Origin of the sequence: Methylocystis sp. IM3 (assembly GCF_038070105.1) — a bacterium.
Classification (GTDB): domain Bacteria; phylum Pseudomonadota; class Alphaproteobacteria; order Rhizobiales; family Beijerinckiaceae; genus Methylocystis.
This window is the reverse complement of the sequence record NZ_JBBPBZ010000005.1, coordinates 56488-112807: the sequence shown is the minus strand read 5'-3', so window position 1 is coordinate 112807 and position 56320 is coordinate 56488. Positions and strand designations below refer to the sequence as shown.

The following is a 56320-nucleotide window of genomic DNA, read 5'->3' as shown; positions in this document are numbered from 1 at the left end:
TTCGAACCCGTTGTTCGGGCGACAACATTCATCGAGGCGCTTTGCGCAAGGACGAACGCGCTGTATGGGCCGGCGTCCTGTTTCCATGGCCTCTTGGCTCCCTCCATCAGTCACGAGGGCTACAGCAAGCCATGCTACAGCTACTGGGACAATTATTTCGCCTTGAGCGCATGGCGCAATTGCGAATATCTGGCCGGCGAGATCGGCGACACCGCTGTCGCGGCGCATGCGCAAGCGAAGGGGGCCGAGTTCGCCGCAAATCTAGCGCGGTCGATCCGCATGACCACCGAACAGCTGGGCACGGGCGTGATCCACGGCTCCGCCGATCGTGAGGACGTCGATCCAACTTCGACTTCCATCGCCTTCGAGCCCTGCCGGGTGCAAGACGTGCTTCCGGCTGAATTCCTCCAGGCGACCTATGATATTTCCGCAGCCCGTATCAAGCTGTTCGGCAAGCCCGACTTCGAGGGATCCTATCCGCCCTACGCGATACGGAGTCTAAACGCCTTCGTGTCTTTGGGCCGTTTTGAAGACGCGTTCGAACTGTTGTCGGCCGCACTCGCGTGTCGACGGCCGAGTGGTTGGCGAGAGTCAGCCGAAGTCGCCTGGGCTGCGCCGCGAGCGCCGGAATACATCGGCGACATGCCGCACACATGGATTGGAGCGGAATTCGCAACCGCGATCCGGCGGATGCTGTTGAGGGAGGATGGAACCACGCTCGAACTGTTCCGGGCCGTCCCCGACGCATGGTGGGAGGGTGAAGGGATCACGCTGCGTGAGTTGCCAACTAACTTCGGCGTTGTCAATCTGAGAGCGCAACGCGGGCCTTCTTGCGCAACAGTGGAAATGACGCTGACCGGGCCGGCGCCGGAAAGAATAACCTTCCGATATCCAGGGGCGAAGCGAGTTGAAGTGGATGGGAGGCCATGCGCAATTGAAAACGACGTCATCTCTGCGTCGAGCCTGGATCGACTCTTGATCAACTTCTGATGACGCTAACTAAGCAGCATCCGATCCGTTCTGGAAGGCCTCAAGGCGTGGGTCGATCCGGCGAGGAAGAATCCGAAAACGATCCATCATCAGGGCTTCGGCAGGTTCGTCGTCGACGGCGGCATGATCGAGTTGACATCGCGGGGCGCCCTGACCCCGCGCGCTGGTTTGATCGACAACGAGACGTTTTCGCGCCAGCCAGGTTGCGCGGCGCCTGTCTGAGGCGCGCCGGATCGCTTGCGCATCCGCCGGGCGCCCAGCCGCCGCCGACCGCTTCCCTCATATCTTCTTTAAGGTGGAAACCCGGAACAAAACCAGACTCGCCGGCGATGGGCGCCGGCAGCAACAGCCCGGACGGTCTCTTTTCTGGAAGTGCGCAATCGCTGCAGACGCCTTTTCTTAAGCTCCGCTGCGATTCGTCGATCGTCAGCTCATCGCTCCAAGGTTTCTTTCCCCTTACTTGGCTGACGTTTTGTGTGGCAATCAACCGCAGGTCCAAACGTCGATGATGAATTTAGAATTCAATCGCTGAACGGAAGCCGCCAAGCGCTTCCCGCGCAAAGGAGCGAGCCATGAAGACGGACCCGCAAATAGACTTTCAGGGAATGGAGCCGTCGGAAGCATTTCGTGATCAAATCATCGCGCAAATTCAGCGTCTTGAGGATCGCTATGGTCGGCTTACAGCTTGCCGCGTCGTCGTGAAAGGGCCGGGCGGCCGCCATCATACCGGCGGGCTTTACGACATTCATATACACCTCAGTCTTCCGGACGAACGCGAAGTCGCAGTTGAGCGCACTCCGCATTTGGACGAGCGATTCCAGCGCTTCGAATTCGCGCTCCACGACGCCTTCAACAGAGCAGTTCGGCAATTGCAGGATCAAGTGGGCGAAATGCGCGGCAAGGTAAAGCTTCATGAGGAACAGCCGACTGGCGTCGTGAAGAAACTTCTGCCTGAGGATGGTTACGGCTTCCTGGAAAGCGCCGATGGTCGCGAGATATATTTCCATCGAAACAGCGTCCGGGAACCAGGCTTTGACAGCTTAGGGCTCGGTACGCGCGTGCGGTTCGTAGAAGAGGAAGGCGAGAAGGGGCGGCAAGCAAGTCGGGTAACGCCGCTCGGCGAACATGCGCCCGAATAACGGCAGCGTCATCAGGCAAGGTCGGCCGGAGCGAGCGTATTTGATCCGCTTGTTCCGGACCTGATCAACCTAGGGACGAAGGGATGTCCTGATCGCGCCTCATGGATTGCCGGGGGTTTTATACCTTCTCCCGCATCCATCGGCGTTGGTAAAATTCGCTCATGGCGGCGGTTCGTCTCGGCTGAGTCCGCGAAATGGCTTTGTAGCCCAAAAAACTCGTTGATCGCGGGCTCGCCTGCTTCCTTTTCGATCTGCTCACGCAAGAGGAGGCCGAAGATCAGCGAAATGTTTTCGACATCCCCTTGCTCGCGGAAAGGATATGTGACGCGTTACGCTGAGTTCCACCCCAAGATCGGCTCGCGCATTTGCAACCATAAGCGATGTCGTCCTTGCGGGAAACTTCTTCGTGGCGCCGGCCGTCAGGGAGCAGGTGGCCTTGGTCCGGCATCAAAGCGAGAGTCTCGTGGCCCTGAAGATCGCTCGCATGAAGGCCGGAAGGTCGGCAGGCTGGCGCGAGGTGACGAGGTTGCCATCCACGACCACCTCGCGGTCGAGGTAGTTCACCCCTGCGGCCTCCAACTCCTGTCCCACCGCGCGATAGCAGGTAGCAGCGCGTCCCGCCATCAGCCCAGTGGCGATCAAGAGCTGCGGTCCATGGCAGATCGCGGCGACGGGCTTGTCGGCAAGAAGGAAATGTCTGACGATGGCCACTGCGTCGGGGATATTCCGAAGGTTCGCCGGCGCTTCGCCGCCGGGCAACAGCAGCAGGTCATAATCCTCTGCTCGCACAGCGCTAAGGCTCAGGCCGGCGCTCACCCTGTGTCGATGTTTACCGGTAATCGGCCCTTTCTGCGGCGCGGCGATGTCCACGTCCACCCCTTTTGCCTGCAGCTGTCGCAGCGGCTCCGAGAGTTCGCTGTCTTCAAAACGGTCTGAGCTGACGATCAGCGCTCGCATGTGCTCCCCGCTGGCAACTGGCCCCCTGGCTGCGCTCCGCCAAGATCGTCTCGCCGTAATTGTCAAGAACGATTGCCGCCTGGCGGACCTCGCAGGACAAGCTTAGGATCCCTGCACCTCCGACAAATTAACTACTCGGGCTGGCACCGCCGGCAATAGTAGCTTGTACGACCTGCGCGTTTTACGGTGACGAGCGGGGCCCCGCAATGTGGGCACAGGCCTTTGGGATACCGCTCCATCAAGAGAAATCCCTTCGGCAAATTTTTGACGCCGCGCTCCGACCCTGCACCGCTCTCGATGGCTACTTTCAGGGTCTTTCTCATAACGCGAAAAAGCTGTCGCGCCGCCTCCTGGCCCAGTCGGCATGCGGCCATGCCAGGGAAGATACGAGCCTGGAAAAGAATCTCATCGGAGTAAATGTTGCCGATGCCCGCCATCAAACTCTGATCCATCAGGACTGATTTCACGTCGCGTTCGCTGTTGGCGAGGATGGACGCGAAATCCGAAGAAGCGAACGCCGGATCCAGCGCGTCGGGACCAAGCGCTGCTTCGTTCACGAAGGCCTCGACATTCGTGGCCAGGCTGACGCCGCCGAGGCGACGGGGGTTGACGTAAGCCAATCGGCCGTCTTCCTTAAGATAGAGTTCGAGCCGGCAATAGGGAGGATGCGGATCGCTCTCTTCGACGAGCTTTAGGGAGCCGTTCATGCCGAAATGTAGGGCTAGAACGCCAGGCTTGCTCAGCTCGAGAAAGAGGTGCTTGCCGTGGCGTCGCGAGGACCGCAACTGTTCCCCTTTGAGCCGCCGTTCCAGTTCTTTCGCGGAAATCCCTTTCAGAATGCCGGGATCGACGATTAAGGCGTAGTCGATATTTCGCCCGCGGCAGCGATCGGCGACTCTCCTGAAAATTTCCACGTCCGGAAGCTCAGGCATCGTTGCGCTCTTGAGAAGTCCGCCACCAAGGGCACGATATTTTTTCGACCCGTCCTAAAATCGTGTTTGACCACCTAACGCAACGCGAAAGACACGGCGTCTTCGACCCGTTCAAGCCAGAGGAATTCAAGCGCTTTGCGTGCTTCTTCCGGAATATCCTCAAAATCTTTCTTGTTGCGCGCGGGCAACATCACGCGCTTGATGCCCGCTCCGTGAGCGGCGATGACTTTCTCTTTGATCCCGCCCACGGGCAAGATCAAGCCTCGCAGGCTTATTTCGCCGGTCATCGCCGTATCTTCGCGCACGCTTCGCTCCGTCAACAATGAAGCGAGCGCCACGAACATAGCAACGCCGGCGCTTGGCCCGTCTTTGGGTATTGCGCCGGCCGGAACGTGTATGTGAATGTCGGCCTTCTCGAAGGCTGCGGGCTCGATGCCGTAAGACTCTGCTCGATTCTTGACGACGCTAAGCGCCGCTTGAGCGCTTTCTCGCATGACTTCCCCAAGTTGTCCGGTCAGGATTAGCCTGCCGCTTCCCGGGACGCGAGTCGCTTCAATGAACAGGATGTCGCCGCCGACCGGCGTCCAAGCCAGCCCCGTCGCGACGCCGGGCATGCTCGTGCGCATCGCCAATTCGCTCTCGAATTGCGGAGGCCCGAGGATAGCCGCTAGGCTTTCGGGGGTAACGAGGACAGCCGCGCTTTGTCCTTCAGCGATGCGCACCGCGGCGTACCGAACCGTCCTGCCGATCTCGCGCTCCAGATTACGCACGCCAGCCTCGCGCGTGTAACTCTTAATAATTTCCCGCAGAGCGTCATCCGATATTTTTAGCTGGTCGAGTTTTAGGCCGTTCCGTTCGATTTGCCGCACCAGGAGGTAGCGGTGCGCGATATGGAGCTTCTCGTCCGCCGTGTAGCCGGAAAGGCTGATCGTCTCCATGCGATCGCGTAGCGGACCCGGGATCGTATCGAGCATATTGGCCGTTGAAATGAAAACGACTCGGCTCAGGTCGAAGGGAACGCCAAGATAATTGTCGCGGAACGAGTTGTTTTGTTCCGGGTCGAGCACTTCGAGCAGCGCCGCAGCGGGATCGCCGTGAATCCCAGCCCCGAGCTTGTCGATCTCGTCCAAGAGCATCACGCAGTTTCGCGCGCCGGCTTTACGGGCGGCCTGGATGATATTGCCCGGCAAAGCGCCGATATAAGTCCGGCGATGGCCGCGGATCTCTGCTTCGTCGTGAACGCCGCCAAGGCTCACACGCACGAATTTTCGGTTCAACGCGCGCGCGATTGATTGACCAAGCGACGTCTTGCCGACGCCCGGAGGACCGACAAGGCAGAGAATCGGCGCCTTGCCATGTGGAGCGAGCTTGCGAACGGCGAGGTATTCGATAATGCGTCGTTTGATCTTTTCCAGTCCATAATGATCTTCTTCGAGAACACGCCGAGCCTCGGCAAGGTCGATCGGCGCTTCCTCCGGGAGCGCCCAGGGAAGCTCGATGAGCCAATCGAGATAGGTCCGCACCATGCCATATTCGGTTGCGGCTTCAGGCATGCGCTCTAATCGGCGGAGCTCTTTCCTGGCTTGTTCTTCAACTTCCTTTGGCATTTTGGCATTCGCCACTGCCTCGCTGAGTTCAGCGATTTCCTGCGCTTTGGCCCCTTCCCCTTCGCCAAGTTGACGCTGAATCGCCGCCATCTGCTCGCGAAGCAGCGCCTCGCGCTGGCGTTCGTCGATTGCCGCCTTCGTCTGCTGCCTGATTTCTTGGGTCAATCGCAGGACTTTTATGCGTTCCGCCAGCAATTGCGAAACCTTTTCGAGCCTCGCGGCCACGTCAATGGTTTCAAGAATTTGCTGTCTCTCTTCGACCTTTAAGTCGACGTAGGCCGCGACGAGGTCCGCCAAGGCGCCAGGGGATTCGGTCGATTGTATTGCGGCCAGCAGCTCCTCGGGCGCCTGTGGCAACAACTGCAACGCCTCTGTCGCCTGAGCTTTGAGGTGCAGGAAACGCGCCTCGATCTGCGGCGAATGCGCGTTTGGCTCTGGAATCCGTAAGACCTTGGCGACAAAAAAAGGCCAGCCGCTGAGGAAGTCGAGAACCTCGATCCGTTGCTCCCCTTGGCACACGAGATGGTTGGCGCCATCCGGACCTGTTATGAGCCGAAGGACATTGGCAACGGTTCCAAAGCCGTGCAGTTCCCCAGTCGTCGGCTCAGCGACGTCCGGGCTACGCTGCGTGAGAACGCCGACCTGGCGTTGGTCCCGAACAGCCCTCTGGGCTGCTGCCACCGAGCCTTTTCGGCCAACCGTAATCGGGACGACATGGCCTGGGAATAAAACCAGGTTTCTGACCGGGACAATAATCAGAGCATCAGGCGGCAGAGGCGGAGAAGGCGCTTTCACGCCCTCATTCTCATTTGCTTCGCCTGGAATGGTTAGCTCAGCCACCGAGCGCGCCTTCCTTTTCGACCGTGATCAACAAGCAACCTTCGGCCTCGCTGATGTGCACGTCGCCATAGGCCCCGGCCGGAAGGCGGATACGACGCTCAAAGCGCCCTTGCGGAAGCTCCAGGCGATGAATGACGGCGGTTTGCAGTTCAACGGGAAGCGTGCGCGCGCCTGACAAAATCAGATGGTCTGCCTCTACCACGACTTCGAGCCTTTCGACGCTGACGCCGGGTAGGGCCGCAAGCACGATGACTTGCCGCTCGGTCTCGAGAATGTCGACCGGGGGCTCCCAGACAACTTGTCGGAACGCCAAGCCAATTGGCCGCACGAATTGCCGATTGAGGCGCTCTGCGCGGACCAACATCTCGCAGGCCTCCAGCCACATCCAGTTTCGCATAGCGTCGTTGTCCATGGGCTCATCGGCGTCCAGCGAGATCAGGTCCCTTTCGCGCGATTTTCAAGCGCCGACAAATATCTCTCCCTCGGCGCAGCAACGCTGCCGATCGTCTTAATTTTCGCCCGTTATTGGCGAGAGAAGTTTTACCTGCTCATTGTCGATCAGCCGCGTAGCCTTCGCAACTCTCTCCCACTTCCTCCAGGCCGTTTTCAAGCAAAGAGGCGAGCAATGGAATCCCAAGAAGATACTCAGAGGTAGATCCGCTATGTCGCTCTCTCGCCGCAGCTACTGCCGCCGGCCATTCGTCTCTTGTATAGTCGCCACGGCCGACCCAGGCCAGAGCGACGAGTTCGCACTGCTCATCCTCGTCCATCGCGTCGATATATTCGGTTAATTCGGAGCGCACGGTCTCATATGCCTCCTCGGTCAAGACACTGATAGATTTGTCGTCTGCTGGATTGGACGCATCTGCCTCGACGCCCTCGTCCTCGCATTCAAGTTCGCGCGCCTTGACGATCACGAAGCAGACTTTCTCGGAATTAATGTCGGGCATTTCCATCGCTCCCTGTGTTGCGCGGCCGTAGCCCTTCTCGAAGGATGTCCTCAAAATATGTGTTCTTTCATACCCCGAACAGCGCATGTTGTGATCTGCGAGAAATAGTCGCGGCGGCCGTGGGAACAACTTGCGAAAAGGCCGCGCTGCTACAGTTCAAGCGGTCGAGGGCCGGATGCTTATGCGCATCATTGCGCGTAACCTCGTCCCTTCGGCGCAAACGCGGCAATTAAAAACACGAGGTCCTCCCATGTGGAGCGGCGCGATAAGAGACTTCAGCGGGCCCAGAAAGCCAAAGCGGCCCAATGCCTATTCTGAAGGCGAAGACGCGGCTCCAAAACTCATCCTGGTTTCGCTCTTGCGTCAGCTTGAATTATTTGAGAGAACAAACACAGAACATGTTGTTTTTGAGGGGGATCGACGATGGCGCGCAACAAAGTGCAATTTCAGAAGGGTCTCAGCGAAATCGAGTTCAACAAGGCCTATGGCAGCGAGGAGCAATGCCACGCGGCGCTCGTCAAATGGCGCTGGCCGAACGGTTTCGAATGTTCGAATGCGGCGGCGGAGCCGTTTGCGTCGTGAGCCGCGGGGCGCGGAAGCTGTTTCAATGCAACGCCTGCCGTAAACAAACGTCGGTGCGGGCAGGAACGATTTTCGCTTCGAGCAAGTTGCCGCTGCGCGTCTGGTTTGTGGCCATGTATCACTTGACGCAATCGAAACAGGGGATTTCCGGCCTCGAACTCTCGCGCCGCCTCGGCATTACACAGAACGTGGCCTGGAAGATGAAGCACAAACTCGCGCAGGTCATGTTGGAGCGCAACGCGACGAAACGCTTTAAGGGCAAAGTTCAGATGGACGACGCCTATCTGGGTGGCGAGCGTTCCGGACCGCCCGGCCGCGGCGCCGCCGGCAAGACGCCCTTCGTCGCGGCGGTCGAAACGACGGACGACGGCAAGCCGCACAAGATTATCCTGCGGCGCGTCGAGGCGTTCAGCAAATCGGCGCTTCGCAAGCTCGCCAGCACGGCCCTCGAGAATGGAGCCGAGGTTCTCTCAGACGGCTTGAAATGTTTCGCGGCCGTAGCCGAGGTCGGTTGCAAGCACACGGCGATCGTCACTGGCTCCGGGCCCAAAGCCGCCAAGACGCCGGCGTTCAAATGGGTCAATGCGGCGTTGGGCAATATCAAAGCCGCGTTCGTCGGAACTTACCGCGCGGTGCGGGAAAAACATGCGCCACGTTATCTCGCCGAGTTCGAATATCGCTTCAACCGCAGATACGATCTCGGTGAAATGATCTCGCGCCTCGCCTTCGTCGCGATCAGAACTTTGCCCATGCCTTACCGCCTGCTCAAACTGGCTGACGTTTGGGCGTAATCAGGAAACTCATTGAAACAGAAATGGTAGATGTGGAGCGGGAGCTTCCCGAGACAGGGAACGAGCCGGTCGAGCAAGTCGAAACTGACGAAACGGAGCCTCCGAACTTCGAGGAATAAACGCGCCCTGTCGCGGTGAGCAAACTCAGGCCTGGCGATCGCTCAGACTGCGTTGCAGGACTCGGTCAAAGCTGGAGTGAAGCGCGAGTATTATCTTTTCGGTTCTGCCGCGTTCAACCTGGCTATAACCCGCGCAACACCTTCGGCGTGACCGCGCGCGAACTCGAGTTCAGCCGAGGCTCGGCGCTCAGCAAGAAGAGCAAAAAGGGCGCGATTGTCGAGCCCGGGAAACGCTTTAGCTGCTAATGGAGAATGAAGCTCCCGCCGCAAGGAGACGTCGTCGGCGCCAATCATTCCGCTGTCTCGAATGCAGGCTTCAAGCGCGTGGCGACCGCATTTTTTCGGTGATGTTCGGTTAAGAAGCCGATGAAAAAAGGTTCATTCGACTTCTAATGGCTTAAGGATCTTGGCATGGGACATGCGCAAGCATTAGCGGCGATCTCCGAGAACGCGACAAACCGGTGGTTTCGGTCGTTCTGTCAAACGCAGTTCGCCATGACGGACATCTTTCGGCGAGCGCAGGGCGATGCGCTTGGAGTATTGGGGCTTAACCCGAGCGAATGCCCATATAGCGTAACTGCAGCTGGAGTCTACTGGCGTCTCCGCAATTGCGGCGGTAACGCCGATTCTCCGCCCCTTCTCATTGTGGCCGCGCCCATTAAGCGTCCGTACATCTGGGACATTGCTCCCGCAGTGAGCGCAGTCCGCTACTGCCTGGAGCAAGGCTTGCAGGTCTATCTGCTTGAATGGATGCCGGTCTCTCAGCTTACAGCCAACAACGGACTGCAAGAGTACGTGCAAGCGATCCTTGGATGCCTCGAGAAGATTGCCGAGGAGAGCCGGGGTTCTAAGCCCTTCCTGATTGGACATTCGCTCGGCGGCACGCTCGCGGCCATCTCCTGTGCCCATGCGTCTCGAAGCGTTCGTGGTCTGGTGCTGCTCTCGGCGCCACTTTGCTTCCAATCGGGAGGCGATTTCCGCGACGCTCTCGTCACGCTGATTCCCTCGACCCAATTTGAGGGGGAATCGATTGCGGGATCACTTTTATCTCATGTGACCGTGCTGGCGTCCCCCCGGTCCTTCATCTGGGCTAGGCTTAAGGACGCGGCATTAAGCGTCACCGACCCTCGCTTGATGAAAATTCATGCGCGCGTCGAGCGCTGGGCGCTTGACGAGGTCGCGGTTTCAGGGAAGCTTTTCACTCAGCTCATTGAATGGCTCTATCGCGAAAATCGCTTTTGCCGCGGAATCCTAGACTTTGGAGAGGGGACTGTAGGGCCCGCGCGCCTGTCGGCTCCGACTTTCGCCGTGGCGAATGCTGAAGACGAAGTGGCGCCGCCGGCCTCGATCAAGCCCTTTATTGACGCCTTGCCGACCCAGGACGCCAGGCTCATCGTTTTTCCGCCTGAAGTCGGCGTCTGTCTGCAACATGTGAGCATATTGGTTGGGCTGCAAGCGCGCAAACACCCATGGCCGGAGCTCATTTCCTGGCTGCGATGCCATAGCTAGACTGGCGCGGTGGGTTCGAGCCTCAGACATGGACCTATTTTTGGGAGTGGCGCTCGAGCCAAAAAGCGCCGTAGAAGCCGTTACCGCGTCGGCATAAGCTGCGGCCGGAGGATCCCCTTGTGACAAGGGGGCCCTTCCTGTCCAAAATGTCATGGCCAAGCTCGGTTCTTAAAAAAATGGGCGACGTCGAAGCAGGTTCGGAACGGAAAGTCGCACGCCTTCGCTGGGCGCAGTTCGCTCGCTTGGCGAGCGGTTTCTGGCGGGGAGAAAATCGCCGCGCTGCTTGGTTGTTGACGGGCGGAGTGGTGATTTGCGTCGGCCTTCAACTCTCCGCCCAGCTCAGCCTGAATTTTTGGAACAGGCATTTTTTTGACGCCCTCGAGCAAAAGAAAATCGAGGCCCTCACCGCCAACGTATTGATGCTGCCGATTCTCGTCCTTTTCAGCGGCGGCGCAGTCAGCGCGGCGCTCGTCGCGAAAATGACGCTTCAGCTCCGGTGGCGCGAGTGGCTGACGGGGAAATTGGCGGGCTGGTGGATCAGCGATCAGCGCTACTACCGCCTGACCGTTGCCAGCGAAGAGCAGAGGTTTCCTGAATACAGGATCGCCGATGACGTTCGGCTTGCGCTGGATCCATTGACCGAGTTCGCTATCGGCGTCTTGACGGCAGCCGTCACGGCTACTGTCTTTATCAGCATCCTATGGAATGTCGGCGGTTCGGCAAAGTTCGCTATTGCCGGATTTGAGGTCACTGTGCCGGGCTATCTTGCCTTCTCAGCGCTGCTGTACACGCTGGTTGCGGGGTCGGCGACGCTTCTCTCTGGTCGTGCGATTGTCGGCGCGGTGGCCCGGAAGAATGAAAGCGAGGCGCAGTTCCGCTCGGAACTCACGCGTTTACGCGAGAACGCGGAGAGCATTGCTCTCACCAGAGGCGATGCAGACGAGTATAAGCACGTGATGTTGTGCTTCGCAGAGGTCGCAAAAGCATGGCTTTATCAGATCCGGCAAAACGGTCTTATTGCAAGCGTGCAAAGCGCCAATGGCGCGTTCGTTCCGCTTTTCCCTCTCGTCCTTGTGGCGCCCAAATATCTTAGCGACGAAATCACACTAGGCGCCGTCATGCAGTCTGCCTCCGCTTTTGTTACGGTCCAGGTCTCTTTCAATTGGTTCGTAGATAACTTCGTTCGCCTGGCGGAATGGATGGCGTCGGCAAACCGTGTGGACGAATTGGCCGAAGCGCTCGAAGGTCTCGACGTAGCGGTCATCATGGAGGAGAGCGGCGGCATCGAATTTGGGGAAAGCGAAGACGACAAAGTGCGGATCAAAAACCTGTCCGTGGCGCATCGCAACGGCCGTATCGTCGTTGCGGGCGCCAATGCGGAGCTTGGACCGGGAGAAAAAATACTTGTCAGCGGAGAAAGCGGCAGCGGCAAGAGCACCCTGGTCCGCGCCATTGGAGGCCTCTGGCCCTGGGGCTCTGGACAAATCTTGCTTCCCAAAGCCATCACAATGGCTTTTGTGCCTCAAAAGCCTTATGTTCCCCCAGGCACATTGAGAGACGTGCTTCTATATTCTCTCCCAGAACGAGAGTTCTCCGACGAGAAAATCCATAAAACTTTAAGTTGCTGCGGACTCGGTCATTTGGCGCGGCGGCTCGATAAGGTAGAGCGCTGGGATCAGGTCTTGTGCGGCGGCGAACGCCAGAGGATCGCCTTTGCGCGCCTTCTGTTGCAGCGTCCGCAATTGATCATATTGGACGAGGCGACCTCGGCGATCGACGACGAAGGTCAAGCGTCGCTTCTTCGCTTGCTCAACGAAGATCTCGCCCATGCGACGGTTATTGGCGTAGGCCACCACCCGGCGTTGGAAAACTTCTATGACAGAAAGCTGCTGCTCGAAAGACGCCCCGCTGGGTCGCGCGTGGTGAATCGGAAATTGCGAAAATCGTTCTGGCGCAAGCTCAAAGAGTTGCGCCTCGCGTCGCTTGCGCCTCGTTGAAAACGCCTCGCTGCAGCTCCTACTCGGCGGAAGGATCGTAGCGATTTCGTCGATAGGTAGAGAGCGGCGCCATAATAAAGGAAGCGGTTCATTTGGAATTATTAAGCATCACGTGGAAAAATCCGACTCAGGAAAGTAGCGGGTCCATCTCCGCGAGATCGCGCGCCATGCCGTGGAGATGGCGCAGCGAGTTGAATATCAATAGTCCATGCCGCCCATACTGCCGGCGTGGTTTCCTTCTTCGGTGTCCGGTGAACGTCGCTTTGGTAGTAACAATCAGGCCAGCGATCGACGCGGCGTCCTGAAGCGCGGTGCGCACGACCTTGGTCGGGTCGATAATGCCGAGCTTGATCAGATCGCCGAACTCGCCCTTCTGGGCGTCGAAGCCGAAGCCATAGTCATCGGACTCGAGCAGCCTGCCGACCACCACAGCGCCGTTGCCGCCGGCGTCGTCGACGATCTGGCGCGCCGGGGCCTGTATAGCCCTACGCACGATCTCGACGCCCGTCTACTGGTCGGAGTTGGCGACCTACAGGCCTGAATGCGAGCCAGATGATGCTTCAGCACTGGGGATATGGTTGACAGATCTTCTCGTAATCGATGGGTCGCACGGCGAAGGCGGCGGCCAAATATTGAGGACCGCGCTCAGTCTCTCGATCGTGACGGCGCGGGCCTTTCGCCTTGAAAACATCCGCGCCAGCCGACGCAATCCCGGCCTGCGCCCGCAGCATCTTTCAGCTGTGAGAGCGGCGGCGACGGTCAGCGGCGCGGTTGTTTCCGGAGATCAACTTGGCTCGGCTGAGCTCACCTTTGCTCCTTGCCATTCGGCGAGGCCCGATTATTACGTCTTCGACGTCGCCGCAACGGCGGAGCGCGGCAGCGCTGGCTCGACGACTCTCGTCCTTCAAACGCTTGTCCTTCCGCTCGCGCTTTCCGAGGGCGCCTCCACGCTGCTCGTTCGCGGTGGAACGCATGTCGAATGGTCGCCGCCCTTCGATCATTTCGCGAGCTCCTATCTGCCGGTGTTGCGCCGGATGGGCTTTTGCATCGATGCCGAACTGAACCGTTGGGGCTGGTACCCGGCGGGCGGCGGCGAAGTTGCGTGTCGGATCGCTCCCGGCAGGGTCGAGCGCGGCGCCCGCTTGCCGATGGCGCTTGCGCTGGTTCAACGCGGCGCACTGCGGCGGATCGCCGGTCGCGCCGTCGCCGCGAACCTGCCAAATCACATTCCACAACGCATGGCAGACCGAGCGCGGGACTCTCTGCGCGCTCTTGGCGTCCCGATCGACCTTGAGGCGCGATGCGTGAGCGGCGCTTGCCCTGGCGCCGGCATCTTTTTGACGGCTGAATATGAGGAGTTGGCGGCAAGCTTCTCGGCTCTCGGCCGGTTGGGGAAGCCATCCGAGGCCGTCGCGGATACCGCGGTTGGCGCCTTCTTCGAGCACCATGTCTCAGGGGCGGCGATCGAACTCCACCTTTCCGATCAATTGCTGGCGCCTCTCGCTCTCGCAACGAGTCCTTCGACCTTTACGGTGGCAAGACCAACGGCTCACCTCCTGACGAATGCTTGGACGATCGGCCAATTCGGCGTCGCCGACGTCACGGTTGAATCAGGGCTGCCCTACCGTGTAAGCATCGAGCCCCGCGCTTGGCGGTGATGCCGACGAGCAGAGCCATTCGAACTGCAATAAGTAGCGCCGCGCCAGGTCCGCAAAAGAACATGGAGCCTTTTCTTGACACCGCCAAATCGCTTTCAGCTATGAAGGCGGAGCCAACAGATAACTTCCGGCATATGCGTTTACGCGCTTTACGCCCGATTGAAATTCGCACATGCTTTAAGCAAACACTTTAGATATACGATAATCCCAGCGTCTTCCCCGCATGTTGAACAAATCTGTTGCAATTTGGAGTTGGCAGATGGCTGCGGCGTTTCAGCAATTCGGCACGGCGCATCTCGGAGCGATTCTCCTGACCTTTGTGGCGCCGCTTGGTCTGTGCGCGGTCAATCGCTTAACCGAGGGCAGCGTTACAAGGGCGCTCGACTGGTCGCTTGCAGCGCTTCTCCTTGGCAGCGAAATTCTGAAATTTATTCTTTTGTATCGCGATAGCGAACTCAAGATCGAAACGGCGGCGCCAATGCATCTATGTAATTGGGCGGCGATCGCAACTATGGCCACATTGGCTTATCCCAATCAGTGGACCTACGAATTGTGCTATTTTTGGGCGCTGGCAGGGACGCTGCAAGCGCTGCTGACGCCCGATCTTTCGTATGAGTTTCCGGATCTCCACTTTCTAAGCTTCTTCACGCTGCATGGCGGAGTGGTCGCCTCGGCGCTCTATTTGACCTTCTGCCTGGGGTTGCGCCCTGTCCCAATGTCTGTGCCGCGGGTGCTTGCGTGGTCTTTGCTCTATCTCGTTACAGCTTTGGTCGCCAATTCCATTTTCAAGACCAACTTCGGTTACCTGCGCGCAAAGCCATCGCATCCTTCGCTTTTAGATTACCTGTGGCCCTGGCCGTTTTACATCCCACAGCTCCTCCTACTCGCGATCGTTTCGTGCATTGTATTTTACATGCCATTTTTTCTTCTTGATGAAATGCGGAACCGGGGCTCTTCATGAGCCACGTCCTGCGTCATTCGGTTTAAGGCGCCGTTCGAACTTTGGCGCACTTATTTTCGATGTCTCTTCAGGAAATCAAAAATCCGGTCACGGCATTGTCATGCTCGATCGGACTTTTTCGCTTCACCCAAGCGAAGCCCTGGCCCTTTGAAATGACGGCTACATCAATTGGGCCGCCAACTGCTTCTTGTTGCTCCACTGACATCCGCGCTTTGAATGCAGTTAAACTGACAAGCGCTTCCGCCATTTTCGCCAAGTCGTAGCGCGACAACGCCTCGACAGCGCCAATCAGGGGGACTGTGTACTTTTCTTGGAATTCCCTTTCAATGATTTTTCGAATATCATTCGCCATAATTTGGCTCTCGAGCTTGGAGGATTTGGTTGCCTTCTGAAGCTGCATACTTTTAGAAATGATTTCCGCCAACCGATCCTTCAAAGTCGGGTAAATGCCGTTGCAAAACAAATCTATCATGTCAGTCTGCGCAAAGGGAATCACGATAACCGGATGCGCGCGGTCGACGTGCGCTTCATCGTTTTTGATCCACCTGAGCTTGGAGGACACGATGGTTCCGACGCTGTAAATATATAGAGAGGGAAAAGGTTCTGCATCGCCATAACCGGCCACGACCATGCCGCTGAAATGGTTAGGATGAAACCATTGTCGGGTATGCATCAGTTTCGCGACCAGTCTCAATCCCTCGCGGATCTCGTCCGTAAGGTCGACGTCGGGATAAACTGTGTCTTCCAGTTTCCGCAGTCCTTCGTCGTAATCTGCGAATATCTTCTCTCCAAGGTCATCGCCAAAGTGTTCGATCTGCGGGACTTTTTGAAAGCGGGCTGCTTCTGCCTTTACAGTTAGAAGAAGCAGCGATGACGCTTTCGGAGAAGGGGGTTTTTTCTCGCCGCCGAGCTTCTTCAGCCACGGTTCTCGAATGTTGGCCCTCCAAACCGACTCGACAATGTTGAGGAACCATTCCTCCTGCGCCGATGCGGGAAAGAGCATTTCCGAAGCTTCTACAAAGCGTAGAAAGTCTTGGGCATACTGCTCTACTGTCGAGAAACGGCGTGGTCCAAACTGCTCGATATACGTATTGATTACGATTTCCCATGGGACGCCCATCATCTCGGAGCAACCATAAGTCATGATCGCAATTGGGGCGTTCGACAGCCTGAAAAGCTTTTCCGCCGTGTGATACACCCTATGCCCGTCGCCGATGGAGACAGCGCTATCGGCCGCCAGCGCGACGCCGCGTTTGTTCATAACTGCAATCTCGCAGGTCACGCGGCGTTTTCTCCCTTTCTTCCACGTAAAAATACTGGTCACTGCAACCCGAGCATTTCTGCGGCTAAACTTAATCCGGTTCGCGTTCGAGAGCGCAACAATGCGGCGTTTTCATTTCGGCCGGGGCAGCGCTCAAAACCGCCCCGCTGATCGGGTTGGGCCTGAATGTGGTGCAGCCTTTCAGGCCCCGGTCATAGGCGATGTCGAATATTTGGCTGAATTCGGAAAAAGGGCAATCTTCTGGAACGTTGATGGTTTTGGAAATTGAATTATCGACGAACGGCTGCAGCGTTGCTTGCATTTCCAGATGGGCGCGAACCGGCAGCTCAGCGGCCCGAACAAACCACTTTGGCAGCCCCCTCGGGTCCTTGGCGCTCCGCCGCCAGCGGTCGAGCGCATAGTCAGTCAGCGCGAATTCCATCACCGTCCCATCTTCAGCAAGAACTCTTCGCGCGTAAGAAGGCCCAAAGATCGGCTCGATGCCGCTCGAGACATTGCCAGCGAGAAGGCTGATCGTCCCGGTCGGCGCTATGGCGAGCACATGGCTATTCCGGACGCCGTGCTTTGCGATCCCTTCCTGGATATCCTCCGGTAAGCTGCGGATAAACGCGCCTTGCGAATATTTCTGGCGCTCGAAGAAAGGGAAGGGTCCTTTCTCCTTCGCAAGCCCAATCGAACTTCGATAAGCTGCATGACAGATCGTAAGCATGGCTTCAGCTGCGACGGCGAGCGACCGATCCTCGCCGTAACGCAGTCGAAGCATGAGAAAAGCGTCAGCTAATCCGGTGATTCCAAGCCCGACGCGCCGGGATCCGCGGGCGCTCTCAGCTTGTTCCGCCAAAGGAAAGCGCGACGCGTCAATAACGTTGTCGAGCATCCGTACCGCGATCTTCGCGGTCTCGGCGAGCGCCAGGAGATCGAGCCGAGCCTCGGTCGTGAAAGGAGCCGATACGAACGCCGCTAGATTGAGCGATCCCAGGTCGCAAGCGCCGTAAGGCGGTAGTGGGATCTCCCCGCAGGGGTTCGTCGCGCTGATTCGTTCCCGATACCAGAGATTGTTGAGCTGATTGATCCGATCGACGAATAGCACTCCTGGTTCGGCGCAATCGTAATTCGCCTGGAGGATCTGCTCCCAGAGGGCGCGGGCGCGGATTCGGCGGATAATGCGGCATGGAACGGGCGCGTCTGTCCCAGCCCACTCGCGCAGAATCGTTTCGCCGGCGGCCTCCGGCTCGCCATCGGGAAACAGCAATGGCCATTCGTCGTCGGCTCGGACCGCAGCCATGAAAGCGTCGGTAACCAGGACAGAGAGATTGAAGTGGCGTAGGCGCCCTGGCCGTTGCTTGGCGGCAACAAATGCCTGGATGTCGGGATGATCGCAACGCAGCGTCGCCATCATGGCGCCCCGCCGCGCGCCGGTCGACAAAAGCGCGCCACACATGGCGTCCCATATATCCATGAACGACACGGGGCCGGAGGCGACGCCGCCTGCCCCCCTCGCTCGAAAGCCATACGGGCGAAGCGTCGAAAAGTCATGACCGATGCCGCCCCCCTGCTGCATCGTGATTGCGGCCTCTTGCAACGCCCGAAAAATGCCAGGGACGGAATCTTCGATCGCGCCCATTACGAAACAATTGAATAGCGTCACATTGCGGCCGGTCCCCGCGCCGGCCAGGATTCGTCCGCCGGGCAAGAACTTGAAATCATTGAGAGCGTTAAAGAAACGCTTCTCCCAAAGGGAGCCTTCCTCGGGCTCGACCGCGGCGAGGGCTGAAGAGACCCGGCGCCATGTATCTGCGATCGCGCCTTCTCGGCGATCGCGATCTCGGTATTTTGTCGCCCATATATGATGGGAAATCTCGGCGGATGCATTGTCCACGGCTAGAACTCCGCCAAGATTCGGCAGCGACGGCTGGCTTGTGTTTCCGGCCGCGCGTGCGTCGCTACATTTGATGGCCCCGATTTTTGAGGAAGGCGGCGATCTGGTCCTTGAGCAAGAGACGCCGTTTCTTGAGCCTCTCTAGGACTTCGTCAGTCGTCGGCTCTTCCTCGGATTCAATGCGGTAGATTTCTTCATTGATTTCCGCGTAACTCGCCGCGAGTTTCGCAAACTGATGGTCAGTTTTGGAGAGCCGCTCGATTATTTGCGCATCCTGCGCAAACTCTTCTCCCAGTTCGTGCGGAATTCGCATCATGGCGATACGCTCCTGTGCAGCCGTCGAACCGATCTGGCGGAAAAAAGAGGCTCGCGTTGACTATATGCGTTCCGAGCGTCGGCTATCCAAGGGGGTTAATCTTGAACCTGTCGCTGACCAGCGAAATGTACCGCTAGCGACGGCAGGGACGCGCCTTTTGGAAAATCTCTAAACATCCAGGGATTTGCGAAAATATCCCGCTCTCGTCGGGCAATTTTTCATGCGCCCCGATTACAAGATAGCCCTCTTCGCGCAAGGCTCCAGCGATGCGGCCGAGTAGTTCGCGCCGCTGCTCAAGGTCAAAATATGTAAATACCAGATTGCGGCACAGGATCAAATCGAACGGTCCAGGCGGGATCTCGGCTCTTATGTCCTGCAGTCGGAAATCGATCCCTTCTCGATATTTTGCATGAACGCAATAGCGGCTGTCGCCTGTCCGAAATGCTGCCTTACGCCAGTGCGCCGGAACTTCCTTAAGGCTGCTCGAAGAAAAGCAGCCCTCCTCGGCGCGGCGAAGCGCAATCGGGTCGGCGTCGCTGCCGACGATCTCGAGCTTCCCTCCGCGCAATCTAGGGCGCACATCGAGCTCCCAGAGGAGCTTGAGTGTGTAAACTTCTTCGCCACAAGCACAACCGGCGCACCAGCATCGCAGGGCGCGGCCCTGGCGGCGCGCCGCCTCGCCCAGCTCGGGAAGAACGCTCGCGCCCAAAACGTCGAACACGTGCTTGTCACGATAGAGGCGGGAGATCGTAATATGGCAGAGCTTATCGAACGCGTCCCACTCGCCCGAATCGTCTTCGAGGCGATGGCGGTATTGATCGAGCGTGCTGAGCTTGAGTTCGGCAAGCCGCCGCGTCAGGCGTTTGCCGACCTGACGGCGCACCTTGCGAAATCCTTCCCAGCGCAGGCGAAGACGCGGCAGCCCCCATTGTAAGAACTCGACGAGTTCCTGATCGCGCATCATCGCCTCGCTTTATGCGTTGCCCTGATCGGACTGCCGCCGGAGCCCGATGTCTTGCCTTGCGTCCGATGTCAACCGCCGTTGATCTCCCGCCAAACTGTGCGAAAATCTCGAACGCCATCTACGGCCAGGACAATCGGGGTGGAATGCATGGTCGGCTTTACCTTTTCCGCCGAACAAATCCGGAGCGCGCCGCTGGAAGTGCGGCGCTGGATCGAAAGCCAGATCGCTACGGCGCTCCGGTCGCAGGGGGATGTCGATAAAAGCCCGTCGAATATTGAGGCCGAGTCTCTCGCTGAATGCAGCGTTGAAGAGGCGGCTCAGATTTTCCAGCTCATCTCGCACATTTTCCCGGTCGCGCAAGTCTTTTTCGAATTGGGGCGCGAGTCCCACTTGTCGCGAAATATGCCGCCGCTCCACTGCCTGAATATCGAGGAGATACTGCGACACGTTCAATTCGGCGATCCCCGCCTGCTCACGGAATGTCTCGTCGTGATCAATCAAGCCTTGCAGCGAATCCGCAACGATCCCACGGTCTCTCTCTTCGCAACCGATAATCAGGGCCATATCTTCACTCACCTGACGAGCTTCGACGCCATCCGGAAGCTACGAAAACAGCTGCTTCGCACACCATCATTGACGGTTCCGCCTGAGGCGCAGGAGGCGGGCGCTTTTGAGCCATTTGGCTCCGAAGCTGGGGAGCTTGCGCCGCAGCCGGAATATGCTTTCGGCCGCGCTCCGGCGCGTCCCTCAGAATAGCTTTGGCCCCTGGGAGCGGGAAGATGTGCAGGCCGCGCGCGAAAAACTCGAGACGTTGAAAACGGATAGGCCAACATCGCCGCCTTTGGACAGCGGGAGCGCCGAGTAAGGCAGCGCATTCTGCCCAGGCTGGCGCCAATCGGCCATGGGGGGCGCAACATGAACGCCGTAAGCGCGGCCGAATGAGCCCAGACCGACTTTGCCCGCACAGCGGTGCGTCGCTGGCGTCGCAACCGAAGCAGGGGTTGAGTAATGAGCCGTGCGCTTTCTAGCGGAGATTAGTCCGGCCGCAACAAATGGTGGCGGGCGAGATCCTCCAGGCTCCACAAGCCGAGGCCGGCGCGATTATCGACCGTATCGATCGCGATGACGGCGTCGGGATCGGAAAAACATATCGCGCCGGGCGTCCCTGCTTGCCGCAATCCCTCTAATAGGGCGTCATCCAGAAAGCGCTCCACCTCTGGCGTCGGCAGATCACAATCGGCTCCACGGCGGTGAAATCGCAAGTGAAAGGACCGTCCAGCCAATCGCGGCGCCCATTCGAGCGTCATTTCCTTGGCCTTGCGTCGGAATTCATCCGCAGACTCGAAGTCGAAATTGGCCATCGCCGGCGCGACTCTCGAAATAGCGTCATCGAGGGCGGGGATCTCCGTCGTTCGCCTCTCAAGAGACTCAAGCAGCGCCAAGGGATCGGCGACTCTCATAACCAGGACATTGTGGTAAGGGCTGCCGGTGGCGGCTCCAAATTCGCGTAAGGCGCGGAGCGCCCGTTTGTAGCCATCCTGATAGATGGTAATGATGACGTTCCAGTCCTTCATGAACCGCTTCCTTTAAGCGACAGCTCGGGAGAAGCTTGAAAGCTTCCAGACAAATGCCAGGGAACGATCGCGACGACGCGAGTGCGAGCGGGCCGCCTCAGGGGATGCGCGTCTTTCTCGGGGTGAAGGTAGCGCCCAACATCTCCGATCAACTAGCCTGTCTGGCGAAAGAGCTGCGGGAGGAGCGGGTCAAATTCGTGGCGCCTGGAGATATCCATCTTACGCTGGTTCCGCCGTGGAACGAGACGTCGATAGATGAAGCAATCGCGAAAATGCGCTCAATCGTCTCCAAATTCGGCGAATTCGCACTCGGGTTGAAGCATCTCAATTATGGCCCCGAGGCGAAACGGCCTCGCTTGTTGTGGGCGGAGTGCGCGGCGCCAGATGAACTCAATGCCTTGCGAGACGCGCTCCTTCATCTATTCGATCAAAGCGACGACCGGCCGTTTCGACCGCATGTGACGCTTGCCCGTCTTCGCGGAAATGGCGCGGCTATTGCCCGACGACACCCGATCGACCGGGCGCTGTCCTTCACCCAGCAGGTTAAATCCGTCGAGTTCTTCCGATCGCCGCCTGCCGGCGCGACGGGGTACCAAATTCTCGCGTCGGCGCCGCTCGCAGAGCGCGCTCCTCCTGCCTCGGGGGTCGAGGCCAGCCCCCCTGACGTGGAACAGTGAAAGAGGGCTTGCATAGCCGAGGCGAGGCTTTGACCGGGCGGTTTTTCTTGCGCAGGGCGACTTCAGCTTGTGCAATTGCGCTCGCCTGCGCGACAGCGCTTCTTTATGATTTTGATTGAGGCGCGCGTTCTCGAAATCGAGAGGCGGGTTATGCCGGCAAGGTGGGGAGGGCAATATTCATGGATTTGAGCGTAGTCTTTTGGGCGTTGGGCATTTTTGTCCTGCTGCAGCCGCTGTTGAGACAACGCATTCTCGAGAGCATGCGCCGGCGCAGGATCTCGCAAATCGAGCAGGCCCGCGGGTCACGCGTCATTTTGCTCGTTCATAGAGAGGAGCGGGTCAGCCTGTTGGGTCTTCCGATCATTCGCTACCTCGACATGAACGACTCAGAAGAAGTGATGCGCGCCATCCAACTGACCGATCCACACATGGCTCTCGATCTCGTTCTTCACACGCCGGGCGGCCTGTATCTGGCGGCGACGCAAATCGCGCGGGCGCTCATCGGCCACAAAGGAAAAGTGACAGTTTTCGTGCCGCATTACGCCATGTCCGGCGGAACGCTCATCGCGCTCGCGGCTGACGAGATTGTGATGTGCCCTCATTCCGTGCTCGGTCCGCTCGATCCTCAGGTGGAAGGCCTCCCCGCAGTTTCTCTGCTGCGTGTCATAGAGCAAAAGCCGATCGAAGAAATAGAGGACGACACGCTCGTTCTGGCCGACATCGCCAAGAAGGCGATTGCGCAACAGGAACAATCCGTGACGCGGCTGCTTCAGGACCGAATGGGGGTGGCGCCAGCAGAAGAGCTTGCCAAGAAATTGACGAGCGGCCGATGGACGCACGACTACGCCATTACGGCCGATGAAGCGCAGGAAATGGGATTGCCGGTCAAGACCGACATGCCCTCCGCGGTCCTGGATCTCCTAGCGCTGTATCCTCAGCCTATCCTCGAAATGCCCTGCGTCGAATACCTGCCGAACCCGCATTCTCGAAACGTCAAATAACGCGCAGCTAGCCGCGCCCGCCGCCCAGAGCGCTGGTCGATCGTCCGCGACGAGATGGAACAGCTCATAGATTGCCAAACCCGCCGGGATCAGACATCCGCCGACATTGACAGCGACGATCGCCTCGCGACGAAGGCGGCGGATTTCCGGCCAGAAACCGAAGAGGCCAAATACGGCGAGAGGATTTACGACAATCTACTCCTTCCGCTTAATGCGCGTGACCGGGATATTGATAAGGCCGCCAATAAAAACCGATATCACGACCCACATAGCAATTCGCGGCTCCAGATGAAGCTTAGCGAGCCCGACGATCATCACCTCGCTGAAAGCAAAGGGAAACAAAACGAGCAGCAGGAGCGAGAGCGCGAGGGACAGCCAGACGAATATATTCACGCGTGCTTCCCCTCGAATTGATCGCTGTGCCGGGGCTCGGCCTTGTCCCGCGTGTATCGCGCGGAATCACGGGGTGCATCAGTCTCGCATCGAGGCGCAGGCGCGGCCTCCTTGTCGCGACCATTCACTGAATCCATCCCAATTGGGAGGCTCAAGGCGTTCTGGATATTAGTCCGATCCTCTCGCCGTCGACAATGAAAGCTTCCGAGGCCTTGTTGCGAATGGAGTTCGAGGTTCTGTCGGGGGGAGCTATCCAAGCTTTCAGGCTGCTCTCAAAGGCGCCGAGCGGCCGAGTTGCTGTTAGTGGACCTTGACGGCCGGCGCTATGCGCCCAACGTTTCCTATTCGTCAGCAAAACGCGGAGATTGCTCGATGGATGCGAACGAAGGGGAAATCCTAGATGTGATGCAGAGAGCAATCGAGCGGGCTAATATTGATTATCCTGGAATCGAGGGCGGGCGCCCTCGCGATCCGATCCTTCGCCAAAAGGAGGAAAGTCGGCATCTTGCCCTGGCCGCGATGAATGGGCTTCACAGGGCCGGGTTCAAGATATTGAAGACTGGCGACCAGGCCGCCCTAGGGGGTGGCCGCCGCCTGCCGACGGCGGAGGAAAAAACGAAGATGGAAGAGCTAGAAATTCAGGATTACGCTCGACAATTATTTTACGCGCACGGAGCAAAGGCCATTGCGGAAGCCGCTCAAAAGGCTGCCTCTCTCGAAGAGAAAGGCGAAAGCGACCAGGCCATAACATGGCGGCGAGTCGAGGCGGCGTTGCACGAGATTCTCGGTCCGCCGCAAAGCTGAACTGCTGGCCTCGCCGGATTGGCGCGAATAGGAACAAAGCGCCGCCGATTTGGGCCCGACGCCCCTTGTCGAAAACAGCGGATAGGGAAAAGTTGGCAAAGCCGGCAAGGATCCGGGAAAAGCACAGATGACCATCCATAAGCGCGTTCTTGAATGGCAGGCTGCTCATCCGAACATCACCTGGCTCGGCTGGGGCATCGTCTGGGCAATCGTGCTGGCGATCCTATTTTGGCCGCGAAAGGTTGGTGGATAGCGCCGAGGCGACCTCGCGGTTTTAGACGAGGCTGTGGGCGTAAGCGATCACTGTCAAACCTCATGCCGATAAGGCGCAACATGCCTCTATGCGGTCAGTGAAGCGTTGACGCCCGTCGCTCGGCTGAGACTGGATCCACCCGGAAGAGCCGTCAGCTCGCGCCGTCGTCGCGCTTTAAAGTCTCCGGGACGAAATTGGCTTCGTGTTTTTTGTTTTCGTGATCGAACCAAACGACATGGAAGGAAGGAGGATGAGCTTGCGATTCGAAATACGCGACCGTCATTAGGGGGCCGCCCGATTTCAACCGAACAGTTTCTCCCGGCTTAAAGGTTTGATCTGGCATTTTCATTTTTCCTCCAAAGCTTCATTCCTCGAATATCGGGCCTTGACCATGCCCCTGCCGCGGGCTCTTAAGACGTTCAGCATCTACATGTGGGTCGCGCTAATTTCTTTGGCGGCCGCCTTTCTATCAAAGCACCTTTCGTTTTTCTCTGCGAGGTCGCCGACGGCCCAGGCGGCCAAAGCCGAATGCCCGCCAATTCAACGATGCGAGACGCGACGGCTCGATCCGTGGCGGTCGGTTTCTATGTCTTGCGTTAAACGCGTCACCCGCGCTCTGGCCGCCGGACTATCTACCGTTGCCATAGCCGTCGCAGCGCCTCGCCGCGGACGAATGAATAAATCATAAAATGCCGCGACGTCGATTTCACGCTCTCCCGCAACCGCTTCTGGGTCGTCAAAAATGCGCGGGCCGAATTCGTCCTCGACAACGACAGTCAAGCTCCACCCATCCGCCGCTTGAGCAGGAGCAATTTCCAGCGTGCCAACGGTGGCGATTTCGCTAAGATCTTCGCGCTCCTCGCCGCCCAGTCGCAACTCTTTCCTGCCCGGAAGCTCGCGCGCTTCGACTGCACGCCTTGCACGTATTTTGAATTCCGACGGCGAAAGGCGGCTTTCCGCGATGATCCAGTCGACGACCTGCTCTGGCTCTATTTCAATCGGGTAGGTTTCCATTCGAAGATCCTCTCTCAGGTTAATCTACCTGGACCTTCAGCTGTCCTCCGGGCGGCCGAAGGGTGATATCCGTCGAGGGCGCCTGACCTCCATTACATGTCGCGACCTAGCCGGGTGAACAAGGCGGAGCCAAGCCAAACCGCAACTGCGGCCCCAGCTCGAGCGCCTTCCCAGCGTGGCTTGGCCGCGGCAGCGACGGAGTGAGGCCATCAGGAAGTCGTCCGCGGAATCCAGATAACCTATTGAATTTCCAGTGTTAGGCGCCATCTGAGCTTTAAACGCGGTAGGGCGCGCCGCCGTCCCCATTTCCATTCGCTCATGATGTGGCGACACAAAACGGCCGACTCGATCCTTGCAACGCCGGGATCAAGGAATTTTCGAGTGGAATTCCCGGCGTGCTGATGCCGCGCGTCTCAGCGCCAACTGTGAGGACCGCTTCTTTGGCTTTGCCATCTGATTTCCAACTTCGCGACGAGGACGAGGGCGTCTGCCTCGGATCCCAGGATGCTCTCATTGACCAAATGATTTACGCGGCCGAGGAGGCGGAAGCGCCTCTCGACGAACTGAATCATGCCAAGACGCCCAAAGCGGCCAAGCTATCGGAGACCCCCCGGGAGGTCTGTTCGGCTAATCGTGAAACTCGGGAGGAGAGCGCGCCGCGTGGAAAGGAAGGTTTCTCTCGCGATCTTATGAACGTCTATTTTCGCGAAATGGGAAACCGTCCGCTGCTATCTCGCGAAGGCGAGATCTCCCTCGGTGAGCGGATCGAAGCGGGCCAGCAGGCAATTCTGCGCCGTCTCTGCGAGGCTCCACTCCTTATCCAGCAGATCCGCGATTGGGGCAATGAACTAAGGCAAGGCCGCAGACGCTTACGGGACCTCGTCGATCTTTCTCTCCTTGAAGAAACACTTTTTCGCGGGAACGATGATCGGCTCGCGCAAGTCGTTGACGACTGCCCCGCCGGAGGCGTCAACGACGTCGAAACGCATTGCTCGATTGGCACCGAGACTCCCTCTCTCGGTCTTGTCGACCGCGAGGCGCGGCTATCGCCGGCCGTTCTTGCGCGCATCGAGCGCATTTCCCTGCTCTCTGCTCAGATCGTTCAGCTCAGGCGAGCGCGCCTTGCTGCGCTTGGCGAGGATTTTAGCCAGGTAAGCGATGCGCAATCGGAGGACCTGCTTGCAAGATTGAGCCATGAGGTCGTGGAACTGCGTTTGCGTCCAGATCGCGTCTTGGACCTAATCGGAACATTCGAGGACGAGCTGCGCAATCTCCAGAGGATCGAAAGGGAGCTCCTGCAAGTAGCCGAACAGTGCGATAGCATTGATCATCAACAGCGTAACGCAGCGCGCGTGAGTCAGTTGCAAAGGTCGATCCAGGCGATCGCGGAACGTGTTGGCGTGCCAACCGCAACGCTCCGCAACATTGTTTCTGGAGTCCGGAAAGCTCAGCGAGACGTCCGCAACGCGCGCGAGCAGTTGGCGCGATCTAATCTCCGATTAGTCGTCTCGATTGCAAAGAAATATCGCCGCCGCTGCTCCTTGGATTTTCTCGATTTGATCCAGGAGGGGAATTTAGGGCTTCTGCGCGCTGTCGAGAAGTTTGACTACCGGCGCGGCGTCAAAGTCTCCACCTATGCGTCATGGTGGATCCGGCAGTCGATCGAGCGCGCCATCATGGATCAAGGCCACACAATCCGCGTCCCCGTGCACATGGTGGAAGTAGCCAACAAGCTCCGGCGGGAACAGCGCAAACTTTATCAGGAACGGGGACGCCTGCCCGAGGCCAAAGAAATCGCTACGAGAGCCAGGGTTTCGAGCCAGGATGTCGATTGGATGCTGTCCCTTGGACGGGAGCCGACATCTCTAGATCTTCCGGTCGGCGAGGACGGCGACGCTACCCTTGGCGACCTGATCGAGGCTCCAGACGCCATTAATCCCCACACGGCGGCAGAGGCCAATGCGCTCCGGACCCATATCGCCGAAGCGCTCGAAGGCTTGACTGCGCGCGAGCAGCGCATCCTGAAGATGCGTTTCGGCATCGGCGATATGCAGGAGCACACGCTTGAAGAGGTGGGCAAATTATTCGGAGTGACAAGGGAGAGAATTCGGCAGATTGAAAGTAAGGCGCTCGACAAGCTGCGTCAGCCATCCCGAGCGCACAAACTCCGTAGTTTTGCATAAGCTTTTCGCATAAAATTAAATGGCCGCCAGGCATCGTGTTGCAAGCGGATTTGCTGAAGTGCGGGGCGGCGCCGACTAGGACAGGCAGACAGGCAGAAAGCAGGCCTCTTCAAACGGAGCCGACGAAGCGACAGCGGTTGCCCACGCGTTCCATTGACGCTGACCTAGCAGAAGGCGTTTGGCTCCGTCGCCGAAGAGGCTCAAGGGACATTAAGCCGTTGACGAACTCGCTTCCGGCTGATTCCGTCTATCTGGGAGAGAGGGATAAAGCCGTGGCGGGATCAATTGACCGAATTGGATCGACATTTCCGGTCAATGAATTTGTCGCGGCGCGGCTACGTGAGGCGGCCGACCTCCTCGCGGCGCAACAGGACAATCCATTCCGGGCGGCAGCTTATCGGCGAGCGTCCGACGCCGTCGCGTCGCTCGATCACAGCGTGGACGAGCTTTTGAAACAAGGCGGAGTCGAGGCTCTTGATCGCATTCCTCACGTCGGGAAGGGAATAGCGGGGGCTGTCGCGCAAATGGTTGCCATGGGCAAATGGCCCTACCTTCAACGACTTCGCGGGTCATCCGAGCCCGAAGACGTCTTCTGCGCGATTCCGGGCGTTGGCCCAAAGTTAGCGAAGCGATTGCATGAAGAACTCAAGGTCGCCACGCTCGAGCAGTTAGAGGCGGCCTTGGCCGACCCGAAATCGCCGGCTCCCAAGGGCGTCGGCAAGAGGCGGGCGTCGATGATCCGTTCCGGACTGCGTCAGCTATTGGACCGCGTGCGCCCCCGTCGTAGCGCGACGCAGGTAGAGCCGAGCGTCGAAACTCTCCTCGACATCGATCGCGAGTATCGCGAAAAGGCCGCCCTTGACGTCCTACCTCGCATTGCTCCCAAACGATTTAATCCTGAGTCGAAAGCCTGGCTTCCCGTCTTCCAGACGAACCGGGGGCCGTGGCATTTTACCGCGCTTCATTCCAACACTTCGCGCGCTCATGAATTGGGGCGCGTATGGGACTGGGTTGTCATTTACTTCCATGACGATGATCACGGCGAAGGTCAGCGTACAATCGTAACCGAAACGCGAGGCCCTCTTCTCGATTGTCGTGTTGTGCGCGGCAGAGAGGCCGAATGCCTGACGCTTCGCGAAACGACGAAGGCGCCAGCTCGCTGAGCGATGATCAGGGAGGAGTCCATCTTCGCAATTGCAACGCAGCCGAGTGAAGCTTTGGCCGGAGGGAGCGCGGGAGGCGCTGGCTCGGACACGAGCGCCATAGACCTTAATACTCGGACGGGGGCCACCAATGGCGGGTCCCCGAAGTCGTCGTATCTCACGGCGCGACGGCAACCGCAAAGACTGCGCGCATGTGGCTTTGTTATAGCCGTAGGCCTTTCCTGCGCCCTGTCGCGTTACCCACCGAATCCGCCTCCCATGGGCCGGGAATAGGCGGCCGAGCCTACAAGCGTATCCCGCGCCCGCCGTCCCCCTACGGCTTCAGACTCGGCGAAGAAAGTCGCCATCTAGAAGCCGTCGATTTGCGCGTAGGGGGGTGATTTTGCGCGCACCTGCATCAGTTTAGAGGGCAAGAGGCCAAGACATGGATTGGCGCACGCGATCAAAGGAGCGCCGGCTTTGCCACGCTGAGCTGGAAGCCTGGAGCGTCGCTCCCCACTTATCAAGCGACCAAGGCTGCCAAATGCGGACAGTTATTCAGTTAATTCGACGCGACCATCATGAAATCGAGGCGCTGCTAGGCGTTCTTGAAGAAGAGTGTGTTCGATTTGGGCGAGCAGAACGACCAGATTATGAGCTGCTTCATGAAACGACTGATTGCCTGCGATCTCTGCTCGATCATTTTTGCTGGCCGCGAGAGGATCTCTTGATCGCTTTAGTTAAAAATCGGAAAGAATGGTGCGACAGAACGATTGCAAATGTTCTTGCGGAGCGTGCCGTCGCAGCTTCAAGTCTCCAAGCTCTTAGTGACCATCTTCGCGACATTCTCAACGAGCAACGGGTTTCGCGCCAGTCATTCTGTGAGGCTGCGTGCAAATTCCTTCAACATGAGAGGCGTCAGATTGAGGGCGTGGAACGAGAGTTCCTTCCTGTCGCGCTCTCGGTTCTGACGCCGTCAGATTGGGCCGATGTTCGAGCAAGACAAGAGGAGGAAGAAAACTCTCAAGTGGGGCGTGACTTAAAAAAGCGACTGCGAACTCAGAGGCATTGGGTTCTTCGAGAGGCTGCTGCGGACAAAAACGAACGAAGCCGGCGGCAGGAGTCGCCGATCCCGGAAGGTAAGCTTTGAGAGTGGCTTTACCCCAGACGAGCGCCTCCGCCGAGGCGCACTCTTCGGACAACCGTTACGTCCTTGGCCTTGGGAGCAAGAAGGTTACGCCTGCGCAAGCGGGCAGATCTTTGACGTCGAAGTCGAAGGCCTCTTTTACGGTCATCCGGGGGCCAACGAGCAGGCCTGACCCGAGCGCCTTCAGCCTGCCCGCTTGTATCAAGCGATAGAATGTGTCCGTACGGGCCTCCTGCAATCATCGCGACTTAGGAGTAACGCCACTCGATACTCCTTCGATTAGGCAAATAACATAAACCGACCTTCATTTCGGCGCCTAGGAATTGTCGCGCTTCACGCCGGTCCATGCGTCTATCCACACACGAACACGCTGAAAAACGCCGGGCGCCCCCAACACGACGTGTCCGGCGCCGGATACCGAGATGAAGGTCTTGGGTTCGTTGGCGAGATTGAACAGCCGTTGCGATAATTTTCTCGGAACTATCCAATCATCATCTCCGTGGATGACAAGTAGCGGCAGATGAACGTGACGAATCGCAAGATCAGCGCGGTATCGATCGAGCAGCAGCCACGGTGCGGGAAACATCCAATAATGGGTCGCGGCGACGTCCGCGACCGACGAGTAAGGCGAATCCAAAACAAGGGCGGCTGCGTCATGAACGCTCGCCACAGCTGTAGCCACGGCTGTCCCAAGCGATTCTCCCATCAGAACGATGCGATCGCTTGGATACCCTCGCTCGCGGATCTCCCGATATGCGGCCTCGTCATCGCGCATCAGACCGAATTCTGTTGGCGAACCGCTAGAGCCGCCATAGCCGCGATAAGAGACGGAGGTCATCGAACTCAATCGCGCCGCCCTACGTATGCTGCGATGTGAGGCGCGCCTCGAGATCGTACCAGGAGCCACGCATCTTTTCGAAGAATCCGGCGCCCTAGAGACGGTGGTCGGATTGGCGACCGACTGGTTCACGACTCATCTCGGAGAGGAAAGAAGGTAGGCGGAGACCTATCATTTTGCTTTCAGCCGCGCGCAACGCTCTGAGAGTTTTTTCCAATTTCTGGAGCAGCCCGTTCCACCGCGCTTCGGCTGAATCGCTCGGCTTGCGAATCGGCTGCAGGGATAGAAATTGTGCCGAGACATGCCGACTTGACATCTTCAATGAAAGGCCGCGCCTCCAAGGCCCTATAGGACATTCAGGATTCAAATGCATGCGCCCCTCCTCGATCAAGCTGTTCCTTTGCGGGGATGTGATGACTGGACGCGGCATCGACCAGATTTTGCCCTATCCGTGCAACCCTCGCATTTACGAAGAATGTATGGCCTCAGCGGAGGAATATGTTGGACTCGCCGAAGATGTGCACGGCGACATCCCGAGATCCGCGCCGTTTTCCTATATTTGGGGAACTGCGCTCCAAGAATTCGAGCGCGCCAAACCTGACCTGCGTATCATCAACCTCGAAACAAGCGTCACTCGAAACGAAAGCTATTTTCCCAAGGGGATAAATTACCGAATGAGCCCGGAAAATGCTGGCTGCCTGATTAGTGCCGGCGTGGACTGCTGCGCGCTCGCCAATAACCATGTCCTGGATTGGGGCCGCGCGGGTTTGTTCGACACACTCGAGACCCTCGAACGCGTGAAAATAAAACCGGCCGGGGCTGGCCATTGCCTGGCGGAGGCTTGGGCGCCCGCTGTTTTCGAAATTCCCGACAGAGGACGCGTCCTCATCTTTTCCTGCGCTTGCGTCTCGAGCGGAGCGCCTATGAGCTGGGCGGCAAAATCCGATGCGGCCGGCATTGCGCTATTGCCGAGTTTGTCCGAGCACAACGTCTCGCGGATTGTTGACGCAATTTCGCGCGCGGTCGAACCCGACGACGTCGTCGTGCTTTCCGTGCACTGTGGACCGAACTGGGGCTATGAGGTTTCAAATGACGATAGAAAGTTTGCTCGTCGATTGATTGACGCCGCGCCGATTTCCGTGTTGCATTGCCATTCGTCGCATCATCCAAAGGGAATCGAGGTCTATCGCGATCGCCTCATCCTTTATGGATGTGGTGACTTTCTCAACGATTACGAAGGAATTTCCGGCTACGAGGAATATAGGGGCGATTTGGCGCTGATGTATTTCGCCGAAGTTGAGGCGGGGACAGGCTTCCTTCTTGCGCTTGAGATGACGCCCCTGCAAATCAGACGATTCAGCCTATGCCCGCCATCCGCGACGGATGTCGCCTGGCTCCAACGCAAGCTCGACTACGAAAGCCGCAAGCTGGGCGCGCGGGTCTCTTCGACCTCCGGAGGGAGGCTCGCGCTTTCGTGGCGGCGCCAAACAGCCTGAGGCGCGTTCCTGGGGTTGCGACGACCCGTGCTGAACTCCTCACCGGCGCTCTTATTTCCGCCGTGCGGCAATCCCAGCTTGATTTTCCGCTCCTCGAACTACAGTTTACTCAACGGCCGCCAAGGAATGGCTTCGCTTTCAACAGCCCTCGCCACGCGCCTCATAAAGAGGCTGGAAGCAAGCTGATAATCTATGTCGGCCCGAATTTGATCGAGCATGGAGACATCCGCTTCATGACATGGAACCGTCAGAGAGCACGCGGTTGAAGCGATCCAGCCGGGGTGCGCCAGGCCTCGACGAGAGTTGGAGAGAGACCGATGACGCAGTCGCCACCCAGCGCCGAGGGGCAAAGAGGTTTAGCGAGGCGCGACGACATCTTACACATTCTTGGAGATCTCGACGATGGCGCCGTAATGGCGCTCTTGTCTCTCAAGCCAATGATCGTTGACTTGGAAGAGGCCTCAATATGGCTTTCAGGCGACCGCGACGTGTTTGGAGCCGGCCGTCCCTTGAAGGGAGTAGCCAGCCAAATCGTCACGCTTTTGACCGCCGATGAAGAGGAAGAGGCCTCGCGCTCGCGCTAACTATCTTCCAAGGGAGGACTTCCCATGCAAAGCGAAACGTTTCGTCGGTGGTTGGCCGAACGTGGATGCGCCTTCGAAGCCGGCAGCGACACCGTCCATAAGGGGGGTCACGCCTACGTGACGGTGCGTCTTGGCGATCGTCACGCCCTGCTTCCAGACGTCGGCACTCACAAGCCGCTTGACCCGAGGGTGTTACGGCAAATCGTCGACGATCTGGGGTTGAAGTGGGAGGAATTGCCTGGCCCTTCGTCTCGCGTGTGAGAAGGGAAGACGAGAGGAAAACATGTCATGCTGACCTTTGTCATGTTGACGCGCCTCAGCCCCGACGCCATCCGGTCGCCTCAGACGCTCGAGGAACTGGAGCGCAAGGCTATGGAGCGGGTGCGCAGGGAATGCCCGGATGTCGAGTGGGTCTGCAACTACGCGATTCTGGGGCCCTATGATTATTTGGATATTTTCCGGGCGAAAGACGTAGAGACAGCGGCCAAGGTGTCGACATTGATCCGCACTTTCGGTCATGCCCAGACCGAAATTTGGACGGCCACCGAATGGAGCCGGTTCAAGGGAATTGTCAGAGAGCTTTGACAACGACAGCTTTTCTGGGCAACCTGCCGAGTCGCCGGTTCGGCCGCCTTCCAACCGTTCAGCCTTCTGCGTTTTTCTTCAGCTTTCGCAATCCGCGGCAGAGAAGCGCCGCGATACGCTCACGCAGATAAGTCTGCTTCGTAGAGCGCTTTTGTGATATGGTCATGCAGGTCAGCGTCCTCGATCATTGCGTTGCTGGCTGCTTCATCCCCGATCCTGTAGGCCTCTGAGGCGCCTTGCCGTAGCTCCTTGGCGCCGAAATGCCCCTGACCGATCCGCATCAAGGCGTAAAGCTCACAACGCGCCGCGGCGGACAGGCTGGCGATTGCGTCGCGCAGGGCCGAAATTTGCGGAGCGTCTGGAGAAAGCGGTTCGAGCCCGAGCGCGGCTGTCGGGTTGTGCTCTCGCACGCCGCCGAGATCCTCTTCGGCGACATTGCCGAGCAATTCATCGCGTTGCTGGCGAGCAGCCTTTGCCAGGATCGCGATAAATTGGGCTTGGCGGACTTCGAGTTCCTCGAGTTTGATCATATCGGTCTCTCTCGCAGAGAGCGCAGCTGCCCAACGACAATACCGTCGCAAGCATGGCAGCTAAGGGGCTACGCTCGTTTTTTAGCTTGGTTCAGCCGGCCACATCGCACGCACTTCCGGCGGCAACATGTGTTGCACGTCCTCGATTTCGCCTTTTGAAATCCTTCGCGCCAGCAACCGAAAGACTTCCCTGACCAGCCCTTCCGTGTCGCTGTTCGGGTCTCGCGCGAACGCCGCTTCGATCCGATCAAGAAATGCGCTCTTCGTCCGGTCCGAAGGGATGACGTCTCGCATGCGCCAACCGTCATAGTAAAGCCCTCGGATGAGCATCGGAAGCTGGGCGCCTAATTGCACCGCCTCATGCGCCGACAGGCGGTCGCGCAATGCGTGCAATGTCGCGCGAAGAAGACGATAAGCTCTTTGCTTGTCGTCCCATTCCACCGCCTCCATCAACTCGTTGAGCCATAGATTCGACAGCTGCACCGTCTCATCGAAAGCAGCTAAACCGGTGGCGCTCATTCGATTCTCCGATGCATCGGCGGGCCAAGGCGCCGGCCGCGAAACGCGGCGAAGGTGGGGCGCGCGGATTATGACCCGAAGTCATATGGGTAGCATAATGGGCTGGACAATTCTCGCGGGGACCGCCTCACGGCCCATCGAGGATCTCGACTTGCGATTTCCGGCCGGTTCACGGGCAATCGGGATCGCGCTGCGCCAGACCGAACTGACTGACATCGCGTGTCATGAGCGTCCAGGTTCTGGAAAAATCCCTCACTGGGGTTAGTTATTCCGAGATATCCTAAGATTGGCGGGACTTCATGAGCCACCTTACCTGCAATTGGCGCGGGGCGTCAGGGAAAACATACAGATATTATATCCACCCCCGGCATCCTTCCATAAGAGAAGGGCAGCTTGGCAATTACATTTACGCAAAAATCGACTCGGAAGGAAACTGGGTCCCGATCTACTTCGGCCAGGGCGAGCTTTCGATCCGCGCGCACGAGGACCATCAACAAATAGGATGCATTAACAGCAAAGGCGCTACGTATATTCACCTTCACTTGAATGCAAAAGAAGGCGAACGCCTCGCGGAACAAGAGGATCTTCTCGCCAACCACGCTCAAGCTTACTCTCCCGGTGGGTGCAACGCCAGAACCAGGCCATGAGTCTTGTCGCCGACTGCGGATCCAAGATGGCGGGTCGCTTGCCCCAGGCTTTTCTTATTATGACCCAGGCAGGGGCGCCAAGAATTTACGCTTCTTTCTCTTGCCGGCATAGGACAGGCCATTTTTCCAGCGCATTACGGAACGCATATGGCGTTTTATCTCTTAAGGGCGTGTATTCCAGCGCAGCGCATGCCAATGTTATGAGCGGGCTTTCGTGGCAGAGGCCCCTGGGAATTTTAGACTTCGCGGACATGATTCATTCGCGCGATCGAAAGCGTCGCGCACGGCCAGCGCGCCCCGCGCCTTTGGGTGATCGTAATCGAAGCGCGCTCTGACGTCCTTTGTCATGAGAGGAGTTTCCCTAGCGAGCCTGTCGCGCCTGCGCGACAGCAGCCGCTCGGACCGCAATGCTGCGGCGCGCGACATTTCCTCCTCTTTACTCTCGGTCGACAGGGCGTCGTCGACCGCGTAAACCACCTGGGGTCGCGCCCTCGCCGCGAGACGCTTTAGTTCTTTCGCCAGATTGTCGGCGATTTTTCTCGTCCGCCGCGACAAGACGTCGTCGGCAATTTGCCGCATCTAGGTGCAGCTTTCGGTTCTTATTGATCCGGCACGGTGAAATCTGTAGGCGGCGTAACGCACCCGAGGGTCGTGAAAATAGGCTTTGACGCGATGGGGCGAAGCTTCGATCGTTTTCATGTGATCCTCGGCTGCTTTTCTGAGTTTGGGCTTGGTCCGCACCGCGACCTTGGCGCCGATGGCGTGCTTGAGGTCGGCATCGAGTCGTTCGTCGGGATTCAGCTCGGGCGCGTAGCTCGGGAGATAGAACACTTCGATCGCGTCGGTGCGCTCTGAGAGCCACGCCTTGACGATCTTCGAATGATGGACGCGCAGATTGTCGAGTATCAGAAACATTTTCGCGTCCGCATCCTTGATCAACGCCTCGAAAAATTCGATCAACCTCTCGGCGTTGAATGTATCATCGATGATCATCCACCTAGCGTTGCCCTGGTTCGTCACCGTGGAGATCATTGACAGGTTTCTGACGAGTTCCCGGGGCAAAGGCGATCGGCGTTTGGCCCTTGGGCGCATAACTTCGACCGCGAACGTCGGTGTTCACGAGAGCCGTCTCGTCACCCCAATGTATCTCGGCGCCTTCGGCTTTGGCGCGCTGTTCGATCGTCGGATATTCTTCGTTGAGCCACCGCTTGATCGCCTCCGGACGCTGCTCGTAGGCGCGCTTGATCGGCTTTTGCGGCGTGAAGCCCCAACGTTTGAGATAATTGCCGACCGCGCGCACGCACAGCTTCAAACCGAACTCACGCTCGATCAGCTCCATCACCGCTGCGCGCGTCCACAAAGCGAAATCCATCTTCAACTGCTCGGGACGCTTGTCGCAGATCATTTTGCGCAGCGCGGCCTGGTGCTCTGGCGTGAGTTTGCGGCCTTCGCCTTGCTTCCTGCCGCGGGTTTTCGGCTTCAATGCAGCCATGCCGCCTGCCTCGAACCGATCGATCGTCGAACGGACCGCCGGATAGGATAGCCCGGTCAACTCGACAATCCGCATCACTCCCTCGCCCTTTCGGAGGATGTCGGATCACCTGTTTGCGACGTTCTAACAGAGCCTCAGAGGATTGCTTGCGCGCGTCTTCCTTTTCCATTCCCGAGAAATAGCATCACAGCCGAACAGTACAAGATATTTTCGTGCCGGATCTATAGGGGCGAATGGGCCAGCGCCGATCAATCAAATCATGCCTTTGCCTACTTTGGCGCCACAGGAAAAGTAAGGTTTCGAACAGCATAACCTGTTTCGGTGGAACAATGCTACGAGCGACCACTCCGACTTACTCTTGATTTTGGAATGATAAGCGACAACTCCTCGAGAGTGATCCGGTGACGGTTTGGACGGATGGAGAGCGCTATTAATCAGATCATAAGTAGGTCTACATTCATGCAGCATGTCGCAGTGACGGTTTTTGGTAGAAGCCACGGATTTTCGCAGGGTTGTTTTGCAGGCGTCGCCTTCAGGCGCATTGTGATCGAGCTTCCGCGCATCGTTTGCCTTCATCAACAATTCAGAATCGCACGCGGGTCGTTCGGGCAAGGAAAAGTCGAGATACTTATGAACTGATTAATAATTTAGGACGGAAGCGGTCAAATCAGAAGCGACGCCTTCGACGAGTTTTGAAATAGACCTCAGCGGTGCAAGCAAAAGGGGGTAGCCATTTTGGAAGGGCTTCGCGAGGCGCCGAAGGAAGGAGGCCTGCAAAAACAGCTCGCTGCTACAGATCAATCCCGGGAAGTGGTCGGATTGTCAGGGTGCTGTCGAAAGCCGGCTCCCCGCGGCGCAAGCGCCGCAACTGAATTTGAAAGACGAGGTCGTCTCATATGGCGCAAGGTTGAAAGAGGCCGATTCCGCCAAAAAAGGCTAAAGGGTCGGAATGCCCAGGGTGGAAACGAGGCCGGAAACCTCGTCGAAGCCGAACTGACGTATTTGGAACAGGATCCTCCCGAGGGCGGGACGAGGCCGGTGAAGGAGCCAGGTGATGTACTGCGGCCCGGTTTTGAGACAACCGGCTGCGCCTATTCAGGCGGCCAAGGGTAGCTCTGCGATGTTTGCCTTGGCAACTGAAAGCTGTTCGGCTCTTACCTGATCCGGCGTTTTGTAGCGGTGTCGGGCGACGAGGCAGGTTTTGTTATAACGCTCGGCGAATTCCACGAGGGCCACCCTGAGTTCCTCGATCGTGTGGAACGACCTGACCCACAGCAGGTTCTCCTTCAGCGTTCGGATGAAGCGCTCGGCGACGCCATTGCCCTCGGGCTCGCGCACGAAAGAGGGCGAGGCTTCAATTCCCAGGCATTTGACCTCGGACTGAAAATCTTCCGACATGTAATTGGACCCGTGATCGTGACGCAGTCTCAATCCGCAGGCAATTTCTGGAGCGATCGCGCCGAAGCAGCGTTTCACACCCTGCCGAACCGGCTCCAGGCCCTCGAACCGATTGGCTGATTTTGCGGCGTGAACGCCGACGACCTCCGAGTTGGCGTGTTCGACAGCGACGAACACATAGGCCTTGCCTTCGTCGGTCGTAACCGTTTGCGTCATGTGGGTTCCCCACATTTCGTTGACGCGATCGGTGACGATCGTGCCGTCATGCGTCTTGGCCGACGCCGACACTTCCCCATGCGGCGCAAGCAATCCATGTTCGCGCATCACGCGCCGCACCCGCCGGGGACTGGCGCGCACTCCGGAGACCCGTAGCCGCGCCCATATCTTCCGGTAGCCCTCACCATGGAATTCAGAGGCCTCGATTTCGCGATGGATGTGATCCGCCAGTTCGGCATCCGAACATGCCCCAATGGGACCGGGCCGGCGTCGGGGAGCGTCTTCAGGCGTCTCCGCGCGAGATCGATACACGGTTGCCCGCGACAAGCCCCACACCCGCGTCACGCGCGACAATCCATAGATGCGACCGAAAGACAGAGAACGAGCCCGGCTCATTTCCTCGGCCTCCGGCAGGCCAAAGGGCGTTTGTTTTCCAGGGCGTCGATCTTGGCGTAGAGAAGCTCGTTATCCATGGTGATCTCGCCCACCTTGGCCTTCAGCCGGGCGATCTCATCGTCGCGGTCATCCCGCTCGCGCTCCTTCAGAGCCGAGGTGGCCCCCGCCAAAGCCCGATCCCGCCATTCGGTCAGCTTCTGGATCGTGACATTGGTCTCGCGAGCCACCAGTTCCAACGGCTCCCCGCGTAGGAGGCGGGCAACGACCGCCATCTTGCGCTGAACGGAAAATCGCCGGCCCCTGGCGCTAACCTTCTCTTCTTTGGTCACTTTCATATCTCCGGTTGCGGTTCAAATTACCGCAGCCGGCTGTCTCACCTAACCGTGCCGCACCCCAGAAGGAGCCAGGTGCAGACGGATGGAGCCTCCGATTTTTGAGGAATGACCGCCCGGCGAAACTCGAGCCTCGCGTTCGATTATTATGAGAAAGCGATGAAATTCGTGCGAGCGGGTCAAGCCGGCCATAGGGCGCGTAACGCTTTCGGTGTGACAGCGCGTAGGTCTTCTAGCTCCGCCGCGGGCAATCGCTCGGCAAGAAGAGAAAGAACGACGCGAGCGACTTGCTCGGCGTCGATTCCGGGATCGCGATGGATGCCCTCGCGTATTCGCTCGAGGAAAGACTCGCGACTCTTGAGAGCGCTGTATTTGCTCATACGCCAGCCTTCATAGTATAGCCCGCGCAAGAGAGGGGTCAGGTGATCGCCAAGAAAAACCGCCTCATGCGCAGGAAGGCTGTCACGTAGCGCGTGCAAGGCTGCGACGAGAGCTGCATAGGCCCGATCGCGGTGCAGCCATCCGAGGCGGCGCTGCAGCTCGTTGACCCACTCTGCCGCCGCATGCGCGGCGACATCGAACTCTTCCATGTCCGTCATGGCGGAAAGTATAAACCATCTCGACGGGTTGGCATAGCGGTTGCCCGACTGAACGCGGCATCCGTGGTGGTCTCAGCCGCGCATGGCCAAGCGACGACGTGGCGGCAGTTTGCACGCAACGTCACATCAGCCCTGCTGCCGATCTATCTGTCTCCCTGGGACGCGGGGCCTAAGTGTCTGTCCGAAGAAAAGTTGAGTCGAATGAGTCGGTTACGGATCAAGAGGCGACTGAGAGAACCCGATCATAGCTGGGCATCTGGCGGCGATTGACCAAGGATTGGGAGAATATCCATCGAAAGATGCTCGCTTTCATACACCTCGCCTCTGTTTATCCTGCCCTCAGAAGCCTTTGTATTCACTGATGAAGTCTCCGGACCGACTCTAAGAGTCGGTCCGGAATCTTCACATTTGAGTATTAAACTTTCTGAGCACCGGGCGAATTGATGCGAGGCGCAAGAAAGCCAGCGCCTGGATGTTGGGGTGTTCCCAGTCCTTTCCCAATCTCTGACAGGAACCAAGCCACGCAGAGCTTACTTCTGCGCCTCGCAGAATTGGCGGTGCCTGGCAACCGCCACCGATGAACCGCTTCTCAAGAAACGGAAAGTCCCCCAAACTAAAGTCGAAAAAGGAGACGCTCGACGATGCGATCAGCGCAAACATGGCTGCAGCCGTAGAGCGCGTTGTTCGCGCCGGGGGTGCGCTGCTTCGCTGCATAGAAACGCTCGCTGTCCAGGAAGCTCATTGCGATGGGGATGAAAAACGGGGCCTTCGCATTCTGCAACGCGCGCTCAAGGCCCCAGCGCGGGAAATCGCTAAAAGCTCGAGCGCCGTCGGAGGGGTTGTGGTTGCTCGCGTGCTTGAAGGAAAGGCAAGCTTAGGCTTTGAGCCGCACGCAATGAATACGTCGAATACGTCGATCTGATCGAGGGGGGATAATCGATCCGGCGAAAGTCGTGCGCGTCACCTTGGAGAATGCTATCTTTGGGGACGCGTGCCGCTCCTGACGGAAGCCCCAATGACCGAAATTCCCGAGTCCGAGGCCAAACGAGCCCGGAATAGAAATTGTTGTCCGATCGAACAGGAGGCCTATTGTCCCAGCTGGCTCGTCATTTTGGGGCTGCAGGCCCGGCGGCGGATTTGTCTGCCGCTCGCTGCCGAGGCTATTCAACCAGGCCCACGTCGACCCAGCGAGGAGAACTATGGCGAGGGTGAATAAATATGCGCAGTTCGGCGCCGTCGGCATAACGGCTTTTCTCGCCGGCGAAGCCCTTGCGGGCCCTTTTGACGCGCTTGATGAGCAGGCGGGAAAAGAAATCGCGGAAAAAACTTGCTCAGCTTGCCACGCGATTCCATCGCGAGCGGATCGGGAGCACAGTTCTTCACTGCCTGGACCTTCATTCACTGAGATAGCCAACGGATCGAAAGCGACACATGAAAGTCTACGCGTCTTTTTGTTGACCACCCACAGTAACATTGCGCACCCCGGCGGCATGCCACATCCGACGCTGACGGAAAAACAAATCTGGCAAATCGCTGCTTACCTAGCCAGTTTGCGAAATACGCAAGAATGACCCCGCGACGTACAATGACGCCTTCAGCCTAGCGGGACGGCAGGTTGCAGGATCAGGTTGGGCGCAAGCGCGGGAAAATAGAGCATCACGAAGAATCGCCGATCGGAGTCGTCGGAAAGCTAGCGCGCGAGGATGGATACGGAGTTTTGGAAATGGAAGAAGGTCACGAAATTTATTTCCACTGCGACGGCGTCTCGTGGCCTGGGTTCGACAGTTTGGAGCCGGGCGTGCGGGTCAAGTTCGTAAAAGAGGAAGGCGCGGAAGGGCGCCGCAGGCAAGCCGTGTAAGGCCGTCAGCGAACAGGCGCCGGAATAGCGCCCTGGGGATGGTTAAAATGGGCTCTCTCGACACCGCGTTGATGATGTGGCGCCAACCTGCACTGGCCGGTCCTCCACGGTCCGCGATTTCGACAACCCCAGCGGCGCGACGGGCGGCCAAAAGGCCATTCTCGCGTCGACCTCGATCATTTCTCGTAGATTAGCTGTTGGTGGGTGTGAATAGTCGATGCCGGTAACGCCACCTGGCGTCCCGCCGAAAAGCGAAGAAACGCGATCAGCCGAGAACTGGAGCCGCGATGTCCTTTCGCGATAGGTCGGAAGCCGGCCGCCGGCTTGCTAGAAAGCTTGCGAGATACAAGGGAGAGGACGTCGTCGTCCTCGCCCTGCCGCGTGGCGGAGTCCCTGTCGCGGCCCCGATCGCTACGGTGCTAGCCGCGCCTCTTGATCTGATCTTGATCCGAAAATTAGGAGTGCCGTTTTACTCAGAACTCGCAATGGGCGCGATTGCGGACGCTGGAACCCCATTGATCGTTCGTAACGAAGATGTAATCGCTGAAGCCCGAGTAAAGCAGGGTGACTTCAACGCCGTTTGCCAGCGCGAGCTTACTGAGATTGAACGACGTCGGCGCGTTTATCTGAGTGGACGGCCTCGCCCCAAGGTTGGCGGGCGTATAGCGATTGTGGTCGACGATGGGGTAGCCACTGGCGCGACAACGCGCGCGGCGTTACGCGCCGTAAGGGCGTTAAATCCAAAGAGGCTTGTGTTGGCTGTGCCGGTGGCGCCGACAGACACGCTTCGCTCCTTGGCTAGTGAGGCAGACGAGATGGTGTGTTTGGAGTCCCACCGCACCTTCATCGCGATCGGTTGCTATTATGAAGACTTTCACCAGATCGACGACGATGAAGTCGTGTCTACGTTGGATCGACTGGGTGGCGATCGCTCTGCCGGAATTGAAAGGAAATCGGACGAATCTTCTGGCAAGGACAAGGATTCCGGCGCGGACCCATCAAATCCAACCTTCTCACGGTAGATGACAAATGGGCGGCGAGCAATGCACACAGTTCAAGCCAAAGAAGTAATAGAAAAGCTGGATGCCAAGACCGAAAAGGTTATGCTCCCTGTCTGTGGGGCCCAAGAACTCGAGTGCGAGGAAGAGGGTCGAACGAGGCTGGCGACAAATCGCGCTGGGACGCCCTCGGTGAAAACGAACAGTGTCAAATGGTCGCGCTGGCCTTTGTCAGCAGGCGACTTCACGGCGGAGGAAGCGATACGCGAAGTGGCTAGGCTGGTGAGCGGCTAAGCGGCGATGCCTGAATATATCCTTTTGGGAATTCCGTTGCTCGCCGCGCTGCCGGAGAGCGGCTTGACTGCGCGACTTAGGCTGAGCAGGCCCCAGGGATAGCCTAGGGCCTTTCACTTGCAGCATGCCCTACTTCGGTTTGATTTGGATTGTTTTTTGCGTTTTTTGAGCCTCAGGCGTCTTTGGAAGACGGAGCGTTAGCACGCCTTTGTCGAACGAAGCCTCGATTTTGTCTGAATCGACACCCTCGGGGACACGGAAGGCACGTTTGAAAGAGCCGTAACGCCGCTCAGAGAAGTAGTAGCCTTCCTTCGTTTCTTCTTTCTCTTCCTTTTTTTCGCCGCTGATGGCCAGCGTTCCGTTCGACAGCTTTACCTCGACGGCTTTATCGTCCAGGCCGGGCAGTTCCACCGTGATTTCATACTCTTTTTCCTTTTCAACAAAATCGACGGCCGGTGTGGCCGGGAACCCGCCGAGAAAGCGATCGAAGGGTTCGAAGGGGCTAATGCTCGTTGGGGTAGGGAATTCTTCAAAGAGCCGATTGATCTGACGCCGCAATGCCTCAAAGGGATGCCAATCCAAGCCGGTGTAGGACGGTGGCGCGGAGGCCCCCTTCTTCACAGGCAGTTTGGTTTGTGCCTCCGCCATGGCCGCACTCCTTTGGTTAGCCGAACGAGGCGCCCTCGGCACCAGCGAAGCCGGGCGAGGGAGCGCCACCCCGTAATTTCACTTCAGTGAGCGAGGTATTTCAAGCATGGCTGCACAGTCAAATCGTCGTTGTCGACATGCCTTATTCGGTAATTGGAAACGCCCTAGCTAGGCTCTCTCCAAAGCTAATGGAATAAATTCAACCCTTTTTAGCGCAAAGGCATCAGGGCGCGTCCTCGGGGCGCGAACGCGATAATGACGGGGCCAGTCATGAGCGCGCGCAACGGTTGTGCCTAGACGCCACGGTCGTCATCGACGCCTGTTGGCGACGGGACGACGGCTTCTCCCCCACGGTGAAATCTTGGATCGGCCGCCGAGTAGCGCGCGAACGAGCACGAGAATGGTCGCGCCGTTATGCAGTGCGGCCGCCATAAGCGGAGAGACATAGCCGAGCGCGGCGTCGGTCAATATCGCCGTGTTGACGCCGACTCCGAGCCGGAAGTTGGAATGTCGCTCATGTTGGCGACCTAGGCAAGGCGGTATTTGACAAAGACAATGTCGACAGTGGCTCGAGCAATATCGGCGGCGCGCGGCATTGAAACGCCAACGTCGGCTTCTATCAAGGCTGGACCATCGTTGACACCATCGCCCACATAGGGGACACGCCCGTCCTGTCTCAGTGCGGAGCCGACGCGCGCCTTTTCCTCTGGGTGTTGTTCGAAGAATCCCTTGTCGATCAGGCTTGTAACCCAGAGATTCATCCGGACGCTCGGTATCTTAATAGCGCTCTCGATAACGGTCCTTGGGTAAAAATGCCGTCAAGCAGTTCGTCGCGTAAGTTGGCGAAGCCGTTCTTCAGAGTGCTGCCCAGGCGATGTACGCGGTCTTGCCCGGCAAAACGTAGCCCGCCTGCGGCGCGGCCATTTGGGCGACGTGGGCGTTGCACGAGCTCCGCCGGTCCTCGGATAACGCCTCTTGAGATCAAAAACCCATGATGCCGCGGCATGGCGCGACCGCAGAAGGCCGCGCCCACGTCCTTTCAATGTGGCCGGCGGAAACCCAAAAGGCCGATGAGATAAGCGCCTGCCACAATCGCAATGACTAAGGGGACGAAAATTAGAAGAACTCCAGACATAAACACAACGCCAAGCCAGAGAAACGTGAGCAATCCCACAAAGACAAGGAAGCTCTGCAGGGGGCCAAGCTTTATGATCCTGATCGCCTTTGAGTTCGTAGCCATCCATACCCGGATCGCCGAATGCTCATCTCCCGGCATCACAAATTCAATGCGTCCGTTCGGTGCGTCAACCATAGGACTCCTCCATTCGCGTCTTCTTGGTCAGGTAAGCAATGATTTTTGTGACGGCCAATCGGATTCGAGGAAATCCTGAACGTATCCGCTCATCTCTGGGGTGTCATAGGGGTCGGCAGGTTCCTTTCAAATATTGGCGCAATGCGGATTATTGGCGGCGCTATTGCGATCGATTCCTGTCCAGCTGCGCGACGCTGAAGCCTTTTTGGGCAAACCAATCAACCAGGCGGTTGCGACGGTCCCAGCTTATTTCGATGACAATCAACGTAATGCGACTAAAGACGCAGCCGGGATCGCCGGGCTGGAGGTTTTGCGGCTTGTCAACGAGCCTACCGCTGCCTCGCTAGCCTACGGGCTCGACCGGCTCGCACAGGAACTACGGATTGCTGTCATCGATTTTGGCGGCGGTACGCTTGACGTAACGATCATGGAGTTTGGCAAAGGCGTGTTCGAGGTGAAAGCGACGAGCGGCAACACTCGGCTTGGCGGCACCGATATGGACAATCTCATATTTGAATATCTCGCGGACCGTTTCCGCGTCCAGAGCGGCCTCGATATGCGGAACGACAAGATGGTGGCGGCGCGAATTAAGGAGGCGGGAGAAGTCGCCAAAATCGAATTGTCGACGAATGCGACAAGCCATATCTCGCTGCCTTTTCTCGCCGCCGGACCTTCGGGACCTCGACACTTCGATTATGATCTTACGCGCGCCGAACTCGAGCGCATTGTCCGACCTGTCGTCGAGCGCTGTCGGGAACCGGTGCTACAGGCATTTCACGACGCAGGAATTGAGTCCAATCAGGTTGATCGGCTGGTGTTTGTCGGGGGACCGACCCGAATGCCGATGGTCCGGGCCTTTTTCGAAGAGCTCGTCGAGCGACGAGGCGAAACGGGGATCGACCCAATGGAATGTGTGGCGCAAGGCGCCGCGATCCAGGCCGGAGTCCTTGCCGGCGAGGTTGGCTCGATTGTCCTCGTGGACGTGACTCCGCTTACGCTCGGCATTGAGACTCTGGGGGGCGTCGCGACGCCGCTTATTGCCCGCAACACGCCAATACCAATTAAGCGCGCCGAAATCTTCACCACCGCTGCTGACCTACAGACCAGCGTAACTATTCACGTTGTCCAAGGCGAACGGCCAATGGCTCCGGACAATACGAGCCTGGGTGAGTTTAACTTGGACGGCTTGCCTCCCGCGCCACGCGGCGTTCCGAAAGTCGAAGTGACGTTAGACATCGACGCTGATGGAATCCTTCACGTTACAGCAAAGGACATGGCGAGCCGGAGATCACAATCAATCCGCATTACGGGCTCCACCCGCCTCCCCGAGAATGAAAAGCAACGCATGATTGGCCAGGCGGCGCATTTTGCGGAACAGGACAGAAAACGGCGTGAAGAGGCGGAAAAGCTCAATAACGCCGACGCCCATTGTTATCAAGCTGAGCGGACGCTCGCTGATTTCGGGTCGAGACTTTCGGATGATGTGCGGCAACGCATCGAGACAGCCCTCAGCGAAACTCGTGAGGCGCTGAGTAAGCGTGACGCCGACGCGGCGGCGCAGAAAGCGAGCGCTTTAAAGGTCGTGCTCCAAGAGTCCGGCCAGGCGCTCTATGCTCAGGCGCCGCAGCCAGGAGCACAGCCCCGCCCAGATATTGGGGCGCCAACCGGAGCCGCTAGACCAGCGGGCTCCGGCCCCGGGGCGCGCGTGGTTGAAGCGGAGTACAAAGAGTCAGGGGGCGGCGGAGGCCGCTGAAGGGAGATCTGTGAGACTTGGCCGAGCCGCGCGACTATTATGAAGTGCTTGGCGTCTCCCGGGACGCCGAGCAAAAGACGATCAAGGATGCATTTCGAAACCTTGCACTGAAATACCACCCCGATCGCAACAAGGATCCGGGCTCCGGCGATCGTTTCAAGGAGATAGCCGCGGCGTATGCGGTATTGAGCGATCCCCAGAAGCGAGCCGAGTATGACGCCCACGGGTATGCAGGCGTCGCGGGCTTCACCCCTGAAGACCTCTTCGGCGGCGTCAACTTCGAGGACATTCTTGGCGGACTCGGCTTCGACTTTGGCGAAGCAAGTCCATTCGACCACTTTTTTCGGCACGGGGCAGCGCCGCGGCGCGGGGAAAATATAGAGGCCGCGATCGCGGTGCCGCTGGAGATGGTCCTATCAGGTGGCGAAGAAATCGTTCATATTGGGCGGCCGGTTACATGCGAATCCTGCAAAGGATCGGGGGCCAAGGCAGGCACGAAACCGCGTATTTGCACGAAGTGCGGGGGCTTAGGACAAATCGTCCGCAGCCAGCAAAAGGCTGGCGATACCTTGCAGCATATCACGACCTGTCTGGAGTGCGGGGGTCAAGGCGCGATCATCGATGCGCGTTGCGAGCGGTGCGGGGGGACCGGCAAAATCGCACAAGACGAGACACTCACAGTGCGCATCCCAGTCGGGGTTGAAGAAGGAACTGCGTTGCGTATTCCAGGTCATGGTCAGCCGGCAGGCAAGCCCGGATTGCCACCCGGAGACCTCTTCGTCATTGTTGGCACCGCCAAAGACCCACGCTTCGAAAGGCGCGGTCGTGACCTCTATCGGGTGGAGACGATCAATGTCGTCGACGCAGTTCTAGGCACGGAGATCGATGTGCCGACGCTAGATGGCAAAGTATCCTTGAAGGTTCCGGCCGGAAGCCAGCCGGAGTCAATATTGCGCTTGCATGGGAAAGGTCTGCCACGATTTGGCGGCGGCGCTCCGGGCGACCTTTACGTGCGACTCCAGGTGCATGTGCCGGAGCGGCTGTCAAAGCGCCAACGACAATTGTTCGAACAACTAAGAGCAGAAGGGGACAAGGGTCGCGCGGAATAACGTCATGGTGGCGACTGAGGCCAGGCGGTCTTTCACAAGGACTATGTCGGCAGTGGCTCGAGCAATGTCGGCGGCTCGCGGCATCGAGACGCCAACGTCGGCTTCTATCAAGGCTGGACCATCGTTGACTCCATCGCCGATATAGGCGACCCGACGCCCGTCCTGTTTCAATGCGGCGACGACGCGCGCCTTTTCCTCTGGGTGCTGTTCGAAGAATACATTGTCGATTCCGAGTTCACTCGCGAGCGCCTGGGCCGAAACGCGGTGGTCCCCTGTCACCATGACGATGCGCTCGATCCCCAATTCCCGGAGCACCACAAGCGTGTATGGGGTCTCCGATCGCAGCCGGTCGCGCAGGGCGAACACCGCCAGGGGATGCCCGTCGGCGGCCATGTAGAGAAGCGACTTGCCCTCCGCTGCGAATGCCTCGATCATCTCGCGAGCGTTGGCAAATGAGATTTGTTCGTCATCCTCCAGAAAGTGTCGACTGCCAAATCGAATGCTGCTCCCATTGACCAGCGCTTCGACTCCGTGTCCGACTATGAAGCTCACCTCCTCGTGCGGGACATGAGCAAGCCGCCGCTGCCGGGCGAGGCGCATAACCGCCCACGCGATAGGATGGCTGGTATGCTCGCCAAGCGAGGCGACCATCGCAGCGGCCTGCTCCTCGTTGATCTCGGGGTCAAGCGGACAAATATCCGTCACCTGCAAGACGTTGCGTTCGACCTCGAGCAGAGTCGCCTCTATGCCGAACGACTCCGCGAGCTCGAGCGGAAAGCTGCAATAGCCACTTGGTTGCACGGAAACGACGCCCGCAACGCCGACGTCCTCGCCGAGCACGGCGAGCGCCGTGCTCACGGAAGCCGGGAATAATGACATTGCCAACCTGCAAAGCGCGGCTGCGCTTCCCAGAAACACCGCCTTCTGACTCGAGGTCAGCGAGTACACGGTGAATAAACTCTGCCGCCGACGCGAGGCGACCAGAATGTCAAGCTACAGGGTTCTTTGAGAATTTTATCGATAAATGCTTTGCAACAATGGTCAAATTCGAGAACAATTGGCCGCGGGATCACGCGTCAATAGTCCTGCGAACTACTTGGCGCTGGGGAACCAGCGACTACTCGCACAGCCTCACAGCCAAAGTCGGCGTTAATTGGAGCTAGAAATGACGCATAAGCGGGTGCTTTTCAGGTTTGAGGCGCGGGAGAAGATTCTTCGCGGCGCAACGCAGCTCGCTGACGCAATTCGCGTAACCCTCGGGCCGAAATCGAAATCCGTCTTGATTCAGAAAACCTGGGGCGCCCCAATTGTCTGCAATGATGGAGTGACGATTGCTAAAGAATTTGACCTCGAAGACCCCGAAGAAAGCCTTGGGGCGCGCGTCTTGCGCCAGGCCGCGGAAAAGACCGGCGAGGTCGTTGGCGACGGGACGAGCACTTCAACGATTCTCGCGCACGCCATCGCGACGGAAGGAAGCCGAAACGTTGTCGCGGGGGCCAGCGCGGTCGAGCTCAAACGCGGCATTGATGACGGCGTGAAATTGGCGATCAGTCACTTGCAAAAGATCGCGAGGCCGGTGACCACGCGCAAAGAAAAGGCCCAGGTCGCGATGATCGCGGCTCATAATGACCCGGCGATCGGCGAACTGGTGGCCAGCGCGCTGGAGAAGGTCGGCGACGAAGGCGTAATCTCCGTCGAGGAATCGAAGACGACGGAAACAACCCTTGAGGTCGTTGAAGGGATGCAATTCGACCGCGGCTTCGTGTCGCCGTATTTTATAACGGATCCTGAGCACATGGAGGCCGTGCTCGAGGATGTTTACCTGCTTTTATGCGATCGGAAAGTCGGCTCTCTTCGGGAGATCGTAGGCTTATTGGAAGAGATCGCGAAGTCCGGGCGTCCCTTGCTGCTTATCTGCGAGGACGTCGAGGGCGAAGCTCTGGCGACTTTGGTCGTCAATCATCTTCGCGGCGTCTTCAAAGTCTGCGCAGTTAAATCCCCGGGTTTTGGCGATCGACGAAAGGCTCTCCTCGAGGACATCGCTTTGCTGACGGGGGGCCAAGTTATTTCCGAGGAAGTCGGACTGAAGCTTGAGCACACGGCGATCGACCGACTCGGACAGGCGGCGCGTGTTGTCGTCGATAAAGACAAAACCACGATTATCGGCGGCGCGGGACTTCGCGATCGAATCGATGCCCGTATTCAGTCGATCCGAGGCGAGCTTGAAAAGTCGACAAGCGACTATGACCGCGAAAAGCTCGAAGAGCGAATTGCTAAGCTCTCTGGCGGCGTCGCGGTGATCCGCGTTGGCGCGCCGAGCGAGTCGGAAATGAAATCGAAGAAGGAAGCTCTTGACGACGCGATTAGCGCCACAAAGGCGGCTGTAGCGGAGGGGGTCGTGCCGGGCGGCGGGGTTGCGTTGCTGCGGTGCATAGAAACGCTCGCGACCGAGGAGGGCCGCACTGAAGGGGACGAAAAGACCGGCCTTCGCATTCTTCAGCACGCCCTCGAAGCGCCTGCCCGGCAGATCGCCGAAAACTCTGGCGTGGATGGCGGAGTGGTGATCGCCCGGGTGCTCGAGGGGGACGCGAATTTTGGGTTTGACGCGGCGCGCAAGCAATATGTTGACCTGATCGAGGCAGGCATTATCGACCCCGTAAAAGTGTTGCGCGTCGCCCTGGAGAATGCGGCTTCGGTGGCGGGGGTCTTGCTCCTTACGGAAGCAACCATGACAGAGGTCCCCGAAAAGACAGGCAAACGAAACCAAGAAGGCGAATTGGGTCTGTAAGGTCAGAACCAGAAGCAAAACAGATCCGCCGACGATAATCGCGGGCAGCAATAGCAGGGTCGACGCATTTCCCGAAACGGATAACATAATCTCCCTTGCGAAAGGTCTAGCTATGGGACTGAACGGCTCTGACGCCGACGGCCGGCAAGAGACGCGGGTTCTGGCGCAAAAGCTTTCCGTAGACGAACTTTATCGTCGCGCGGATCTTTCGGCGATTCCCTTCCTAACGACGGCGGACATTGAAGCTATTGACGGACTGGCAGGCCAGCCGAGAGCGGCGGAGGCGTTACGCTTTGGAACGCAGATCCGTGCGAGCGGGTTTAACCTCTGTATCATTGGCTCCGAAGATGCCCGAATGGAGCATGCGATCAAGGCGGTTCTGGTGCGTTAGCGGAGACGGCGCGGTTTCGGTAAGCTATGCGCCTAACCAACACCGCTTAGATCGGCCCCCATGATCGACTTCAAAGGACACCGCTTTGAAAAGGACATCATCCTGCTTTGTGTCCGCTGGTACCTCGCCTATCCCCTCAGCTACCGGAACCTGAAGGAAATGATGCTCGAGCGCGGCGTTGAGGTCGACCATTCCAACATTTACCGCTGGGTCCAAAAGTTCACGCCCCAGTTAGAGGCCGCCTTCCGGAAAGGCGAGAAGCGCGCGGTCGGCAACAGCTGGCGGATGGACGAGACCTATATCAAGGTCAACGGCCAGTGGAAATACCTCTACCGCGCCGTCGACAAGCACGGGCACACCATCGACTTCCTACTGACAGCTCATCGCGACAAGAAAGCCGCTCTGCGTTTTTTCAAGAAAGCGGTCGGGCAACACGGTCTGCCGGAAAAGATCACGATCGACAAGAGCGGCGCCAATGCCGCAGCCAGCGAGGCGCTCAAGGAGGAAACCGGTCAAGAGATCGAGATGCGGCAGATCAAATACCTGAATAACATCGTCGAACAGGACCACCGAGCCATCAAGCGAGTGGTGGGGCCGATGCTCGGTTTCAAATCTTTTCGCTCGGCTCGAACCACCTTGCAAGGCATCGAACTCATGCACATGATCAACAAAGGCCAGATGGTGTCCGCCGCGAGCGAAAATCTTTCCGCCGCAGAACAATTTTATTCATTGGCCGCCTGAAATACCCCGAGGGGCAACCGGGCCACGCTCTAATGAAATTAACGCAACAGAACCGCTGGGCACGCCGATCGCCATCAAATCGGCAATGTATCGCGCCGGTCGTCATGGCTGCTTGGTCAAGAGCGGATAGGCCATCGAGACGCTCGCCGGAGTCGACACGGTGGTTTTCGACAAGACCGGCACGCTTACGCATAATACGCTGGAAGTCACGGACATCCGCCCGCTCGCGCCCGAGATCGACGAAGAGCGCGCGGCGGCCATGATCGCTTCGCTCGGCGAGCATACAAGCCACCCAATTGCGCGCGCGGTCGTGCGTCTCGCCGAGCAGCGGCGGCTCGCCCATATTCCGCATGAGGAGGTGAATTTCATCGTCGGCCATGGCGTGCAGGCGAATGTGGAAGGCCGGAGCATCCGTTTCGGCAGCCGACATTTCCTGGAGGACGACGAACATATTTCTTTCGCGGCCGCGCGAGAGTTGGTGAATCAGTTTCGGGCGGAGGGAAAATCGCTGCTTTATGTCGCCGCCGACGACCGCCCGCTCGCGGTCGTCGCCTTGCGCGACCGGTTGCGAGCCGAAAGCGCCGCGACACTTGCGCGGCTGCGCGCCCTCGGCGTGAAACGCCTGGTTATGATCACGGCGACCATCAGGCGGCGGCCGAAGTCTTTGGAAAGACCCTGGGGCTCGACACGGTCTATTATGAGCAGCAGCCGGAAGACAAGGCGCGCATCATTGCGACGCTCAAACAGCAGGGTTGCCCGGTCGCCTATGTCGGCGACGGCGTTAACGACGGCCCCGCGCTGATGGAAGCGCATGTCGGCGTCTCCATGCCCCGCGCCGCCGACATCGCCCGCGCGACCGCCGATATCGTTCTGCTGAACGACAGGCTCGACGGTTTCGCGGAGATTCTCTCGCTCTCTCAGAACACATTGCGCCTCATCCGTTCCAATTTTGGCGCGGCGGTCGGCGTCAACAGCGCGATTCTTGTGGGCGCCGCATCAGGCAATCTGCCGCCGGTCGCCTCGGCTGTTCTCCACAATGGCGCGACGATTGCAGTGCTGCTGCGCGCGCCTTTCGCAGTACGGTGACTGTGTGCGCATTCGAGTTTATCAAGTGGGGTCGAGATCCGTTTCTTGTTGGCGGCTGGCCTGGATTAACTTTGGATTTGGAACGTTTTGAAATTTGCTAGACTTCCAATCAACGCTGCGGGGCGTTGACGATGCGACTGACTTGCTTCAGCGTGTCCCGCTAAGACGAGACGAGAGGCAATGTCAGAAGCACAGGACGAAGATCCGCCCGCCCTACCAACTGGTTCGCTGGAGTTTCTCCCGAGAGAATATGTTGCACGCGAACTCATCGGGGACGCCGTAGAGGCAATCATTTTCCATGATGGAGAGCGGGATCGTCTGCGTATCACAACCAAGAACAAACTCATCCTGACGAAGTGACTAGGATGCGCCGCTGCTGTCAATTTCGGTTTCGCCGTAGAGGCAATCCTTCTCCATGATGGAGAGCGATATCGCCTGCGTATCACAACCAAAGAAAAAACTTATCCTGACGAAGTAACTTGCACATGCCCGATCGCAAAAAGGTGACATCGAATGTGTGACGCAGCGAAAGAGAGCAAACGAATCGACGCAATTCTCGCCTGGGCGATGAATCAGCCTCCGGTCAGACATTGTGTAGATGAGGCCGAGCTCGCAGGTTATGGACTGGCTGTTCTCCGTTGCTGCTACTCCGATGCCTGTCCGGATGAGTGCTTGCGTCAGAGATGCGCGGAGTATGCCATTTTCATTGCGAATTTGCGCCGTTCCCAGAACGAGCCAACATCTATCAAACGTGCTGACATAGCCGCTTTTGCAAAGGGGACAATGCATCATGTTCATGGCTTCTAATCAGTTCAGGGTGGTTCGTGGTCGAGAAGCGGCCTTCGAAGCCGCATGGGCCGAGACGAGCGCTCGGCTGTCCGGCGTAACAGGCCTCATTGGGTTTCGCTTCGACAAGGGCAAGGAGTTGCATCAGCACGTTCTATATTTCGCGGTGGCAATCTGGGAATCGGAAATGTCCTTTCTCGAATGGAGGCGTCATGAGCTCTACGGAGGCTGCCTTTCGGTTGGCAGCGTCCACGCAGGTCTCGCGCCGTCCAGGCTTGAAGAGTTCGACGCGACAATCTCGCGAAACAATCCACAGTAGATCGCGCCTATTAAATTTTTGAAAAGGGGAACGCGACATTGTTGCATCTCGGATGAATTGCCTGCTTTTAAAAAATACCGGGGTCGTATTAACGCTTAGACCCGCCGCGGCTCACCTAAGAAATCGATGCCGACATGGGAAGGAACATTGGAGGCCCTCGTCGCGATCGCATGAAGAAAAGCGGCGACGCCGCTGATGTGAAGGTTTTACGGGATTTCCGCTTAGACGTTGACCTCGACGTCGTGACTGTGCTGGTGGCCCATCACCAGGGAGTGGCCGGATTGGGGATGGCGACGTGATCCCGCGTCACGTCGAAGAGTCCGAGCTCGAAATTCAGCTCGCTATCGAAGAAGTCTCGTTTCAGACCGCCATCATACTCTGTGTCTGCACGAGATCGGCGCGCGGCATACTCAAACCGGCGAAATTTCCCGAAAGGGGGCGTTATTTCAGAGCGCCAGCGCGGCCAGCTCGTTCTCGGACATGCCGTCGGCGGGCCAAACCCCGGGCGGTCAAACCGGTTCGTCGGTTGACGCCTCGCCGAGGGTATGTCCAGTGCGCCTTGCGAGGTCTGCGGAGATTTCGCTCGTTTCGTTGAGGGCGTCTGCGGCAGGTCCCTTCAACTCGAGGCAGGCGCACCAACACATCAACCTTTCGCCGAATCGGCCGGGAAGCCATCGCCAGATCGAACCCTTAACTGAACGGCCACGCGCACCGCTGCCCATCGCCGAGAGCGAGAGGCTTAACGCCGATCCGCTCGAAACTGCACAGGCACCTCGAAGGAGAGGCTTTCGTCTGCGATGACTGGCGGGGGCGGGGGCACAGGGTCAGCTTTCTTCATCATGGCGAGAGCGGCTTCGTCGAAGACGGGGAGGCCGGACGAGCGCTTGATGTTGTAGACGAGGATGTGGCCGCGTCGATCGAGCGTGAAGTGGACGCTCGCCTCCGCGGCCCGTCTGCCGCCGCCGGGCGGATAGCGCTTGGCGCGATTGAGATGCGCCATCAGCGCCTTCTGCCAAGTCAGCTTGACGGCGTTCGCCGCCGTATCTGCGCCTTGGACCGGCGCAGCGGTGCGCTCGGCGAGCTTTTCCGCCTCCGATCTCGGCGGCGCGGTCGCCTCGGAGGCGGCGGATTCGTTCGACACCACCTGCTGGGCCTGCCGCGACTTCTGATCCTCGACTGGCCTCTCCGCTTTCGCGTCGCGCGACAGCTCTGCATCCTCCGCCTCGGCCCGCGCTATTTTCTCTTCGATATTCTCCTTGGTTTCGGCTGAGGCGACCGACGGAGTCGCCGCCGCGGACTCGTCGGTCACGGGGCCGGGCGGGTGGTCGAGATGCTCGATCTCACGCGCCGCCACCGGTTCGAGCGAGATCTCGATCGCCGGCGCGCCGCTCGCGTCCTCGTCGACGTCGCCGCGAAGAGTGAGGAGCGCCGTTGCCGCGCCGCCGACATGCAGAAAGAGCGCACAGAACACCGCCACGCTCCATAAGCGGTTATCCGGCGCTTCATTACGGAGAGCCGCGGCCCCGCTCATTGGGGGCCGTCCGGCTGTTTGCCGCCCGCGTCGAGCGTGACAAGCGCAACCTTCAGAAAGCCGCCGGCGCGAAGCCGCTCCAGCACCGCCATCATCTCGCCATAGGGCACTGCGCTGTCGGCGCGGAGATAGAGGCGCTTGCCTTTGTCGCCGAGATGCCGTTCGAGGGTCGCCACGAGCTCGTTGCGCTTGACCGGCGTATCGCCGATCGCCAGCGCGAGATCGGATTGAATCGTCACATAGACAGGTTTCTCCGGCTTCTCATGCGGGGCCGCGTTGGAGGCTGGAAGATCGACCGGCAGGTCGACGGTGGCCAGCGGGGCCGCCACCATGAAGATGATGAGAAGAACCAGCATCACGTCGATGAATGGCGTGACGTTGATCTCGTGCGTTTCCTGAAGATCGCCTTTGCCGAGATGCGCCGCCATCTTTTACTCCGCCGCCTGAATCTTGCTCGCATGATGGCCACGGTCGAGATCGCGCGATACGATGCGCAGCAATTCTCCTGACACATTGGAGACCAGTTCCAGATAGGCGCTCGTCTGTCGCGCGAGATGATTGTAGATGAGCACGGCGGGAATCGCCGCAAAGAGGCCGATCGCCGTCGCAAGAAGTGCTTCGGCGATGCCTGGCGCTACGACGGCGAGATTGGTCGTCTGCGCCTTCGAAATGCCGATGAAGCTGTTCATGATGCCCCATACGGTTCCGAACAGGCCGACAAAGGGCGCCGTCGATCCGACAGACGCCAGCAATCCTGTGCCGCGCTTGATCGACATCCCTTCCGCGCGATCGACCTCAGCGAAGCAGGAGGCGACGCGCTCCTTGACGCCCGGCCCGGCGAGAATGTCCGAAGACAGCTTCAACTCGCGCGTTGCTTCTGAGAGGAGCGCGGCGGTCAAGCGGTCGCCGTTCCCCAAAGCGAGGCGCGCTTCTGAAAGGCCGCGTGCGTCGGAGAGCTTGACGAGAGCGTCGATGGCGCGCTGGCGCGCGCGCTTCAATTCAATCGTCTTGGCGACGAGAACTGTCCACGTGCCAACCGAAGCCAGCAGCAAGCCGATCATCACGATTTTGACGACAATATCGGCGTTTGCAAACATCATCCAGACGGAGAGGTCGTGAGGTTTCGTCGCCGCGATGGCGGAGTCGAGGGTGCGAGCAGTCAGGGAGCCCTGGGCCCAGCCCGTCGAAATAGGGCCTTGTAGAAAAAGCATTCCCAGGAACGCTGAACGCATCGTGTTTTTCATGCTTCCGCCCATATCCGAATGAGGTTGTGATAGATACCGGTCAGCCGCACACAACTCGGGTCGCCTGCGCCGAGCCGATTGCTGAAAGACTGAATCGCCTGGTCCAAATCGAACAGCGAAGCGCGGGCCACATTGTCCCGGATCATGCTTTGTAGCCAAAAAAAAGAAG

Annotated in this window: 57 protein-coding genes and 7 pseudogenes (2 of these 64 running past the window's edge); 33 read left to right on the top strand and 31 right to left on the bottom strand. The window is 58.5% G+C overall.

Annotated features, from left to right (window positions below):
* Together WOC76_RS22400 and WOC76_RS22395 are read left to right on the top strand one after the other, a co-directional pair.
* A protein-coding gene (locus tag WOC76_RS22400) for a discoidin domain-containing protein (protein WP_341103494.1) crosses the window boundary here: on the top strand, positions 1-990 show its end. It extends 1884 nt beyond the left edge of the window; the window shows 990 of its 2874 coding nt (coding positions 1885-2874); its start codon lies beyond the left edge, outside the window; it ends in the stop codon at positions 988-990.
* 572 nt (positions 991-1562) lie between these two features.
* Positions 1563-2129: an HPF/RaiA family ribosome-associated protein gene (locus tag WOC76_RS22395; protein ID WP_341390163.1), complete on the top strand. Its 567-nt coding sequence runs from the start codon at positions 1563-1565 to the stop codon at positions 2127-2129.
* A gap of 447 nt (positions 2130-2576) precedes the next feature.
* Here the strand turns inward: WOC76_RS22395 and WOC76_RS22390 are convergent, their stop codons facing one another.
* The 5 genes from WOC76_RS22390 to WOC76_RS22370 form a co-directional block, all read right to left on the bottom strand.
* Entirely contained in the window at positions 2577-3086 is a 510-nt protein-coding gene (locus tag WOC76_RS22390; RefSeq protein WP_341103490.1) for a type 1 glutamine amidotransferase domain-containing protein, read from the bottom strand.
* A 131-nt stretch (positions 3087-3217) separates the two neighbouring features.
* Positions 3218-4018 carry an Fpg/Nei family DNA glycosylase gene (locus tag WOC76_RS22385; protein WP_341103488.1) on the bottom strand — a complete coding sequence of 267 codons (801 nt, stop codon included), beginning with the start codon at positions 4016-4018 and terminating at the stop codon, positions 3218-3220.
* A gap of 74 nt (positions 4019-4092) precedes the next feature.
* Complete coding sequence (gene lon / locus WOC76_RS22380) at positions 4093-6450, bottom strand: endopeptidase La (protein WP_341103618.1); 2358 nt, start codon at positions 6448-6450, stop codon at positions 4093-4095.
* 7 nt (positions 6451-6457) lie between these two features.
* Positions 6458-6877, bottom strand: a complete 420-nt coding sequence (locus tag WOC76_RS22375; protein ID WP_341103487.1) for an Hsp20/alpha crystallin family protein — start codon at positions 6875-6877, stop codon at positions 6458-6460.
* Between the two features lie 136 nt (positions 6878-7013).
* Positions 7014-7415, bottom strand: a complete 402-nt coding sequence (locus tag WOC76_RS22370) for a DUF3775 domain-containing protein (protein ID WP_341103486.1) — start codon at positions 7413-7415, stop codon at positions 7014-7016.
* 423 nt (positions 7416-7838) lie between these two features.
* Between WOC76_RS22370 and WOC76_RS22365 the strand changes: the two are divergent.
* The 3 genes and pseudogenes from WOC76_RS22365 (at position 7839) to WOC76_RS22355 (ending at position 12413) form a co-directional block, all read left to right on the top strand.
* Positions 7839-8788, top strand: a pseudogene (locus WOC76_RS22365) (IS1595 family transposase).
* 530 nt (positions 8789-9318) lie between these two features.
* On the top strand, positions 9319-10416 hold the full coding sequence (locus WOC76_RS22360) for an alpha/beta fold hydrolase (protein ID WP_341103485.1): 1098 nt from the start codon (positions 9319-9321) through the stop codon (positions 10414-10416).
* Between the two features lie 119 nt (positions 10417-10535).
* Complete coding sequence (locus tag WOC76_RS22355) at positions 10536-12413, top strand: ABC transporter ATP-binding protein/permease (protein ID WP_341103484.1); 1878 nt, start codon at positions 10536-10538, stop codon at positions 12411-12413.
* Positions 12414-12631: 218 nt separating this feature from the next.
* On the opposite strand, the pseudogene WOC76_RS22350 reads toward WOC76_RS22355, so the two are convergent.
* Positions 12632-12942: pseudogene (locus tag WOC76_RS22350) on the bottom strand (TCP-1/cpn60 chaperonin family protein); the annotation flags it as partial.
* Between the two features lie 49 nt (positions 12943-12991).
* Here WOC76_RS22350 and rtcA point away from each other — a divergent pair.
* Together rtcA and WOC76_RS22340 are read left to right on the top strand one after the other, a co-directional pair.
* The gene (gene rtcA, locus WOC76_RS22345) at positions 12992-14071 is read left to right on the top strand and encodes an RNA 3'-terminal phosphate cyclase (RefSeq protein WP_341390170.1); all 1080 of its coding nucleotides are present in this window, start codon (positions 12992-12994) and stop codon (positions 14069-14071) included.
* 259 nt (positions 14072-14330) lie between these two features.
* The gene (locus WOC76_RS22340) at positions 14331-15032 is read left to right on the top strand and encodes a YwaF family protein (RefSeq protein WP_341103481.1); all 702 of its coding nucleotides are present in this window, start codon (positions 14331-14333) and stop codon (positions 15030-15032) included.
* A gap of 67 nt (positions 15033-15099) precedes the next feature.
* Here the strand turns inward: WOC76_RS22340 and WOC76_RS22335 are convergent, their stop codons facing one another.
* The 6 genes from WOC76_RS22335 to WOC76_RS22310 all read right to left on the bottom strand — a co-directional run bounded on the left by WOC76_RS22335 (position 15100) and on the right by WOC76_RS22310 (position 21047).
* Positions 15100-16314 (bottom strand): hypothetical protein, encoded by a 1215-nt coding sequence (locus tag WOC76_RS22335; protein ID WP_341431603.1) that lies wholly within the window; start codon positions 16312-16314, stop codon positions 15100-15102.
* Positions 16315-16384: 70 nt separating this feature from the next.
* On the bottom strand, positions 16385-18193 hold the full coding sequence (locus WOC76_RS22330; protein WP_341431602.1) for an adenosylcobalamin-dependent ribonucleoside-diphosphate reductase: 1809 nt from the start codon (positions 18191-18193) through the stop codon (positions 16385-16387).
* A 64-nt stretch (positions 18194-18257) separates the two neighbouring features.
* A complete protein-coding gene (locus WOC76_RS22325) occupies positions 18258-18509 on the bottom strand; it encodes a YdcH family protein (protein ID WP_341103475.1) in 252 nt (83 codons plus the stop codon).
* A gap of 133 nt (positions 18510-18642) precedes the next feature.
* Complete coding sequence (locus WOC76_RS22320; RefSeq protein WP_341103473.1) at positions 18643-19470, bottom strand: CheR family methyltransferase; 828 nt, start codon at positions 19468-19470, stop codon at positions 18643-18645.
* 12 nt (positions 19471-19482) lie between these two features.
* Entirely contained in the window at positions 19483-20049 is a 567-nt protein-coding gene (locus WOC76_RS22315) for a hypothetical protein (protein ID WP_341103472.1), read from the bottom strand.
* Between the two features lie 458 nt (positions 20050-20507).
* A complete protein-coding gene (locus WOC76_RS22310; RefSeq protein WP_341103470.1) occupies positions 20508-21047 on the bottom strand; it encodes a THUMP domain-containing protein in 540 nt (179 codons plus the stop codon).
* Between the two features lie 53 nt (positions 21048-21100).
* Here WOC76_RS22310 and thpR point away from each other — a divergent pair, with 53 nt between their 5' ends.
* Complete coding sequence (thpR, locus tag WOC76_RS22305; RefSeq protein ID WP_341431601.1) at positions 21101-21724, top strand: RNA 2',3'-cyclic phosphodiesterase; 624 nt, start codon at positions 21101-21103, stop codon at positions 21722-21724.
* Between the two features lie 179 nt (positions 21725-21903).
* Positions 21904-22725 carry an SDH family Clp fold serine proteinase gene (locus tag WOC76_RS22300; protein ID WP_341103466.1) on the top strand — a complete coding sequence of 274 codons (822 nt, stop codon included), beginning with the start codon at positions 21904-21906 and terminating at the stop codon, positions 22723-22725.
* Here the strand turns inward: WOC76_RS22300 and WOC76_RS24455 are convergent.
* Entirely contained in the window at positions 22645-22845 is a 201-nt protein-coding gene (locus tag WOC76_RS24455; protein WP_445730592.1) for a DUF1614 domain-containing protein, read from the bottom strand. The two genes, WOC76_RS22300 and WOC76_RS24455, sit on opposite strands and share 81 nt — an antisense overlap.
* On the opposite strand from WOC76_RS24455, the gene WOC76_RS22295 reads away from it, so the two are divergent.
* From WOC76_RS22295 to WOC76_RS22285, 3 genes are all read left to right on the top strand, one after another.
* Positions 22780-23139 carry a hypothetical protein gene (locus WOC76_RS22295; RefSeq protein ID WP_341103464.1) on the top strand — a complete coding sequence of 120 codons (360 nt, stop codon included), beginning with the start codon at positions 22780-22782 and terminating at the stop codon, positions 23137-23139. The two genes, WOC76_RS24455 and WOC76_RS22295, sit on opposite strands and share 66 nt — an antisense overlap.
* A gap of 351 nt (positions 23140-23490) precedes the next feature.
* On the top strand, positions 23491-23922 hold the full coding sequence (locus tag WOC76_RS22290; RefSeq protein WP_341103462.1) for a hypothetical protein: 432 nt from the start codon (positions 23491-23493) through the stop codon (positions 23920-23922).
* Between the two features lie 127 nt (positions 23923-24049).
* Positions 24050-24175 carry a hypothetical protein gene (locus tag WOC76_RS22285; protein ID WP_341103460.1) on the top strand — a complete coding sequence of 42 codons (126 nt, stop codon included), beginning with the start codon at positions 24050-24052 and terminating at the stop codon, positions 24173-24175.
* Between the two features lie 151 nt (positions 24176-24326).
* Here the strand turns inward: WOC76_RS22285 and WOC76_RS22280 are convergent, their stop codons facing one another.
* Both WOC76_RS22280 and WOC76_RS22275 read right to left on the bottom strand, forming a co-directional pair.
* On the bottom strand, positions 24327-24524 hold the full coding sequence (locus tag WOC76_RS22280; protein WP_341103458.1) for a YodC family protein: 198 nt from the start codon (positions 24522-24524) through the stop codon (positions 24327-24329).
* Between the two features lie 191 nt (positions 24525-24715).
* Entirely contained in the window at positions 24716-25189 is a 474-nt protein-coding gene (locus tag WOC76_RS22275) for a hypothetical protein (RefSeq protein WP_341103457.1), read from the bottom strand.
* Between the two features lie 323 nt (positions 25190-25512).
* On the opposite strand from WOC76_RS22275, the gene WOC76_RS22270 reads away from it, so the two are divergent.
* The 3 genes from WOC76_RS22270 to WOC76_RS22260 all read left to right on the top strand — a co-directional run bounded on the left by WOC76_RS22270 (position 25513) and on the right by WOC76_RS22260 (position 29664).
* Positions 25513-27372 (top strand): sigma-70 family RNA polymerase sigma factor, encoded by a 1860-nt coding sequence (locus tag WOC76_RS22270; protein WP_341103454.1) that lies wholly within the window; start codon positions 25513-25515, stop codon positions 27370-27372.
* Between the two features lie 218 nt (positions 27373-27590).
* On the top strand, positions 27591-28535 hold the full coding sequence (locus WOC76_RS22265; RefSeq protein WP_341431600.1) for a helix-hairpin-helix domain-containing protein: 945 nt from the start codon (positions 27591-27593) through the stop codon (positions 28533-28535).
* Between the two features lie 424 nt (positions 28536-28959).
* Complete coding sequence (locus WOC76_RS22260; RefSeq protein ID WP_341103451.1) at positions 28960-29664, top strand: hemerythrin domain-containing protein; 705 nt, start codon at positions 28960-28962, stop codon at positions 29662-29664.
* A gap of 313 nt (positions 29665-29977) precedes the next feature.
* Here the strand turns inward: WOC76_RS22260 and WOC76_RS22255 are convergent, their stop codons facing one another.
* A complete protein-coding gene (locus tag WOC76_RS22255; RefSeq protein WP_341103616.1) occupies positions 29978-30499 on the bottom strand; it encodes an alpha/beta hydrolase in 522 nt (173 codons plus the stop codon).
* Between the two features lie 176 nt (positions 30500-30675).
* Between WOC76_RS22255 and WOC76_RS22250 the strand changes: the two genes are divergently transcribed.
* From WOC76_RS22250 to WOC76_RS22240, 3 genes are all read left to right on the top strand, one after another.
* Positions 30676-31995, top strand: coding sequence for a CapA family protein (locus WOC76_RS22250; RefSeq protein ID WP_341431599.1), 1320 nt, complete (start codon positions 30676-30678; stop codon positions 31993-31995).
* A gap of 317 nt (positions 31996-32312) precedes the next feature.
* On the top strand, positions 32313-32579 hold the full coding sequence (locus WOC76_RS22245) for a hypothetical protein (protein WP_341103448.1): 267 nt from the start codon (positions 32313-32315) through the stop codon (positions 32577-32579).
* A gap of 288 nt (positions 32580-32867) precedes the next feature.
* The gene (locus WOC76_RS22240; RefSeq protein ID WP_341103447.1) at positions 32868-33164 is read left to right on the top strand and encodes a GYD domain-containing protein; all 297 of its coding nucleotides are present in this window, start codon (positions 32868-32870) and stop codon (positions 33162-33164) included.
* Positions 33165-33283: 119 nt separating this feature from the next.
* On the opposite strand, the gene WOC76_RS22235 is transcribed toward WOC76_RS22240, so the two are convergent.
* The 7 genes and pseudogenes from WOC76_RS22235 to WOC76_RS24450 form a co-directional block, all read right to left on the bottom strand.
* Positions 33284-33694, bottom strand: a complete 411-nt coding sequence (locus WOC76_RS22235) for a DUF3775 domain-containing protein (protein ID WP_341103445.1) — start codon at positions 33692-33694, stop codon at positions 33284-33286.
* Positions 33695-33775: 81 nt separating this feature from the next.
* Positions 33776-34213 carry a DUF2267 domain-containing protein gene (locus WOC76_RS22230; protein WP_341103442.1) on the bottom strand — a complete coding sequence of 146 codons (438 nt, stop codon included), beginning with the start codon at positions 34211-34213 and terminating at the stop codon, positions 33776-33778.
* A 332-nt stretch (positions 34214-34545) separates the two neighbouring features.
* A complete protein-coding gene (locus tag WOC76_RS22225) occupies positions 34546-34818 on the bottom strand; it encodes a hypothetical protein (protein WP_341103440.1) in 273 nt (90 codons plus the stop codon).
* 621 nt (positions 34819-35439) lie between these two features.
* Positions 35440-36521: pseudogene (locus tag WOC76_RS22220) on the bottom strand (IS630 family transposase).
* Positions 36522-37447: 926 nt separating this feature from the next.
* Positions 37448-38697 (bottom strand): annotated as a pseudogene (locus WOC76_RS22215) (IS3 family transposase).
* A 176-nt stretch (positions 38698-38873) separates the two neighbouring features.
* Positions 38874-39293 (bottom strand): DUF2267 domain-containing protein, encoded by a 420-nt coding sequence (locus WOC76_RS22210; RefSeq protein WP_341103438.1) that lies wholly within the window; start codon positions 39291-39293, stop codon positions 38874-38876.
* 402 nt (positions 39294-39695) lie between these two features.
* Positions 39696-39896, bottom strand: a pseudogene (locus WOC76_RS24450) (IS5/IS1182 family transposase); the annotation flags it as partial.
* On the opposite strand from WOC76_RS24450, the gene WOC76_RS22200 reads away from it, so the two are divergent.
* The 4 genes from WOC76_RS22200 (at position 39871) to WOC76_RS22190 (ending at position 42173) form a co-directional block, all read left to right on the top strand.
* Positions 39871-40215: a hypothetical protein gene (locus WOC76_RS22200; protein ID WP_341103637.1), complete on the top strand. Its 345-nt coding sequence runs from the start codon at positions 39871-39873 to the stop codon at positions 40213-40215. The pseudogene WOC76_RS24450 and the gene WOC76_RS22200 sit on opposite strands and share 26 nt — an antisense overlap.
* A 286-nt stretch (positions 40216-40501) precedes the next feature.
* Complete coding sequence (locus WOC76_RS22195; RefSeq protein ID WP_341390183.1) at positions 40502-40864, top strand: c-type cytochrome; 363 nt, start codon at positions 40502-40504, stop codon at positions 40862-40864.
* A gap of 44 nt (positions 40865-40908) precedes the next feature.
* Entirely contained in the window at positions 40909-41151 is a 243-nt protein-coding gene (locus WOC76_RS24445) for a cold shock domain-containing protein (protein ID WP_445730586.1), read from the top strand.
* A 287-nt stretch (positions 41152-41438) separates the two neighbouring features.
* Complete coding sequence (locus WOC76_RS22190; RefSeq protein ID WP_341103433.1) at positions 41439-42173, top strand: phosphoribosyltransferase; 735 nt, start codon at positions 41439-41441, stop codon at positions 42171-42173.
* 399 nt (positions 42174-42572) lie between these two features.
* Here the strand turns inward: WOC76_RS22190 and WOC76_RS22185 are convergent, their stop codons facing one another.
* From WOC76_RS22185 to WOC76_RS22175, 3 genes are all read right to left on the bottom strand, one after another.
* Complete coding sequence (locus WOC76_RS22185; RefSeq protein WP_341103430.1) at positions 42573-43091, bottom strand: Hsp20/alpha crystallin family protein; 519 nt, start codon at positions 43089-43091, stop codon at positions 42573-42575.
* A gap of 527 nt (positions 43092-43618) precedes the next feature.
* Positions 43619-43852, bottom strand: a complete 234-nt coding sequence (locus WOC76_RS22180) for a hypothetical protein (protein WP_341103427.1) — start codon at positions 43850-43852, stop codon at positions 43619-43621.
* A gap of 278 nt (positions 43853-44130) precedes the next feature.
* The gene (locus tag WOC76_RS22175) at positions 44131-44403 is read right to left on the bottom strand and encodes a hypothetical protein (protein ID WP_341103425.1); all 273 of its coding nucleotides are present in this window, start codon (positions 44401-44403) and stop codon (positions 44131-44133) included.
* A 163-nt stretch (positions 44404-44566) separates the two neighbouring features.
* Between WOC76_RS22175 and dnaK the strand changes: the two genes are divergently transcribed.
* Together dnaK and WOC76_RS22165 are read left to right on the top strand one after the other, a co-directional pair.
* Positions 44567-46156, top strand: coding sequence for a molecular chaperone DnaK (gene dnaK / locus WOC76_RS22170; protein ID WP_341431598.1), 1590 nt, complete (start codon positions 44567-44569; stop codon positions 46154-46156).
* A 17-nt stretch (positions 46157-46173) separates the two neighbouring features.
* Entirely contained in the window at positions 46174-47265 is a 1092-nt protein-coding gene (locus WOC76_RS22165; RefSeq protein WP_341431597.1) for a DnaJ C-terminal domain-containing protein, read from the top strand.
* Here WOC76_RS22165 and WOC76_RS22160 read toward each other — a convergent pair.
* Complete coding sequence (locus WOC76_RS22160; protein ID WP_341103418.1) at positions 47230-48213, bottom strand: HAD-IC family P-type ATPase; 984 nt, start codon at positions 48211-48213, stop codon at positions 47230-47232. The genes WOC76_RS22165 and WOC76_RS22160 overlap by 36 nt on opposite strands.
* A 217-nt stretch (positions 48214-48430) precedes the next feature.
* Between WOC76_RS22160 and groL the strand changes: the two genes are divergently transcribed.
* From groL to WOC76_RS22120, 9 genes and pseudogenes are all read left to right on the top strand, one after another.
* On the top strand, positions 48431-50053 hold the full coding sequence (groL, locus tag WOC76_RS22155; RefSeq protein WP_341431596.1) for a chaperonin GroEL: 1623 nt from the start codon (positions 48431-48433) through the stop codon (positions 50051-50053).
* A 112-nt stretch (positions 50054-50165) separates the two neighbouring features.
* Positions 50166-50444, top strand: coding sequence for a hypothetical protein (locus tag WOC76_RS22150; protein WP_341103416.1), 279 nt, complete (start codon positions 50166-50168; stop codon positions 50442-50444).
* Between the two features lie 60 nt (positions 50445-50504).
* On the top strand, positions 50505-51185 hold the full coding sequence (locus WOC76_RS22145) for an IS6 family transposase (RefSeq protein WP_341103413.1): 681 nt from the start codon (positions 50505-50507) through the stop codon (positions 51183-51185).
* A 160-nt stretch (positions 51186-51345) separates the two neighbouring features.
* Positions 51346-51786: pseudogene (locus WOC76_RS22140) on the top strand (HAD family hydrolase); the annotation flags it as partial.
* The gene (locus WOC76_RS22135; protein ID WP_341103613.1) at positions 51690-52271 is read left to right on the top strand and encodes an HAD-IC family P-type ATPase; all 582 of its coding nucleotides are present in this window, start codon (positions 51690-51692) and stop codon (positions 52269-52271) included. The pseudogene WOC76_RS22140 and the gene WOC76_RS22135, both read left to right, overlap by 97 nt.
* A gap of 180 nt (positions 52272-52451) precedes the next feature.
* Positions 52452-52631 (top strand): hemin uptake protein HemP, encoded by a 180-nt coding sequence (gene hemP, locus WOC76_RS22130; protein ID WP_341103411.1) that lies wholly within the window; start codon positions 52452-52454, stop codon positions 52629-52631.
* A gap of 39 nt (positions 52632-52670) precedes the next feature.
* Positions 52671-52778: pseudogene (locus WOC76_RS24440) on the top strand (hypothetical protein); the annotation flags it as partial.
* A 283-nt stretch (positions 52779-53061) separates the two neighbouring features.
* The gene (locus tag WOC76_RS22125) at positions 53062-53376 is read left to right on the top strand and encodes an antibiotic biosynthesis monooxygenase (protein ID WP_341103407.1); all 315 of its coding nucleotides are present in this window, start codon (positions 53062-53064) and stop codon (positions 53374-53376) included.
* Between the two features lie 170 nt (positions 53377-53546).
* On the top strand, positions 53547-53675 hold the full coding sequence (locus tag WOC76_RS22120; protein ID WP_341103406.1) for a hypothetical protein: 129 nt from the start codon (positions 53547-53549) through the stop codon (positions 53673-53675).
* A gap of 440 nt (positions 53676-54115) precedes the next feature.
* Here the strand turns inward: WOC76_RS22120 and WOC76_RS22115 are convergent, their stop codons facing one another.
* The 4 genes in view from WOC76_RS22115 to WOC76_RS22100 are tightly spaced (at most 56 nt apart) and all read right to left on the bottom strand, a layout consistent with a single transcriptional unit that may run on beyond the window.
* On the bottom strand, positions 54116-54847 hold the full coding sequence (locus WOC76_RS22115; protein ID WP_341103405.1) for a TonB family protein: 732 nt from the start codon (positions 54845-54847) through the stop codon (positions 54116-54118).
* Between the two features lie 56 nt (positions 54848-54903).
* Positions 54904-55335: a TonB system transport protein ExbD gene (gene exbD / locus WOC76_RS22110; RefSeq protein ID WP_341103404.1), complete on the bottom strand. Its 432-nt coding sequence runs from the start codon at positions 55333-55335 to the stop codon at positions 54904-54906.
* A 3-nt stretch (positions 55336-55338) separates the two neighbouring features.
* Positions 55339-56151, bottom strand: coding sequence for a tonB-system energizer ExbB (gene exbB, locus WOC76_RS22105; protein ID WP_341431595.1), 813 nt, complete (start codon positions 56149-56151; stop codon positions 55339-55341).
* Positions 56148-56320: the 3' end of a Fe2+-dependent dioxygenase gene (locus WOC76_RS22100; RefSeq protein WP_341431594.1), read on the bottom strand. 511 nt of this gene lie beyond the right edge of the window; only the last 173 of its 684 coding nucleotides appear in the window; the start codon falls outside the window, past its right edge; its stop codon occupies positions 56148-56150. The genes exbB and WOC76_RS22100 overlap by 4 nt, the downstream gene beginning before the upstream one ends.

Bases quoted from the DNA above. Each gene is read 5' to 3' on its own strand.
- WOC76_RS22385 (WP_341103488.1), bottom strand. From the start codon at position 4,018: ATGCCTGAGCTTCCGGACGTGGAAATTTTCAGGAGAGTCGCCGATCGC.
- WOC76_RS22310 (WP_341103470.1), bottom strand. From the start codon at position 21,047: ATGAAGGACTGGAACGTCATCATTACCATCTATCAGGATGGCTACAAA.
- WOC76_RS22325 (WP_341103475.1), bottom strand. From the start codon at position 18,509: ATGATGCGAATTCCGCACGAACTGGGAGAAGAGTTTGCGCAGGATGCG.
- WOC76_RS22190 (WP_341103433.1), top strand. From the start codon at position 41,439: ATGTCCTTTCGCGATAGGTCGGAAGCCGGCCGCCGGCTTGCTAGAAAG.
- exbD (WP_341103404.1), bottom strand. From the start codon at position 55,335: ATGGCGGCGCATCTCGGCAAAGGCGATCTTCAGGAAACGCACGAGATC.
- WOC76_RS22395 (WP_341390163.1), top strand. From the start codon at position 1,563: ATGAAGACGGACCCGCAAATAGACTTTCAGGGAATGGAGCCGTCGGAA.
- WOC76_RS22200 (WP_341103637.1), top strand. From the start codon at position 39,871: ATGAACCGCTTCTCAAGAAACGGAAAGTCCCCCAAACTAAAGTCGAAA.
- WOC76_RS22370 (WP_341103486.1), bottom strand. From the start codon at position 7,415: ATGCCCGACATTAATTCCGAGAAAGTCTGCTTCGTGATCGTCAAGGCG.
- WOC76_RS22375 (WP_341103487.1), bottom strand. From the start codon at position 6,877: ATGGACAACGACGCTATGCGAAACTGGATGTGGCTGGAGGCCTGCGAG.
- WOC76_RS22390 (WP_341103490.1), bottom strand. From the start codon at position 3,086: ATGCGAGCGCTGATCGTCAGCTCAGACCGTTTTGAAGACAGCGAACTC.
- WOC76_RS22210 (WP_341103438.1), bottom strand. From the start codon at position 39,293: ATGACGGACATGGAAGAGTTCGATGTCGCCGCGCATGCGGCGGCAGAG.
- WOC76_RS22125 (WP_341103407.1), top strand. From the start codon at position 53,062: ATGTTCATGGCTTCTAATCAGTTCAGGGTGGTTCGTGGTCGAGAAGCG.
- WOC76_RS22150 (WP_341103416.1), top strand. From the start codon at position 50,166: ATGGGACTGAACGGCTCTGACGCCGACGGCCGGCAAGAGACGCGGGTT.
- WOC76_RS22275 (WP_341103457.1), bottom strand. From the start codon at position 25,189: ATGGAAACCTACCCGATTGAAATAGAGCCAGAGCAGGTCGTCGACTGG.
- WOC76_RS22180 (WP_341103427.1), bottom strand. From the start codon at position 43,852: ATGAATCTCTGGGTTACAAGCCTGATCGACAAGGGATTCTTCGAACAA.
- WOC76_RS22235 (WP_341103445.1), bottom strand. From the start codon at position 33,694: ATGATCAAACTCGAGGAACTCGAAGTCCGCCAAGCCCAATTTATCGCG.
- WOC76_RS22145 (WP_341103413.1), top strand. From the start codon at position 50,505: ATGATCGACTTCAAAGGACACCGCTTTGAAAAGGACATCATCCTGCTT.
- WOC76_RS22260 (WP_341103451.1), top strand. From the start codon at position 28,960: ATGGATTGGCGCACGCGATCAAAGGAGCGCCGGCTTTGCCACGCTGAG.
- WOC76_RS22240 (WP_341103447.1), top strand. From the start codon at position 32,868: ATGCTGACCTTTGTCATGTTGACGCGCCTCAGCCCCGACGCCATCCGG.
- thpR (WP_341431601.1), top strand. From the start codon at position 21,101: ATGCCAGGGAACGATCGCGACGACGCGAGTGCGAGCGGGCCGCCTCAG.
- groL (WP_341431596.1), top strand. From the start codon at position 48,431: ATGACGCATAAGCGGGTGCTTTTCAGGTTTGAGGCGCGGGAGAAGATT.
- WOC76_RS22255 (WP_341103616.1), bottom strand. From the start codon at position 30,499: ATGACCTCCGTCTCTTATCGCGGCTATGGCGGCTCTAGCGGTTCGCCA.
- WOC76_RS22175 (WP_341103425.1), bottom strand. From the start codon at position 44,403: ATGGTTGACGCACCGAACGGACGCATTGAATTTGTGATGCCGGGAGAT.
- WOC76_RS22280 (WP_341103458.1), bottom strand. From the start codon at position 24,524: ATGAAAATGCCAGATCAAACCTTTAAGCCGGGAGAAACTGTTCGGTTG.
- WOC76_RS22245 (WP_341103448.1), top strand. From the start codon at position 32,313: ATGACGCAGTCGCCACCCAGCGCCGAGGGGCAAAGAGGTTTAGCGAGG.
- WOC76_RS22120 (WP_341103406.1), top strand. From the start codon at position 53,547: ATGAAGAAAAGCGGCGACGCCGCTGATGTGAAGGTTTTACGGGATTTC.
- hemP (WP_341103411.1), top strand. From the start codon at position 52,452: ATGTCAGAAGCACAGGACGAAGATCCGCCCGCCCTACCAACTGGTTCG.
- WOC76_RS22300 (WP_341103466.1), top strand. From the start codon at position 21,904: ATGGATTTGAGCGTAGTCTTTTGGGCGTTGGGCATTTTTGTCCTGCTG.
- WOC76_RS22320 (WP_341103473.1), bottom strand. From the start codon at position 19,470: ATGCGCGATCAGGAACTCGTCGAGTTCTTACAATGGGGGCTGCCGCGT.
- WOC76_RS22295 (WP_341103464.1), top strand. From the start codon at position 22,780: ATGGAACAGCTCATAGATTGCCAAACCCGCCGGGATCAGACATCCGCC.
- WOC76_RS22285 (WP_341103460.1), top strand. From the start codon at position 24,050: ATGACCATCCATAAGCGCGTTCTTGAATGGCAGGCTGCTCATCCGAAC.
- WOC76_RS22230 (WP_341103442.1), bottom strand. From the start codon at position 34,213: ATGAGCGCCACCGGTTTAGCTGCTTTCGATGAGACGGTGCAGCTGTCG.
- WOC76_RS22185 (WP_341103430.1), bottom strand. From the start codon at position 43,091: ATGGCGGAGGCACAAACCAAACTGCCTGTGAAGAAGGGGGCCTCCGCG.
- WOC76_RS22340 (WP_341103481.1), top strand. From the start codon at position 14,331: ATGGCTGCGGCGTTTCAGCAATTCGGCACGGCGCATCTCGGAGCGATT.
- WOC76_RS22290 (WP_341103462.1), top strand. From the start codon at position 23,491: ATGGATGCGAACGAAGGGGAAATCCTAGATGTGATGCAGAGAGCAATC.
- WOC76_RS22360 (WP_341103485.1), top strand. From the start codon at position 9,319: ATGGGACATGCGCAAGCATTAGCGGCGATCTCCGAGAACGCGACAAAC.
- exbB (WP_341431595.1), bottom strand. From the start codon at position 56,151: ATGAAAAACACGATGCGTTCAGCGTTCCTGGGAATGCTTTTTCTACAA.